Annotated in this window: 53 protein-coding genes and 1 tRNA gene (2 of these 54 only partly in view); 22 read left to right on the top strand and 32 right to left on the bottom strand. The window is 68.6% G+C overall.

All coding sequences use genetic code 11. From position 1 onward, the window contains the following. Positions 1-281: the 3' portion of a TetR/AcrR family transcriptional regulator gene (locus OG205_RS42700; protein WP_330273451.1), read on the top strand. Its footprint begins 262 nt before the window's first position; 281 of the gene's 543 nt are visible here — the last part of the coding sequence; its start codon lies beyond the left edge, outside the window; the stop codon is at positions 279-281. On the opposite strand, the gene OG205_RS42695 is transcribed toward OG205_RS42700, so the two are convergent. Then, positions 278-973 carry a peptidylprolyl isomerase gene (locus OG205_RS42695; protein WP_330273450.1) on the bottom strand — a complete coding sequence of 232 codons (696 nt, stop codon included), beginning with the start codon at positions 971-973 and terminating at the stop codon, positions 278-280. The two genes, OG205_RS42700 and OG205_RS42695, sit on opposite strands and share 4 nt — an antisense overlap. A 249-nt stretch (positions 974-1222) precedes the next feature. Between OG205_RS42695 and OG205_RS42690 the strand changes: the two genes are divergently transcribed. From OG205_RS42690 to OG205_RS42680, 3 genes are all read left to right on the top strand, one after another. Then, entirely contained in the window at positions 1223-1423 is a 201-nt protein-coding gene (locus OG205_RS42690) for an antitoxin (protein WP_319977120.1), read from the top strand. Between the two features lie 103 nt (positions 1424-1526). Further along, positions 1527-3557: an NACHT domain-containing protein gene (locus OG205_RS42685; protein ID WP_330273449.1), complete on the top strand. Its 2031-nt coding sequence runs from the start codon at positions 1527-1529 to the stop codon at positions 3555-3557. Between the two features lie 52 nt (positions 3558-3609). After that, positions 3610-4308 carry a hypothetical protein gene (locus tag OG205_RS42680; protein ID WP_330273448.1) on the top strand — a complete coding sequence of 233 codons (699 nt, stop codon included), beginning with the start codon at positions 3610-3612 and terminating at the stop codon, positions 4306-4308. A gap of 5 nt (positions 4309-4313) precedes the next feature. Here the strand turns inward: OG205_RS42680 and recQ are convergent, their stop codons facing one another. Both recQ and OG205_RS42670 read right to left on the bottom strand, forming a co-directional pair. Then, entirely contained in the window at positions 4314-6296 is a 1983-nt protein-coding gene (recQ, locus tag OG205_RS42675) for a DNA helicase RecQ (protein WP_330273447.1), read from the bottom strand. Between the two features lie 39 nt (positions 6297-6335). Further along, positions 6336-8186 (bottom strand): Xaa-Pro dipeptidyl-peptidase, encoded by a 1851-nt coding sequence (locus OG205_RS42670; protein WP_330273446.1) that lies wholly within the window; start codon positions 8184-8186, stop codon positions 6336-6338. 101 nt (positions 8187-8287) lie between these two features. Here OG205_RS42670 and OG205_RS42665 point away from each other — a divergent pair, with 101 nt between their 5' ends. The 4 genes from OG205_RS42665 to OG205_RS42650 all read left to right on the top strand — a co-directional run bounded on the left by OG205_RS42665 (position 8288) and on the right by OG205_RS42650 (position 15284). After that, positions 8288-9226 carry a maleylacetate reductase gene (locus OG205_RS42665; RefSeq protein ID WP_330273445.1) on the top strand — a complete coding sequence of 313 codons (939 nt, stop codon included), beginning with the start codon at positions 8288-8290 and terminating at the stop codon, positions 9224-9226. Between the two features lie 91 nt (positions 9227-9317). After that, entirely contained in the window at positions 9318-10610 is a 1293-nt protein-coding gene (locus OG205_RS42660) for an alpha/beta hydrolase (RefSeq protein ID WP_330273444.1), read from the top strand. Next, entirely contained in the window at positions 10607-13057 is a 2451-nt protein-coding gene (locus OG205_RS42655) for a DUF2156 domain-containing protein (RefSeq protein WP_330273443.1), read from the top strand. Before OG205_RS42660 ends, OG205_RS42655 begins: the two co-directional genes overlap by 4 nt. 64 nt (positions 13058-13121) lie before the next feature. Next, positions 13122-15284, top strand: coding sequence for an ATP-binding protein (locus OG205_RS42650; protein ID WP_330273442.1), 2163 nt, complete (start codon positions 13122-13124; stop codon positions 15282-15284). Here the strand turns inward: OG205_RS42650 and OG205_RS42645 are convergent. Genes OG205_RS42645 through OG205_RS42630 form a run of 4 tightly spaced genes read right to left on the bottom strand, consistent with a single transcriptional unit; the run spans position 15281 to position 17576 of the window. Beyond that, positions 15281-15889, bottom strand: coding sequence for a LysE family translocator (locus OG205_RS42645; RefSeq protein ID WP_330273441.1), 609 nt, complete (start codon positions 15887-15889; stop codon positions 15281-15283). The genes OG205_RS42650 and OG205_RS42645 overlap by 4 nt on opposite strands. Before the next feature lie 19 nt (positions 15890-15908). Next, the gene (locus OG205_RS42640) at positions 15909-16517 is read right to left on the bottom strand and encodes a LysE family translocator (RefSeq protein ID WP_330273440.1); all 609 of its coding nucleotides are present in this window, start codon (positions 16515-16517) and stop codon (positions 15909-15911) included. A 58-nt stretch (positions 16518-16575) separates the two neighbouring features. After that, entirely contained in the window at positions 16576-17046 is a 471-nt protein-coding gene (locus tag OG205_RS42635) for a GNAT family N-acetyltransferase (protein WP_330278359.1), read from the bottom strand. After that, positions 17046-17576: a DUF4232 domain-containing protein gene (locus tag OG205_RS42630; protein WP_330273439.1), complete on the bottom strand. Its 531-nt coding sequence runs from the start codon at positions 17574-17576 to the stop codon at positions 17046-17048. The genes OG205_RS42635 and OG205_RS42630 overlap by 1 nt, the downstream gene beginning before the upstream one ends. Before the next feature lie 128 nt (positions 17577-17704). On the opposite strand from OG205_RS42630, the gene OG205_RS42625 reads away from it, so the two are divergent. Then, positions 17705-18292, top strand: coding sequence for a PadR family transcriptional regulator (locus tag OG205_RS42625; protein ID WP_330273438.1), 588 nt, complete (start codon positions 17705-17707; stop codon positions 18290-18292). Continuing rightward, a complete protein-coding gene (locus OG205_RS42620; protein WP_330273437.1) occupies positions 18292-19434 on the top strand; it encodes an FAD-dependent oxidoreductase in 1143 nt (380 codons plus the stop codon). The genes OG205_RS42625 and OG205_RS42620 overlap by 1 nt, the downstream gene beginning before the upstream one ends. Here the strand turns inward: OG205_RS42620 and OG205_RS42615 are convergent. Both OG205_RS42615 and OG205_RS42610 read right to left on the bottom strand, forming a co-directional pair. Next, the gene (locus OG205_RS42615; RefSeq protein ID WP_330273436.1) at positions 19419-20090 is read right to left on the bottom strand and encodes a response regulator; all 672 of its coding nucleotides are present in this window, start codon (positions 20088-20090) and stop codon (positions 19419-19421) included. The two genes, OG205_RS42620 and OG205_RS42615, sit on opposite strands and share 16 nt — an antisense overlap. Next, positions 20087-21643 carry a sensor histidine kinase gene (locus OG205_RS42610; RefSeq protein WP_330273435.1) on the bottom strand — a complete coding sequence of 519 codons (1557 nt, stop codon included), beginning with the start codon at positions 21641-21643 and terminating at the stop codon, positions 20087-20089. Before OG205_RS42610 ends, OG205_RS42615 begins: the two co-directional genes overlap by 4 nt. 156 nt (positions 21644-21799) lie before the next feature. On the opposite strand from OG205_RS42610, the gene OG205_RS42605 reads away from it, so the two are divergent. The 3 genes from OG205_RS42605 to OG205_RS42595 are packed head-to-tail and all read left to right on the top strand — an operon-like array spanning position 21800 to position 24751. Continuing rightward, on the top strand, positions 21800-22774 hold the full coding sequence (locus OG205_RS42605; RefSeq protein WP_330273434.1) for a Bug family tripartite tricarboxylate transporter substrate binding protein: 975 nt from the start codon (positions 21800-21802) through the stop codon (positions 22772-22774). Then, positions 22771-23262, top strand: coding sequence for a tripartite tricarboxylate transporter TctB family protein (locus OG205_RS42600; RefSeq protein ID WP_319977138.1), 492 nt, complete (start codon positions 22771-22773; stop codon positions 23260-23262). The genes OG205_RS42605 and OG205_RS42600 overlap by 4 nt, the downstream gene beginning before the upstream one ends. Next, positions 23255-24751, top strand: coding sequence for a tripartite tricarboxylate transporter permease (locus OG205_RS42595; protein WP_330273433.1), 1497 nt, complete (start codon positions 23255-23257; stop codon positions 24749-24751). The genes OG205_RS42600 and OG205_RS42595 overlap by 8 nt, the downstream gene beginning before the upstream one ends. Here the strand turns inward: OG205_RS42595 and OG205_RS42590 are convergent. Together OG205_RS42590 and OG205_RS42585 are read right to left on the bottom strand one after the other, a co-directional pair. Next, positions 24748-25338: a TetR/AcrR family transcriptional regulator gene (locus tag OG205_RS42590; protein WP_319977140.1), complete on the bottom strand. Its 591-nt coding sequence runs from the start codon at positions 25336-25338 to the stop codon at positions 24748-24750. The genes OG205_RS42595 and OG205_RS42590 overlap by 4 nt on opposite strands. Before the next feature lie 10 nt (positions 25339-25348). Further along, a complete protein-coding gene (locus OG205_RS42585) occupies positions 25349-26140 on the bottom strand; it encodes an SDR family NAD(P)-dependent oxidoreductase (RefSeq protein WP_330273432.1) in 792 nt (263 codons plus the stop codon). A 110-nt stretch (positions 26141-26250) separates the two neighbouring features. Here OG205_RS42585 and OG205_RS42580 point away from each other — a divergent pair, with 110 nt between their 5' ends. After that, positions 26251-29235, top strand: coding sequence for a BTAD domain-containing putative transcriptional regulator (locus OG205_RS42580; protein ID WP_330273431.1), 2985 nt, complete (start codon positions 26251-26253; stop codon positions 29233-29235). On the opposite strand, the gene OG205_RS42575 is transcribed toward OG205_RS42580, so the two are convergent. Next, on the bottom strand, positions 29207-29938 hold the full coding sequence (locus OG205_RS42575) for a hypothetical protein (RefSeq protein ID WP_330273430.1): 732 nt from the start codon (positions 29936-29938) through the stop codon (positions 29207-29209). The genes OG205_RS42580 and OG205_RS42575 overlap by 29 nt on opposite strands. Before the next feature lie 99 nt (positions 29939-30037). Further along, the gene (locus OG205_RS42570) at positions 30038-30841 is read right to left on the bottom strand and encodes a calcium-binding protein (protein ID WP_330273429.1); all 804 of its coding nucleotides are present in this window, start codon (positions 30839-30841) and stop codon (positions 30038-30040) included. A 147-nt stretch (positions 30842-30988) separates the two neighbouring features. On the opposite strand from OG205_RS42570, the gene OG205_RS42565 reads away from it, so the two are divergent. After that, a complete protein-coding gene (locus tag OG205_RS42565) occupies positions 30989-31345 on the top strand; it encodes a helix-turn-helix domain-containing protein (protein ID WP_330273428.1) in 357 nt (118 codons plus the stop codon). Here the strand turns inward: OG205_RS42565 and OG205_RS42560 are convergent. The 6 genes from OG205_RS42560 to OG205_RS42535 form a co-directional block, all read right to left on the bottom strand. Further along, positions 31342-31932, bottom strand: a complete 591-nt coding sequence (locus OG205_RS42560) for a ClpP family protease (protein ID WP_330273427.1) — start codon at positions 31930-31932, stop codon at positions 31342-31344. The two genes, OG205_RS42565 and OG205_RS42560, sit on opposite strands and share 4 nt — an antisense overlap. Then, the gene (locus tag OG205_RS42555; RefSeq protein WP_330273426.1) at positions 31929-32543 is read right to left on the bottom strand and encodes a ClpP family protease; all 615 of its coding nucleotides are present in this window, start codon (positions 32541-32543) and stop codon (positions 31929-31931) included. The genes OG205_RS42560 and OG205_RS42555 overlap by 4 nt, the downstream gene beginning before the upstream one ends. Before the next feature lie 74 nt (positions 32544-32617). Beyond that, the gene (locus OG205_RS42550) at positions 32618-33442 is read right to left on the bottom strand and encodes an SMP-30/gluconolactonase/LRE family protein (protein ID WP_330273425.1); all 825 of its coding nucleotides are present in this window, start codon (positions 33440-33442) and stop codon (positions 32618-32620) included. Next, the gene (locus OG205_RS42545) at positions 33439-33672 is read right to left on the bottom strand and encodes a PfkB family carbohydrate kinase (protein ID WP_330273424.1); all 234 of its coding nucleotides are present in this window, start codon (positions 33670-33672) and stop codon (positions 33439-33441) included. The genes OG205_RS42550 and OG205_RS42545 overlap by 4 nt, the downstream gene beginning before the upstream one ends. After that, entirely contained in the window at positions 33669-34436 is a 768-nt protein-coding gene (locus OG205_RS42540) for a hypothetical protein (RefSeq protein ID WP_330273423.1), read from the bottom strand. Before OG205_RS42540 ends, OG205_RS42545 begins: the two co-directional genes overlap by 4 nt. A 75-nt stretch (positions 34437-34511) precedes the next feature. Then, positions 34512-35414 carry a cellulose-binding domain-containing protein gene (locus OG205_RS42535; protein ID WP_330273422.1) on the bottom strand — a complete coding sequence of 301 codons (903 nt, stop codon included), beginning with the start codon at positions 35412-35414 and terminating at the stop codon, positions 34512-34514. Between the two features lie 165 nt (positions 35415-35579). On the opposite strand from OG205_RS42535, the gene OG205_RS42530 reads away from it, so the two are divergent. Beyond that, positions 35580-36344 (top strand): GntR family transcriptional regulator, encoded by a 765-nt coding sequence (locus OG205_RS42530; RefSeq protein ID WP_330273421.1) that lies wholly within the window; start codon positions 35580-35582, stop codon positions 36342-36344. On the opposite strand, the gene OG205_RS42525 is transcribed toward OG205_RS42530, so the two are convergent. The 6 genes from OG205_RS42525 to OG205_RS42500 all read right to left on the bottom strand — a co-directional run bounded on the left by OG205_RS42525 (position 36308) and on the right by OG205_RS42500 (position 40699). Beyond that, a complete protein-coding gene (locus tag OG205_RS42525) occupies positions 36308-37606 on the bottom strand; it encodes a hypothetical protein (RefSeq protein ID WP_330273420.1) in 1299 nt (432 codons plus the stop codon). The genes OG205_RS42530 and OG205_RS42525 overlap by 37 nt on opposite strands. Further along, on the bottom strand, positions 37603-37989 hold the full coding sequence (locus OG205_RS42520) for a PTS sugar transporter subunit IIA (protein WP_330273419.1): 387 nt from the start codon (positions 37987-37989) through the stop codon (positions 37603-37605). Before OG205_RS42520 ends, OG205_RS42525 begins: the two co-directional genes overlap by 4 nt. Positions 37990-37997: 8 nt before the next feature. Next, positions 37998-39605 carry a PTS system mannose/fructose/sorbose family transporter subunit IID gene (locus tag OG205_RS42515; protein WP_330273418.1) on the bottom strand — a complete coding sequence of 536 codons (1608 nt, stop codon included), beginning with the start codon at positions 39603-39605 and terminating at the stop codon, positions 37998-38000. Between the two features lie 6 nt (positions 39606-39611). Beyond that, the gene (locus OG205_RS42510; RefSeq protein WP_319977156.1) at positions 39612-40088 is read right to left on the bottom strand and encodes a PTS system mannose/fructose/N-acetylgalactosamine-transporter subunit IIB; all 477 of its coding nucleotides are present in this window, start codon (positions 40086-40088) and stop codon (positions 39612-39614) included. Positions 40089-40287: 199 nt separating this feature from the next. Beyond that, positions 40288-40364: transfer RNA gene (locus OG205_RS42505), tRNA-Leu, on the bottom strand. A 53-nt stretch (positions 40365-40417) separates the two neighbouring features. Next, positions 40418-40699 (bottom strand): metal-sensitive transcriptional regulator, encoded by a 282-nt coding sequence (locus tag OG205_RS42500; RefSeq protein WP_319977198.1) that lies wholly within the window; start codon positions 40697-40699, stop codon positions 40418-40420. A 324-nt stretch (positions 40700-41023) separates the two neighbouring features. On the opposite strand from OG205_RS42500, the gene OG205_RS42495 reads away from it, so the two are divergent. Then, positions 41024-41365, top strand: a complete 342-nt coding sequence (locus OG205_RS42495; protein ID WP_093597089.1) for a histone-like nucleoid-structuring protein Lsr2 — start codon at positions 41024-41026, stop codon at positions 41363-41365. Between the two features lie 110 nt (positions 41366-41475). On the opposite strand, the gene pabB is transcribed toward OG205_RS42495, so the two are convergent. The 3 genes from pabB to OG205_RS42480 form a co-directional block, all read right to left on the bottom strand. Further along, on the bottom strand, positions 41476-43461 hold the full coding sequence (pabB, locus tag OG205_RS42490) for an aminodeoxychorismate synthase component I (protein WP_330273417.1): 1986 nt from the start codon (positions 43459-43461) through the stop codon (positions 41476-41478). Between the two features lie 94 nt (positions 43462-43555). Next, positions 43556-44416: a hypothetical protein gene (locus OG205_RS42485; protein WP_330273416.1), complete on the bottom strand. Its 861-nt coding sequence runs from the start codon at positions 44414-44416 to the stop codon at positions 43556-43558. Next, positions 44413-44910, bottom strand: a complete 498-nt coding sequence (locus tag OG205_RS42480; RefSeq protein WP_330273415.1) for a SigE family RNA polymerase sigma factor — start codon at positions 44908-44910, stop codon at positions 44413-44415. Before OG205_RS42480 ends, OG205_RS42485 begins: the two co-directional genes overlap by 4 nt. 90 nt (positions 44911-45000) lie before the next feature. On the opposite strand from OG205_RS42480, the gene OG205_RS42475 reads away from it, so the two are divergent. The 4 genes from OG205_RS42475 to OG205_RS42460 all read left to right on the top strand — a co-directional run bounded on the left by OG205_RS42475 (position 45001) and on the right by OG205_RS42460 (position 48729). Then, positions 45001-46179 (top strand): metallophosphoesterase, encoded by a 1179-nt coding sequence (locus tag OG205_RS42475; RefSeq protein WP_330273414.1) that lies wholly within the window; start codon positions 45001-45003, stop codon positions 46177-46179. A 108-nt stretch (positions 46180-46287) separates the two neighbouring features. Then, positions 46288-47454: a type III PLP-dependent enzyme gene (locus OG205_RS42470; RefSeq protein WP_330273413.1), complete on the top strand. Its 1167-nt coding sequence runs from the start codon at positions 46288-46290 to the stop codon at positions 47452-47454. A 34-nt stretch (positions 47455-47488) separates the two neighbouring features. After that, positions 47489-47884, top strand: a complete 396-nt coding sequence (speD, locus tag OG205_RS42465; protein WP_319977204.1) for an adenosylmethionine decarboxylase — start codon at positions 47489-47491, stop codon at positions 47882-47884. Between the two features lie 29 nt (positions 47885-47913). Next, positions 47914-48729, top strand: a complete 816-nt coding sequence (locus OG205_RS42460) for a spermidine synthase (protein ID WP_330278358.1) — start codon at positions 47914-47916, stop codon at positions 48727-48729. Between the two features lie 60 nt (positions 48730-48789). On the opposite strand, the gene OG205_RS42455 is transcribed toward OG205_RS42460, so the two are convergent. The 3 genes from OG205_RS42455 to OG205_RS42445 form a co-directional block, all read right to left on the bottom strand. Further along, the gene (locus OG205_RS42455; protein WP_330273412.1) at positions 48790-50838 is read right to left on the bottom strand and encodes a S9 family peptidase; all 2049 of its coding nucleotides are present in this window, start codon (positions 50836-50838) and stop codon (positions 48790-48792) included. Positions 50839-51244: 406 nt separating this feature from the next. After that, positions 51245-52015, bottom strand: a complete 771-nt coding sequence (locus OG205_RS42450) for a DUF1295 domain-containing protein (protein ID WP_330273411.1) — start codon at positions 52013-52015, stop codon at positions 51245-51247. Continuing rightward, positions 52012-53238: a cyclopropane-fatty-acyl-phospholipid synthase family protein gene (locus tag OG205_RS42445; protein ID WP_330278357.1), complete on the bottom strand. Its 1227-nt coding sequence runs from the start codon at positions 53236-53238 to the stop codon at positions 52012-52014. Before OG205_RS42445 ends, OG205_RS42450 begins: the two co-directional genes overlap by 4 nt. A 160-nt stretch (positions 53239-53398) precedes the next feature. Here OG205_RS42445 and OG205_RS42440 point away from each other — a divergent pair, with 160 nt between their 5' ends. Then, positions 53399-54070 carry a COG4315 family predicted lipoprotein gene (locus tag OG205_RS42440; RefSeq protein WP_330273410.1) on the top strand — a complete coding sequence of 224 codons (672 nt, stop codon included), beginning with the start codon at positions 53399-53401 and terminating at the stop codon, positions 54068-54070. Between the two features lie 166 nt (positions 54071-54236). On the opposite strand, the gene glyA is transcribed toward OG205_RS42440, so the two are convergent. Further along, a protein-coding gene (gene glyA / locus OG205_RS42435) for a serine hydroxymethyltransferase (RefSeq protein WP_319977207.1) crosses the window boundary here: on the bottom strand, positions 54237-55464 show its 3' portion. It continues 38 nt past the right edge of the window; 1228 of the gene's 1266 nt are visible here — the last part of the coding sequence; its start codon lies beyond the right edge, outside the window — the gene reads right to left on this strand; the stop codon is at positions 54237-54239.

Genomic DNA, 55464 nt, shown 5'->3' with positions numbered 1-55464 from the left:
CGCGGTTCTCGTCGCAGCGAGGTTTTCTGGAACGGATGCAGTGCGGCGAGGCCACGGCGGCGTTGTCGTGCAGCGCGTGGGACCAGGCGTTGCGCGGTGTGCTGATCGACCTGGCGCTGCCGGACGCTTTGTTGAACGTGGCACGGTTTCTGCACAACGCGTTGTTCGCCCCGCGAGAGATCCTCGACCTGACGAAAACCGCCGGACTACCTGACGAGCAGGTGGTCCGGCGGCTCTCCGACGCGTTCTACGGCGCGCTCACGGGCTGGGCCTCGCACTAGATCCCGAGCGGGAGCACCCACTTCAGTTCGGACTTGACGTTCGGACGGCCGTCGAGCGGGTCCTCACCGGCGATGCCACCGGCCGCGATCTTGTCCAGGGTCTTCAGACCCTCGGGCAGGATCTGGCCGAACACCGTGTAGTTCGGACGCAGGATCGAGTCCGACTGCACCAGGAAGAACTGCGAGCCGTTCGTGTCGGGGCCGGCGTTCGCCATCGCGAGCGTGCCGCGCGGGTAGATGCGACGCTGGCCGGTCGGGTCGTTCGGCGCGGGCTGCAGGTCGGTCGGCAGTTCGTCCTTGTACTTGTAACCGGGGCCGCCCTCACCCGTGCTGGACGGGTCGCCGCACTGCAGCACCTTGAGCGTCGGGTAGGCGGTGAGCCGGTGACACTCGGTCTGGTTGTAGAAACCGCGGTGTGCCAGGTGGATGAAGCTGTGCGCGGTGCACGCCGCCTTGGCGCGGTCGAGCACCAGCGGGATGTCGCCCTGATTCGTCTTCACCTTCACCAGGACCTTGCCCTTGGTGAACCACGGGTCGTGCGGGATCGACACCGGGCGAGCCGCGGGCTCCTCCGGTGTCGCGGTGTAGCCGCAGTCGGGCCGGGCCGTCTGAACCTCGGCGGACGCGGTGCCCGTCGTGATGAAACCAACGGCCAGCGCCGCCACTGCCAGTCCAGCTGCGATTCGCCTCATGCGCGTTTCCTAGTGCAGCGTTGGTGGCCGGGCAAGTTTTAACGGATCACACGTGCTGCTCAGTTGTCGCGCGACTCTTCTGGCCGCACGTCGCGAGCGCCAGCACGGCAGCGCGTTGCCGCACTCGTCCGATGTGGAGGATGAGCCGGTCGGCGCGCGGTGCTCGTCCTGGCCGCACTTCACTCGATCCAGCGACGTGTATCGGATCCGAGACCGGGTACCCGAACTGCATAGGGAGGTAATGCAGTCATGGGATTCGACGAGTTGAAGAACAAGGCCAAGGACCTCATCGGCCAGCACGGTGACAAGGTCGATCAGGGTGTCGAACGTGCGGGCCAGTTCGCCGACGACAAGACCGGCGGCAAGCACAGCGAGCACATCGACAAGGGCGAGGACAAGCTCAAGGAAGGCCTCCGGAACTTCGGAGGCGAGCAGCAGCAACAGCAGTAGTCACGCGAGCAGCGTGGTTCGCGTGTGAGTTACGCGGATTGGAATCACTTCCGCGATCCCGGCGACCCGGTTACCGTCGTTCGCCGGGATCGCGGAGGTGACGGTGGATCCGAGCGGAGTGACGAGGGCGGCACGGCTGACAGCGTTGGCCGCGTTGTGCCTGGTCACCGTCGTTTTGCTGCTCCCGGCGGCCATCAGCGTGAGCACCGGCGGGCCCGTTCCAGGTTTCTTCGGCGAGTTCGGCCGGTGGTTGTGGCCCGCGGTGGGCGCGATGGTGCTCGTCGCGATCGGTCTCGCGCTCTGGGAACGTGTCCGCGGTCACGAGACCAGCAACCGCGCCGCCGCGCTCGACCGGGTCGAGTCACGGGTGAAGACGCTGCTGGCCGCCTCACTGGCTGCTCAGACGCAGATCAAGCTCGGTGTTCTGCAGCAGCCCAAGCTCTCCGTGCGCGTCGAGGGCGAGGAAGTCTCGTCGCCGGACCTGGAAGCCGTCTACGACCGTCTCGGCCACAGCATGGTTCTGATCGGACCGGTCGGCAGCGGGCGGTCGACGTTGTTGCGCGAACTGTGCCTGGCGTTGGTCGAGCGGGCGCGTGACGATCCCGAGGCACCGATTCCCGTGGTCGTGGACCTGGCGACGTGGCGTGCGTACGGCACTCGCAAGCCCACGGAGTTCACCGCGTGGTTGCTGCGGGAGTTGAACCGCCGTTACGGCATCAGTCGCTCGGCGGGCACGATCTGGCTGCGCCGCGAGCGGGTGGCCGTGCTCATCGACGGCCTGGACGAGGTGCCGCAAGTCGACCGCGCACTCTGTGAGTCCGAACTCGCGCCGTTCGCCTCGGTCGTGACCTCGACGGAGCCGATCGAGAACCTGCCCTCGGTGTTCGTCGAGCCGCTGTCGCGCGGTCAGGTTCTCGAGTACATCGCTTCGGTCAGTCCCCGGCTCGACAGCCTGGAGGCAGCGCTCACCCCGGCGATCTGGGAGCGGCTGGACTCGCCGCTGGCGCTGAACCTGCTGGCGCTGACGCACCTGGACAAGCAGGTCGACGCGATCGGCATCGACTTCGTGGGTTCGTTCGTCGCGGAAAGGCTTTCCAGCCAACGCGGCGCAGGTCCCACCATTCGCGCGTTGAAGCTCCTCGCACGGTTGGGGCGGCCGGACCTCGGTGCGCCCGTGCACATGCCTCACCGCCGTGCGTGGCTTCCGCTGCTGCCGACTCGTCCGTTGTGGTTGCTGTTCGTGCGCGCGGTGCCTGCCGCATATGCCGGTGGCGTGTGCGCCGTTGCGTTCATGACGGGACTGCGCCTCGGGTTGTGGCCCGCATTGGTGTTCGTGGTCGCCGCGTCTTCGTTGCTCGTATTGGTCAACAGACTGCCGCACGTCTTTCACCCGCCGGGACGCGCGCACGGCATTCTGACTGCCGCGCTGGGATTCCTGGCCGGGGTGTTCGCGGGATTGCTGGTCGGGCTCGCCGGTTTGTGGCTGGGTGGAATCGGCACGCCGTGGCCGTACCTCGTGGCGTATGTGTTCGTGGTGGTGGCGTCATTCTTCTTGGCGTTGGGTTTTTTACCAGGTTCCGCTCCTGTGCCGTGGGCGGTGCTGATCGCCGCCGCTCCTGGTGTCTCGATGATCTGGATCGGCCCCTACGTGGTGCTGGCGGGCATGGGCGTCGGCTTCTCCGCAGGCGTCGCAGGCGGAGTTTTCGCCGCCGCCGTCGGACGTGTGTGGAGCACGGTGCGCCCGGCGCAACAGCAACGCATGCGTCTGGGGCGCCCGTGGTGGGTGCAGCCGACTGTCCCGGTTCTCGGCACGGTCGGTCTACTGGGTGGGATCGGTGCGATGGGGTCCTGGGGAACCGCACTGGGAGTAGCACTGGGATTGCTGGTGACCCCGACCGCCGCCCGCGACTACGTCTGGCCGTTCGACGCGCTCGCCGAGGTCGCCGCGGAGGGCGTCACGCGTCCCCTCTCATTGGGCGAGTTGTCCTTCCGCCGCAAGGCTTTGCTCCACCTCGCACAGGACCGGTTGCTGCTCACCCGCGTCGACGGCGAGTACCGCTTCGCACACGTCGCCCTGCGCGACCACTTGGCGTCGTGCGACCCGACGGCGCTGCTTCGTGCCACGCGTCGTTGAACCTTCACCATCTGCGGGCCGTACGGCCTGACAGAGAGGTCGGGTGTTGTGCATGCGCTGGTCGAAGGGCTGGATCGCGGGGGCCGGGGTTTTTTCGGTCGTCGCGGCGATCGGAGGTACGGCCTTCGCCCTTGCCGGGTCCGGCGGCTCCACGTCGCAGTCGGGGGTGGCGGGCAAAGAGGTGTGTTCCGGGCAGCAGGTGAGGACGGCGAGCTCGAAGGGGCCGGCCGGTGTGCTGTCGGACCAGTTCCCGGTCGGGACGTTGTTGCGGCTCTCCAATCCCGCCAACGGGCGGGCGATCACCGTGTCGGTCACCGGGGCGTCGACCGGTTGCGCGGTGCTGAACACCGCTGCGTTCGATTCACTCTCGTCCGCCGAAACAGGTCAGAACGGAGTGGACGGCCTTCTCCGCCGCATTCGGGTGGAGATCGTCGGAAACGCGCCGGCTCCGACACCCACCACCCGGACTCCCACTTCCCGCGTGCGGGCTTCCGGAACTGTGGGCCCGGTCGTCTGCGACGGCGCGACCGTCGGGTTGTCGGCCGTCGGCGGGGCTCCCGGGGCGTTCTCGTCACAGCTTCCGGTGGGGACTTCGGTGCGGGTGAGCAATCTGGACAACGGAAAGCAGACGACCGTGCCGATCGTCGGTGTCGGAACGGGCTGCGTCGTGCTGAACAGCGCGGCTTTCGACCTGGTCGGGGAATCGGGGAAGAACGTGATCAAGCGCGCCCAGATCGAAAGGGTGACCTGACCCGATCACCAGTCCATCGGCTCGCCGGGCTCCTCCGGTTCCGGCCACTCGTCCACGGCGTCGCCAGAGCCCCACGCCGCACCGCCGGTGGTCGTGGTCTTCGGCTTCGGCTTGGGGGGCTGGGCGGCGACAGGCGCGGCCGCGGCGGGTGCGGGCCCGCCGGCCGCCACGACCTCCAGGATCTGCTCGCCGTACTTCGTGAGCTTGGCCTGGCCGACGCCGCTCACCGCGCCCAGCGAGGCGAGCGAGCCGGGACGTGACGCCGCGATGGACTTCAGCGTAGCGTCGTGGAAGATCACGTAGGCCGGGACGCTCTGCTCGCGGGCCTGCTGGGCCCGCCACTCGCGCAGTGCCTCGAAGAGCGGGCCCGCGTCGGCCGGCAGGTCCACCTTCACCTTGGCCGCGCCGGAAGAGGACGCCGTGCGCGTCGTCGAGCGGGCAGGCGTCGGGTCCTTGCGCATCTTGACTTCGCGCTTGCGACCGAGGACCTCGGTGCTCGCCTCGGTGAGCACCAGCGTCGAGTACTCGCCCTCGACGGCCAGCAGGCCCTGGGCGAGGAGCTGGCGGACCACGCCGCGCCACTCGCTCTCGTTCAGGTCCTCGCCGATGCCGAACGTGCTGAGCTGGTCGTGGTCGAACTGGATGACCTTGGCGGTCTTGCGGCCCAGCAGGATGTCGATGGCCTGACCGGCGCCGAACTTCTGGTTGCGCTCCTTGCGCAGCCGGTAGACCGTGGAGAGGACCTTCTGCGCGGCCACCGTGCCGTCCCACGACTCGGGCGGTGTGAGGCAGGTGTCGCAGTTGCCGCACGGCACGCCGGACTCGTTGAAGTACTCGAGGATCCTGGTGCGGCGGCACGTGATGGTCTCGCAGAGGGCGAGCATCGCGTCGAGGTGCGCCTGTGACCGGCGGCGGAACGCGAGATCGCCCTCCGAGGACTCGATCATCTTGCGCTGCTGCACCACGTCCTGCAGGCCGTAGGCGAGCCAGGCCGTGGACGGGAGACCGTCACGGCCCGCGCGGCCCGTCTCCTGGTAGTAGCCCTCGACCGACTTCGGGAGGTCGAGGTGGGCCACGAAGCGGACGTCCGGCTTGTCGATGCCCATGCCGAAGGCGATCGTCGCGACCATGACCAGACCGTCCTCGCGCAGGAAGCGGGCCTGGTTGCGCTGACGGACCGACGAGTCGAGGCCCGCGTGGTACGGCAGCGCGGGAATGCCGTTGGCCACCAGGAACTCGGCCGTCTTCTCCACCGACGCGCGGGACAGGCAGTAGACGATGCCGGCGTCGCCCTGGTGCTCACGGCGCAACAGGTCCAGCAACTGCTTCTTCGGCTCCTTCTTGCCGACGATGCGGTACTGGATGTTCGGCCGGTCGAAGCTGGAGACGAACTGACGCCCCTCGTTCAGCTCCAGGCGCGTGAGGATCTCCTTGCGCGTCGCCTCCGTCGCGGTGGCGGTGAGCGCGATCCGCGGCACCTTGGGCCAGCGCTCGTGCAGGTGCGTGAGCGAGAGGTAGTCGGGCCGGAAGTCGTGGCCCCACTGGGAGACGCAGTGCGCCTCGTCGATCGCGAACAGCGCGATCTCGCCCTGGTCGAGCAGGCGCAGGGTCGCCTCGGACGTCAGCCGTTCTGGCGCGAGGTAGAGCAGGTCGAGCTCGCCGTTGACGAACTCGGCCTCGACCATCCGGCGTTCGTCCCAGGACAGCGAGGAGTTCAGGAAGCCCGCGCGCACGCCCAGGGCGCGCAACGCCTCCACCTGGTCCTGCATCAGCGCGATGAGCGGGGAGATCACCACGCCCGTGCCGGGCCGCACCAGGGCGGGCACCTGATAGCACAGGGACTTGCCGCCGCCGGTCGGCATGAGCACGAGCGCGTCGCCACCCGCGACCACGTGCTCGACGATGGCGGCCTGATCGCCGCGGAACTCGGGGTACCCGAAGACGCGCTGCAGAACCTGCAGCGCGTCCCCGTGGTCGGTTGAACCCATGCCGCCGATGCTAGCGAGCAGCACCGACAGTCCGGTGCGCTAGCCCAACCGGCTCGTCGTACCAGCGGAAACGCTGGCGGCGGTCAGCGGAGCGGCCGAGGCGGCCGGCACCGCGCCCTTCAGCGGGATCCGCACCGACGTGTCCGCCAGGTCGACGGTCAGCCGGGGCAGCTGGCTCGGCCGCACGATCGCGCTCGAGTCGGTGCCGCCGATGAGCAGGCCCAGCCGGTGCCCCGCCGGGATCACGTGGTCCGTTGTGGACAGTCGGAACGTCATGCGGTACTTGGTTCCTGGCGTGATCGTGCGCGGGGTCGAGAGCGACTGGTAGTTGGCGAGGTCCGCCCAGCCGCGCGCGATGATCTGCGCGTCGACGTTGCCCGTCGTGGCCTCCGTGTTGCGGTAACAGGCGTCATCGCCCGTACGGCTCTCGCCCCAGCACGACTCCGTGCTCAGGGTCCGGATGCCCTCGCCCGTACGCACCGTCGCCGGTCCGTAGTCGACGAGGTACGCCGTGAGGTGCGCGGTCGGCGTCGACGACGACACCCCCACCGTGATCGACGACGTACCCGCAACGCGCAGGTCAGAGGTCAGCGCGGCCGTCGAGTAGAGCACCCTGCCGGTGTTCGAGCCGGAGAGCCAGGTCGACGGCGTCGCGTTGCCGTTGTCGGTGAACGCGGCCGTGCCGGTGCCGGGCGCCGTGCCGAGTCCCGAAGAAGAAGGACGCAACACGGTGCTGACGGTGCCCGAAGGTGGCCACGTCTGGTCGTCCACCCACTGGTTGGGCGCACGTTCCGAGGAGATCTGCGGTTCGTTCTCGATCCCGTTCTGCACGTTCAGCAGCCAGCGGTCGAACCACCGGTGCAGCGTCGGGACCCACTCGCCGCGCCGGAAGTCGAACGGGTCGACGTGCGCGGTCTGCGAGAACCAGAGCTTCTTCGGCACCGAGGCGGGCACCGCGTCCCAGAACTGGCCGTACTGCAGTGTCTTCACGTTGAGGTCGTTCAGGCCGTGGATAGCGAAGATGGACGCCTTCACGTTCGACGCGTTGCGCACGAAGTCCCGTGTCTGCCACATCGCCGTGTAGTCGCCGTTGGCGGGCGAACCGTTCGTCATCTGCGTGCGCACCGCACCACATCGTGAGCGCGCGTTGGAGTTCTCGAACTGCGAACCCAGTCCGGTCGGCGAGCTGTAACCGGGGTACGCGACGCCGTCCGAACGGAACCAGTCGTACCAGGAACTGATGGCCGCGATCGGCACGATGGTCTTGAGCCCGTCGATCCCGGTCGACGCGACGCCGTTCGCGATCGAGCCGTCCCACGACTTGCCGATCATGCCGACGGCACCGGTCGACCAGGAGGCGGTCTTCGTGGTGGCGCCGGTCAGGGTCGAGTAGCCGGTGCGGCGGCCGTTGAGCCAGTCGATCAGGGCCGTGCCGGACGCGATCTCCGACTGACCGCCGACGTCGACGCAGCCGCGCGACCGGTTCGTGCCGAGGAAGTCGACCAGCACGACGGCGTAGCCGCGCGGGACGAAGTAGTTGTCGTAGAAGAGCGGGAACTTCACCGGCAGCCCGGCGGAGTCGTAGGTCTTGACCTCGCTCTCGTTGCCGCGCCCGGCGCTCTGGTAGTAGGGACTGGCGTCCATGATCACGGGCACGCGCCCGGTCGTGGACGGCCTGATGATGTCGGCGGTCACCCGGTCACGGGTGCCGTCGCCGTCCAGATCGAGCCCGGAGTCGACGTAGACCGTCTCCCGGACCGCGTCGGCCATCGAGTGGATCGGCGCGGACACGCCGCCGGACAGGCTGAACGCTGGTGTCGCCGCTGTGGCAGGGATTGGCGTCAGGATCAGGGCCCCTGCTAACGCCACTACAACACGAACACGCTTCATGAAGATTCACGCTAAGGAGTGAAGAAGTCGCCCCGTCAGAGCCGAAAGGCTTGACCCTCTGCTGTTGCGCCCGGCACTCCCCTCACGAATATTCGTTCCTCGTGAGCTTCAGCTTCGAACCCGGCCGCACCCGCGTCGTCTTCGGCCGCGGCACCGTCACCTCCGTGCGCGCCGAGGTCGAACGGCTCGGCGCGACGCGGGTGCTGCTGATCGCCCGGCACGGCGGCGACAAGGTGGCGGCCGAGCTCGGCCCGTTGCTCGTCACCCGGTTCACGGGCGCGGCCATGCACACGCCGGTCGAGGTCACGGAGCGCGCGCTCGTGTCGTTGCGCGAGCACGGCGCGGACTGCATCGTGTCGGTCGGCGGCGGATCGAGCACGGGGCTGTCGAAGGCTCTCTCGGTACGCGCGGGCGTGCCGCAGATCATCATCCCGACGACCTACGCGGGCTCCGAGGTCACGCAGGTGCTCGGCGAGACGGCGGAGGGGCTGAAGAAGACGCGGCGGGACGCGGCGATCCAGCCCGGCACCGTCATCTACGACGTCGATCTCACGCTGGACCTGCCACTCGACGTCACGGTGACGAGCGCGCTCAACTCTCTCGCGCACGCCGTCGCCGCCCGAGGCAACGAGAACCCGTTGATCGACGCCATCGCGACCAGGGCGGTCGAGGGTGTTTTGCACGCTTTGAGCGGAAATCCGTCCACTGTGGAGGCGCGGACCGAGCTGCTGTCCTCTGCGTGGCTCGCGGGCACGTGCCTCGCGTCCGTCCCCATGGGACTGCACCACAAGCTGGCGCACGTATTGGGTGGTTCGTTCGGATTGCCGCATGCCGCTACGCACACGGCGTTGCTGCCCCACACGGCGCCGTCCGATCTGGCCGGTCGCATCCACGACACGGCCACGCGGTTCGGTGCGGCGACCTCGTTGCGCGAACTGGGGATGGCGGAGTCCGATTTGTCCCGCGCCGCGGAGATCGCCGAGCATCCGGACGCCCTGCGAGTCCTGACGAACGCCTGGCGCGACGCATCATCCGACTGACGGGTTGTCATTCTTAAGGCTGATGTTCACAGCTCTGAACTCAGACGAACCTCCGATGTGCTTCCTGAAGACTTCCTGAAGTATCTGGAGCATGCTCAGCCCGTTGGATCTGTCCCTGATAAACGGACCGATCCCCAAGGCCGCCACGGTCGCGGCCGCGCTCGCTCTCACGTACCTGGCAATTCGGAAGAACCGGACCTGGTGGGTCCGCGTGCTGCCGATCGTCGTGCTGGCGTGCGCGCTCGTGGTGACCGGGCTGACGCTTGTGATCAACGACGTGTGGAAACCGTGGCCGGAGCCGATGCCGATCATCCTGATGGTGTGGCTGGGCGCGGCGCTCGTGGCCGTCAGTCTCGCCGTGGCGAGGCTACGGCCTTCACGGTGGTACGGACGTGTGTTCACCGTCGTCGCCGCCGTGGTCGTCATCTCAAGCGCACTCACGGCCACGAACGCGCACTACGGGCTGTACCCGACGTCACGGGCCGCACTGGAGGTGTTCCACAACCCGAGCGTCGACCTGCCGGACAGCGTTCCGGTCGCGGACGTGCTCGACCTGCCCGCCGGCAAGAAGCTGGCCGACGTCTGGACCGGCGCCGGCGTGCCGGACAAGGGCACGCTGTCCGAGATCGAGATCCCGGGCGCGATGAAGACGCGTCCGGCGTGGATCTACCTGCCGCCCGCGTACGCGGCGAAACCCCGTCCGCGACTGCCGGTGCTGGTCCTGCTGGCAGGCCAGCCGGGTTCCCCTCGCGACTGGTACGACGCCGGCCGGATCTCCGACAACATGGACGAGTTCGCGCGCGCCCACCAGGGTCTCGCGCCGATCGTCGTCATGCCGGACTCCATCGGCTCTCTCACGGCGAACCCGTTGTGCCTCGACTCGAAGCTGGGCCAGGCGGAGACGTACCTGACCCGCGACGTGCCCAAGTGGATCAAAGAACGCCTCACAGTCGACGAACGCCGTGAAGCGTGGACGGTCGCGGGCCTCTCACACGGCGGCACGTGCTCTCTGCAGCTCGCAGTGCGCGCGCCTGACGTGTACGGCAACTTCATCGACCTGTCCGGCCAGCGCGAGCCCACGCTCGGCACGCGCGCCGAGACGGTCAAAGCCGCGTTCGGCGGTGACGAGGCGGCGTTCGTCCGCGTCAACCCGCTGGACATCCTCGCCAAGCACCAGTTCCCGCAGCTCTCGGGCGTGATCGTCGCCGGCAAGGACGACGGTCAGTACCGCCCGGCGGGAATCGAGGTGTACGAGGCCTGTCGCAGGGCCGGAATGGACGTGCAGTGGAAGGAACTACCGGGAGGACACGACTGGAACGTGTGGCGGCCGGGCCTCTACGGCACTCTGCCGTGGCTCGCGCAGCGGACAGGGCTGGTCAGATGATCGCCAGACTGTTCCGCACGGCACCGTTGACCTGCGCGTTCCTCATCGTCTTCTGGACGGTCGGCGCGCTGACCGGTGCCGTCACCGGCGCGAGCGACGACCTGCTGGCGCTCACCGGGTTCGGCACCGGGAGTCCGTTGTGGACCGTCCTGAGCTCGGCGCTGTGGTCGATGGACCTGCTGGGCTACGCCGCGACCACCGTGCTGCTGCTGGTCGCCGGACCGCTGGCCGAACGCTCGTTCGGTGCGGTGCGGACCGCGGCGATCTTCCTGGCCACGCACGTGCTCGGCTCGTTCCTGGGGCTCGGGCTGGTGCTGATCGGCCGCGACCTGCACTTCGGCTGGCTCGAGTCGCTCGTGGGCGAGGTCGCGGCGGGGCCGTCGATCGGCGGGGTCGGGCTCGTGCTCGCGCTGACGTTCCGGATGCCGCCGCTGTGGAGGCGCCGCGTCCGGCTGATGATGATCTTGTCGGTGCTGGTCCTTACGCTGTGGTCAGGTTGGCTGGAAGACCTGCTCCGACTGTCCGGTGGCGTGGCCGGGTTGCTGATCGGGGCCTTGTTCCTGAAGAGCGGGCCGGCGCAGAAGGCGCGTTCGCTGCAGGAGACGCGGGTGCTGGTGGCGTTGCTGCTCGCGGCGTCGGCGCTCGGGCCGGTGGTGTCGATGATGTCGCCGTACCCGAACGGACCGCTGTGGTGGTTCGCGGACGTCGTGGCGGTCGCTCAGCCGTCGCAGGAGGACGTCGACGCGGTGTGCTCCTCGGATGCGGTCGAGCTGTGCCGGACGATGGTGGTTCAGCTGTCGTACGGCCGGTTCCCCGCGCTCGTGATGTCGCTGCTGCCGGCGTTGCTGCTGCTCGTGCTGGCGGAAGGACTGCGGCGCGGACGGCGGTTCGCGTGGCGGTCGGCGCTCGTGTTCAACGTGGCGTTCGCGGCGTTCATCGGTTCGTACGTCGTGTACGTCGCACAGTTCCCGGACGCCAGTCTGCTGGAGCTGTCGGTCTCGTTCGGTGTGCCGATGCTGGCGCCGCTCGCGATCATCGTGGTGTTGTTGTTGACGCGCAAGCACTTCGACGTGCGTCTACCTCGGCATGCCGTCGTGAAGTTCTGGCGGTTCACGGCGATCAGCGTCGCGTTGCTGTCGGCGCTGTACGTCTTCGGCGGGTACCTGGTCCGCGACCAGTTCACGCCGGAGCCGGGGTTCGGCGCGCTGCTCGCGGACCTGCCGACGCGGTTCCTGCCGCCCGGCTACCTCGACCTGGTGCCGCTGCAGTTCTCCGCCGAGGGGTTCGTCGGCGCGCTGCTGTTCGAGTACACGGGCGTGGTGTTCTGGCTGATCGTGCTGGCCGGTCTGCTGATGGCGTCGTGGCGGACGTGGCCATCGTCGTGCGAGGAAGCGGCGACGCACGCCCGTGAACTGATGCAGCGCCACGGCGGTTCGTCGTTGTCGTACATGACGACGTGGCGCGGCAACCAGTACTGGTTCACGCCCGACGGTGAGACGGCCATCGCGTACCGCGTGGTGGCGACCATCGCGCTGACGGTCGGCGATCCGATCGGTCCGGCGCGGGTGGACGCCGTGCGCGGGTTCGCGGAGTTCTGCGCGCAGAACGGCTGGACACCGTGTCTCTACAGCGTGAGCGCCGAGACGCGGGTCGCCGTGGAGAGCCTCGGGTGGTCCGCGGTGCAGGTCGCCGAGGACACCATGATCGAGCTGGACCAGCTGAGCTTCACCGGCAAGAAGTGGCAGGACGTGCGCACGGCGTTGAACAAGGCCGCCAAGGCCGGCATCACCGCCGAGTGGTGCACGTACGCCGACGCGCCGTACGCGATCACGGACCAGATCCGCTCGATCTCGGCGGAGTGGGTGGCGGACAAGGGCCTGCCGGAGATGGGTTTCACGCTGGGCGGCCTGGAAGAGCTGGCCGGTGACGGCGTGCGCTGCCTGCTGGCGGTGGACGGCGACCGCACGGTGCACGGCATCACGAGCTGGCTGCCGGTGTACGCGGACGGCGAGGTCGTCGGGTGGACGCTCGACTTCATGCGCCGCCGCACGCACGGCTTCCGCGGCTCGATGGAGTTCCTGATCGCCTCGGCGGCACAACAACTCCAGGCCGAGGGAGCGCGGTTCCTGAGCCTGTCCGGGGCACCGCTCGCCCGGCTGGACCGGGGTGAACGGCCGCGGGCGTTGCAACGCGTCCTGGACTTCACCGGACAGGTGCTGGAGCCGGTGTACGGATTCCGCTCGCTGTTCGCGTTCAAGGCGAAGTTCCAGCCGACCTATCAGCCGATGTTCATGGCGTATCCGGACTCGGCGGCACTGCCACGCATCGCGAACGCGGTGAGCCGCGCGTACCTCCCGCATCTCAACGCACGGCAGGGACTTCGGCTCGCGAGCAAGATGATCATCCGGACCCGCGAGCGCGTGACCACGCATGGTCGAACTCGCTAGTCCGAAAGGGTGGTGAGGAGATCCTCTTCATCACACTTCCGCGCAGCTAGGCGAAGATGCGCCGATGACCGTGCGGGGCAATCTGCCTGCCCAGACCACGACGTTCATCGGCCGCCGGGCCGTGCTCGCCGACACCGAGGAGCTCCTCGGCCGGGCACGGCTGGTCACGCTGGCGGGGCCGGGCGGGGTCGGCAAGACCCGGATCGCGGTGGAGACCGGGCGTGCACTGGCTCAGGCGTTCCAGCACGGGGCGTGGCGGGTGCGGCTCGGGGACCTCAAGGACCCTGCTGCACTGGCCCGCACGGTCGCGACCGAGCTGCGGATCGTCGACAACGCACCGGAGGCCGGACTCGGCCGGCTCGTGGAATCGTTGTACGACAAGCACTTGCTGCTCGTCCTGGACAACTGCGAGCACCTGCTGGAGGCGGTCCGGCATCTCGTGCACCACCTGTTGCGCGACTGCGAGGGGCTGACGATCCTCGCGACCTCGCGGGAGCCGCTCGGCGTCTACGGCGAACATCTGCTGCGGGTTCCGCCGCTGGGCCTGGACGACGCGGTGCTGCTGTTCGGGGAACGGGCGGAGGTGGCGCCGAACCTGGCCGAGGTCACCGCGGTGTGCGAGGCGGTGGACGGGCTGCCGCTCGCGATCGAACTCCTGGCCGCGCAGCCGGGCGACGTGCTGTCCGAGGTGCTCCAGCACCCCGAACCCGCCTCCCTGGAGCAGGTGCTCGAATGGTCGGCGCGGCGGTGCACGGACGAAGAACGCCGTTTGTGGGCGCGGTTGTCGGTGTTCCCCGCGGACTTCGACCTCGCCGCGGCCGAGACGGTGGCGGACGCGGACGTGCTGAAACCGTTGTCCGCGTTGGTGCTCAGATCGATCGTGGCGACGGCGACGAGCCCGGTCACCGGGGAGACCCGCTATCGTTTGCTGGACACCGTGTCGCAGTTCGGTGCCCGTCTGCTGACGAACGCGGACGAGCCGTTACGTCGCCACGCGGCGCACTACAGCGAGTTCGTGGAAGAGGCTGCACGCTCGTGGTTCTCGCCCGGCGAAGCGCGGTGGATGGGCAGGCTGTGGGAGGAGTGGCCGAACGTCCGCGCGGCGGTCGGGCACGCGCTGCGGACTCCTGACCTGGCCGCGGCCGGCGCGGCCGTGGCGATGAACGTGCAGCGAGTGCGTTTCACGTCGTTCGCGGGCATGCTCGGCCAGGCGTGGGACCTGCTCACGGCCGCCCGCGAGGTGATCACCGAGGCCCCGCTGCGGACATCGTTGCTGGCGCACTGTGCGTACATGGCTCAGGTGCGGGGCGACTCGGCGCTGGCGTTCCCGTTGATGAACGAGGCACGCGCGTTGCCGCGACTGCCGCTCACCGACGTGCACCTGGTTCTCGCCGAGGCCACGCATCTCTTCTTCGTGGAGGGCTCACCGGACTGCGTGCCGTTGTACGCGCACGTCGTGGAGCTGTGCCGGGAGCACTCGTCGCCGGGCGACACCTACATCACCGAACTGATGCACGCGATGGCCTCGTGCTTCCTGCTGGACGCCGAGTCCGCGGACAAGGCCACGACGGCGCTGGCGAGGCAGGCGGAGAGCAACGGCGTGAGCTGGGCGCACGCCTGGGGTCTGTGGCATCGCGGCCTCTACGAACTGCTGCACGGCGACCCGGCGCAGGTGCATCCGCTGGCGATCCAGGCGTTGCGCACCCAGCTGACGCTCGGCGACACCTGGAGCGCCCCGTTCAGCCTGTGGCTGCTCGCCTGCACGTGCGCCGAACTCGGAGCGAACGACCGCGCGGCGCGGCTGCTCGGCGCGCTGCGGTCGCAGGAACGGATCTCGCGGATCTCGTTCAGCGGCATGAATCCGTTCCACCGGCTGCTGGACCGCGCCGACCGGACCGTCCGCCGCTCGCTCGGCGACGACTACCAGGTGATCACGACGCTCGGCGCCGACCTGCGCCCCGAGCAGGTGATGGCGTTCGCGCTCGAACCGGTGCCGGACTCCGAACGCCGGCCGGTGAAGCCACTGCTGCCCGGCGGCCTGAGCAGGCAGGAGTTCACCATCGCCGGGCTGGTCGCGGACGGGTTCACGTCGAAGCAGATCGCCGCACGGCTGTACATCTCGCCGCGGACGGCGGACCGGCACGTGGTCAACATCCGCGTGAAGCTGGGGCTGCCGAACAGGATGGCGCTCGCGGCCTGGCACCGTTCGGCCTCCGGCGAGCGTTAACGCGCCTCGAACGCCAGCTTCAGTCCCAGCGCGACGAACACCGACGCCGTCAGTCGATCCAGCAGAACCTGCTGGCGCAGCAGGAAAGCACGGGCACGACCGGCCACCGCGATCAGGATCGGCAGCCACACCAGACCGAGTCCGAGGTGGATCGCGACGAGCGCCGCTCCCCACGCCGGCTGACCGGCGGGCATGAACTGCGGCAGCAGCGACAGGTAGAACACGCCGACCTTGGGGTTGAGCAGGTTCGTCAGCAGTCCCACCCGCAACGACGCCCCGGCGCCCGGCACCGGACGCGAGTCCTCCAGCGACGCCGCCTTGCGCGAGTTCCACAACGCCTTGGCGCCCAAGTAGATCAGGTATCCCGCACCGAGCCAGCGCACGATGTCGTAGGCCAGTTCGGACGCCCGCAGCAACGCCGTCAGACCTGCCAAGCTCGCCACGCCCCAGACCAGGCATCCGAGCGTGATGCCGAGAACCACGCCCATCGCCGCGCGTTTACCGCTCAGCAACGCCGTGCGCAACACCATCACCGTGTCCAGGCCGGGCGTGAGGACGGTGAGCAGCGCGACGAGCGAGAAGCTCAGGAGTGCGGCGGTCGACATGCCGCCATGAGATCACACGTCAGCGCGCGTCGACAGCGGTCTTCAAGCCGAACGCGATCAGCGCTGAAGCGGACAGGCGGTCCAGCAGAAGCCGTTGCCGCAGCAGGAAAGCACGGGCGCGGCCGGCCGCCGTGATCAGGATCGGGAACCACAGCAGCCCGAGACCGAGGTGGATGGCCACGAGCACGCCACCCCACGCGGGCTGGCCGACGGGCAGGAACTGGGGCAGCAACGAGATGTAGAAGACGCCCGGCTTCGGGTTGAGCAGGTTCGTCAGCAGCCCGACCCGGATCGCCGCGCGCACCGACGGCACCGGTGCGGGTTCGTCGAGCTCGACCGGACGCCTCGAGTTCCACAACGCCTTGAAGCCCAAGTAGATCAGGTATCCCGCACCGAGCCAGCGCACGATGTCGTAGGCCAGTTCGGACGCCTGCAGCAACGCCGTCAGGCCCACCAGCCCCGCGGTCGCCCACACCAGGCAGCCCAGCGTGCTGCCCACCACGACAGCCATGGCGGCACGGCGGCCGACCAGCAACGCCGTCCGCAGCACCAGCAGGGTCTCCAGGCCCGGGGTGATGACGGTCAGCAGCGCGACGAAGGTGAAGCTCAGGAGCGCGGTGGTCGACATGCCGCCATGAGAACACGGAAGTCCAGCGCCACCAGAAGATTTAACACACGTGACACGATCACACGGGCTTGGTGTAGCGGTGCGCCGGAACCGGGATCGGCCCGTCCGGATGCGGTGCCTGGTGGTCGAACAGGCCTTCGTCGGTCCAGCCCTGACGTTCGTAGAACCGGCGTGCCCGTGCGTTCCCGGCGACGACGGCCAGCCACACTCGGGCATGCCCGTTCGCCGCCACCTCGCTCTCCGCGGCGGCCAGAAGTGCCTGCGCGACACCGGATCCACGATGGCCGGCCGAGACGTAGACCTGTTCGACCTCGTCCCCGATCACCATCACGAACCCGGCGACCTCACCGTTCACCGTCGCGACCGTGGTGTGCCCGACGTGCTCCGACGCGCGTGACTCGAAGGTCTCCTCCGGCCGTGCGTCGACGAGCCGTTGCGGCACGTTGCCGAGGTGCGCATCGCACCAGCCCGGATACCAGATCCGGGCCACCGCGGCGGCGTCGTCCGAGGTCGCGCGCCTGATCTCCATCACTGGCGGTACCAGGCGCGAACGCCCAGGCGCCCGGTGCTGCCGAGGTCGACGAGGATGCGTCCCTCGGGCGTCGTCGCGACCAACGGCTGCCACGTGCCACCCGGCGCGGCCGCCATGTCGACGTACTTGCCGACCTGCGGCGGGTCGACCGACGCGTGCGTGTTCCGCCACACGAACGCGCTCTTCGCCCTCTCACCAGGCTGCACGGTGATCGGCTGCGGCGCGTCGTCGAAGCCTTCGAGCGACGCGATGCCGCCTGAACCGTCGAGGATCTCGACGTCCAACGGCTCTCGCTCCTCGCCGAACAGCTTGACCTGTGGATATCCGTTGAGCTGCAACGGTTCCACACCGCAGTTGACCGCTTCGACGGACATCACGCGCAGGCCCATGGCCGCGTCCGTGACGTTCGTGACGAACCGCAAACCGGTGTCGCACGACGGAGTTTCCGTCGCCTGCGCACCCGTTCCGCACGCGACCAGGCCGACGAGCGCGGCGAAGACGACCAGAATTCTGCCCCCAGATCTCATGTGGCCGATGCTGCCACAGACCTGAGATGGTCCGCCGAAACCTTCACAAGCGGAGGGTGGGCCCTCCACGTAAATAGTTGACATCGACTAGTTAGAGTCGGATAGTCGACATCAACCAAGGAGGACGCATGCGGCGCAAGGTGTCGAACCCGCTGGCGCTGGCAGTGCTGGCACATCTCGTGATGGGCCCCATGCACCCCTACGAGCTGGGCAAACAGCTCAAAGACACCGGCAAGGACCGCAACATCAAGTTCAACCGCGGCTCGCTCTACATGGTCGTCGAGCAGCTGCGGAAGGCCGGTTTCGTCGCTGAGCAGGAGACCGTCAAGGACACCCAGCGGCCCGAACGCACGATCTACGCGCTGACCGACACCGGACGCGACGAGCTGCACGACTGGATGCGCGAGCTCGTCCGCGACCCGGCGCACGAGTACCCGCAGTTCGGCGTGGCGTTGTCGCTCATCTCGGTGCTGGACCCGGTGGAGTCCGTCGAGTTGCTGAAAGCCCGTGCGGACGCGCTGACGAAGGACCTCGACGAGACGCGCGCGATGGTCGGCAAGGCGACCGCCGACGGCGTCCAGTGGATCTTCCTCGTCGAGGAGGAGTACCGGATGTCGTTGGTGGAGGCCGAACTGCGGCTGGTCGAGAAGCTCACGGGGGAACTGGCGAAAGCCGAGTACCAGCACTTGTGGCGGGAAATCTTCGGGAGGGAATGATGAAGGCTTTAGTCATCGGGGGCGGCATCGCGGGCCCGGTCACCGCGCTGGCGTTGCAGAAGGCCGGTATCGACGCGGTGGTCTTCGAGGCGTACGACACGACCGCGGACGGCGTGGGTGGCATGTTGACCGTGGCGCCCAACGGCCTGGCGGCGCTGAAGATCGCGGGTCTGGGTTCGGACTTCGGCGATCCCTTGCGCCACATGGTGATGGCCGACGCCCAGGGCAGGACGCTCGGGCGCATCACCGGGGGCACCAGCCGGGTCGTGACGCGGGCCGAGCTGTACCAAAGGCTGCGCGAGCTGACGGTCGCTCAGCGAGTCAAAGTGGAGTACGGCAAGCGTCTGGTGGACGTGGAAAACCACGAAGACGGTGTCACGGCGACGTTTTCGGACGGCACCAGCGAGTCGGGTGACCTGCTGGTCGGCGCCGACGGCATCCGTTCGGTGGTCCGCGGGATCATCGATCCGGGCGCTCCGGAACCCGAGTACGTCGGCCTGCTGGGTTTCGGCTCGTACGCGGAGAACAGTGGCGTGCACGGCGATCCGGAGACGATGTACTTCGTGTTCGGCAGCTCGTTCCTCGGCTACTGGGAACAACCGGACGGCACCGTCGCGTGGTTCAACAACCTCGCGGTCCCCGAGCCGCTGACGGCGGCCGAGATGGCCGCGATCCCCGCCGCCACCTGGCTGGACCGGCTGCGTGACGCCTACGGGGACGACATGCCGGCGAAGCAGCTCCTGGCGTACAGCAGCACCGTCATCGGCGGTGGCCCGCTGGAGATCATGCCGAGCGTGCCGTGCTGGCACCGCGGCCGCGTGGTGCTGGTCGGCGACTCCGCCCACGCCCCGAGCGCCAGTTCCGGTCAGGGCGCGTCACTGGCGGCCGAGTCGGCGGTGCAACTGGCCCGCTGCCTGCGTGACATCCCTGATCTGACCGAGGCTTTCGCGACCTACGAACGACTCAGGCGTCCCAGAGTCGAACGGATCGCGGCACGGGCGGCCCGCACCAACAGCAACAAGCGCGGCATCGGCCCGATCACCCGGCTGCTCATGCCGCTGGTGATGAAGGCCTTCGGCGCCAAGGCGTTCACGAAGGACCAGAACTACCGCATCGACTGGGGCGCTCAGGTCAGCCGATAGCCGTGCGCCGGGCGGTTCGCCATGCCGTACCGCGGCTGCACCTCCGCCTTGCCCATGGTCACCAGGTGCTCCAGATAACGGCGCGCGCTCACGCGGGACAGTCCCGCCCGATCCCCGACCTCCTGGGCCGAGAGATCGTTCTGGCTGTCCCGCAACGCTTCCGTCACCAGCCGCAACGTCACCGCGGACAACCCCTTGGGCATGGCCAGGGCGCGCGGCCGGTGGTGCATCAACGAGTCGACCTCGTCCTGGTCCAGCACCTGCCCCAGCCGCTGCACCTCGATGCGCTGGGCGAGGTACTCCCGCATCCGATCGAGGAACGCCGTGCGCGTGAACGGCTTCACCAGGTAGTTGTCCACGCCGCGGGACATGGCCTGCCGCACGGTCTCCCGTTCGCGGGCCGCCGTCACCGCGATGACGTCGACCGGCGGTCCACCGCGAGCGCGGAGCCGTGACAACACCTCCAGCCCGGACATGTCGGGCAGGTGGATGTCGAGCAGCACCAGGTCGGGCCGCAACGACTCCACAGCTCGCAGCGCTTCTCCGCCGCGGTGCGCCTCGCCGACGACCTCGAACTCGGGCATCGCCTCCAGGAACCCGCGGTGGATCGCGGCCACGGCGAAATCATCATCGACAACGAGCGTTCGCACGCTCATCGGTTCCCCGTTTCCGGCAGCCACACGTCGAACGACGCGCCGCCGAGTTCCGAGTCGTTGATCGCCACCCGGCCGCTGCGCCGGGTCACCACCCTCGACACCAATGCAAGACCTATTCCTCTGCCGTGCGCGCCCTGGACGTCCTTCGAGCTGACACCCAGGTCGAAGATGCGGCCGCGTTGCGACTCCGCCACTCCCGGCCCGTCGTCGTCCACGACCACCCGCACTCCGCTGACCGACGAGCGCACCAGCACCCGCACGGTTCCACCGGTCTCCACGGCGTCGACCGCGTTGTCGACCAGGTTTCCCAGCACGGTCAACGCGTCGTCGCCCGCACGAATGTCGACGGAGCTGCCGGGATCGAGCCGGAGCTCCACACCTCGTTCGTGCGCAGTGGAGGATTTTGCCAGCAACAGCGCCGCGAGCGCAGGGTCCGCGTTCGCTCCGTCGATGATGTCGGCCGTGACCGAGCCGGCTCCACCGACCCGTTCGATGTAGGCGACGGCGTCGGGGCCGCGATCGAGATCCAGCAGACCGCCGATGACGTGCAGGTGGTTCGAGAACTCGTGGGCCTGGGCCCGCAGCACCTCGGTGACGGTGCGCTGGCCGTCGAGCTCGCGCAACGCGTCGTGCAGTTCGGTCCGATCGCGCAACGTCAGCACGACGCCGACCGCGCGGTCGTCCGTCTTGGCCGTCATCCGGTTCGCGACCAGAACCCGTTCGCCCGCCAGCACCAGCCGGTCCGCGACGTCGTCGTCGCCTCGCGCCAGGTCGAGCAGGCCGTCGTCGAGCACCTCCGCCGCTGGTCGCCCGCTCGGGTTCTCCGCGAGGCCCAGCAGCCGCATGGCCTCGTCGTTGACCAGCACCAGCTTCTCCTGGTCGTCAACGGCGACAACGCCTTCACGGATGCCGTGCAGCATCGCGTCCCTGGTCTTCAGCAGCTGCGCGATCTCGGCGGGTTCGAGCCGGAACGTCCGCCGGCGCACGTGCTGCGTGATCAACGCGGCGCCGAGCACGCCGACCAGCGCGGCGGCGGCGAGCCAGCCGATCAGCTCCGGCAGGTCCTCGGCGAGGTCGGCGGACAGCTGGCTCTCCAGGATGCCGACCGACGCGATGCCGATGATCCGGCCGTCCGCCGCGCGCACCGGCACCTTGGCGCGCAACGACGTGCCGAGCGTGCCCGTCTCCGTGCCGACGAAGACCTCACCGGACAGCGGCGTGCTCGGGTCGGTCGAGACGCGCTCGCCGATGCGCTTCGGGTCCGGGTGGGCGTAGCGGACTCCGTTGTGGTCGGTGACCACCACGTACGTCACGTTGGACGCCTTGCGGATCAGTTCGGCCAACGGCTGGATCGTCGCGGACGGGTCAACGGAATCGAACGCCTCGATGACCGTGGGTAGCCGCGCCACGCTCTCCGCCACGGACAACATCCGGTCCTTGTAGGAGTCGCGGATCCGGTCGCTCTGCAGCTTGGCAGCGAGCAGGCCGGCGGCACAGGTCGTCATCAGCACGATGACCACCTGCAATGCCAGCAGCAAGGCTCCAAACGACACAGACCGACGGAACATGGATGGAATTCTGACGCATCAGCTGTGAAACAGGTCACGAACTAAACGACCAATACGGAACTTACGACCTAACCCTTACGAGGCGCCCACCAGTTACCTAGCGTCCCCGCCCAACGTTCGCAACGAAGCGAGGAGTACTCGATGGGTACGGCATGGAGACGAGCGGTGGCGGTCGCCGCCGCCGGACTGGTGCTCGCGGGGTGCGGTCAGGGGGCGAAGAGCGCGAGCGGCGGTGACTCCATCGCGAAGCTGGAGATCATGGCACCCGCCGACCCCGGTGGTGGCTGGGACCAGACGGCACGGGCGATGCAGTCGGCGGTGAGCGGCGCCAAGCTCGCGAACTCCGTGCAGGTCACGAACGTCGGCGGCGCGGGCGGCACGGTCGGCCTGCAGAAGCTCCTCAACGAGCGTTCCGAGTCGTTCCTGATGATCACCGGCCTGGTCATGGTCGGCGCGGTGGAGACCAACGCGTCGCAGGCCCGGCTGGAGGAGACCACGCCGATCGCGCGGCTGACTGCCGAGGACGAGGTCGTCGTGGTGCCCGCAGACTCGCCGCACAAGACGATCGACGACCTGCTGGCCGCGGTCAACGAGAAGGGCAAGGGCGTCTCGATCACCGGCGGTTCGGCCGGCGGCACCGACCACATCCTCGCCGGGATGCTGCTCAAGGCGAAGAACATCGACCCGTCCAAGCTGAACTACGTGCCGTACTCCGGCGGTGGCGAGTCGCTGGCGGCGTTGCTGGGCAAGAAGGTCGACGCGGGCATCTCCGGCATCGGCGAGTACAAGGAGCAGATCAAGGCGGGCAAGCTGCGCGCGCTGGGCACGTCCGGCCCGAACCCTGCCCCCGACCTGAACGTGCCGACGTTCAAGGACCTGGGCGTCGAGCTGATCAACTGGCGCGGCGTCGTGGCGCCCGCGTCGATCACGGCCGAGGCCAAGACCCGCCTCACCAAGCTCGTCACCGACATGCACGCGAGCCAGCAGTGGAAGGACGAGCTGTCCAAGAAGGGCTGGACGGACACGTTCCTGACCGGCTCCGAGTTCTCCACGTTCATGGCCAAGGAGATCGGCCGCGTCAAGCCCGCACTGCAGGACATCGGGCTCGTCAAGTGATTGCCGCAAAAATCGAGGAGTACGCGTTCGGCGGTCTGGTCGCGTCGATCGGGGTCTTCACCCTGATCGACGCGGGCACGATCGCCGCGCGCGACGACAACGCCGTAGGACCACGCGCGTTCCCTTACGCCGTGGGGATTCTGCTCGTCGCGACGGGTATCGCGGCGATCATCGCGACCGCCCGCGGAAAGCTCGGCCAGGCCGAGGAGGGTGAGGACGTCGACGAGAACGTCCGCACCGACTGGGTCACCGTGGGCAAGCTGGTGGCCGTGCTGATCGCGCACCTGGTGCTGATCGACCTGATCGGCTGGCCGGTCGCGGCGGCACTGCTGTTCTTCGGCGCGGCCTGGTCTCTGGGCGCGATCTGGTGGAAGGCACTGCCGATCGCGATCGTGCTGGCTCTCGTCGTGCAGGTGGTGTTCGCGTACGGCCTGGGCCTCTCGCTGCCGGCCGGGATCTTCGAAGGGGTGCCGTTCCTCGATGGATAGCATCACCATGCTGCTGGAGGGTTTCGCGACCGCCGCGCAGCCCGAGTACCTGCTGTACGCACTGCTGGGCGTCACGCTCGGCACGGCCGTCGGCGTGCTGCCCGGCATCGGGCCGGCGATGACGGTGGCGTTGCTGCTGCCGCTGACGTACACGCTGGAACCGACCGCCGCGCTGATCATCTTCGCGGGCATCTACTACGGCGGCATGTACGGCGGCTCGACGACGTCGATCCTGCTCAACACCCCTGGCGAATCCGCGTCCATCGTCACTGCCCTAGAGGGCAACAAGATGGCGAAAGCCGGCCGGGGCGCGGCGGCTCTGGCGACGGCGGCGATCGGCTCGTTCGTGGCGGGCACGATCGCCACGGTGCTGCTCACGCTGCTGGCGCCGACCATCGCGGACGTCGCGGTGCAGCTCGGCCCCGCCGACTACGTGGCGTTGATGGTGGTCGCTTTCACGACCGTGGCGGCACTGCTCGGGTCCTCCCCCGTGCGCGGCCTCGCTTCGTTGGGGCTCGGCCTGTTCATCGGTCTCGTAGGCACCGACACGTTGTCCGGTCAGCAGCGCTTCACCCTCGGGGTGGCGACGATGGCCGACGGGATCGACGTGGTCGTGGTGGCGGTCGGTGTGTTCGCGGTCGGCGAGGCGCTGTACGTGGCGTCGAGGCTGCGGCACGGGCCGATCGAGGTCATCCCGATCGGCGGCAAGTGGATGACGCGCGAGTTCTGGTCGCGCTCGTGGAAACCGTGGCTGCGCGGCACGTTCATCGGCTTCCCGATCGGCACGGTGCCGGCCGGTGGCGCGGACGTGTCGACGTTCCTGTCGTACGCGGCGGAGAAGAAGCTCGCGAAACGGCCGGAGGAGTTCGGCAAGGGCGCGATCGAGGGCGTGGCGGGTCCGGAGGCGGCCAACAACGCCGCCGCGGCAGGCGTTCTGGTGCCGTTGCTGACTCTCGGGCTTCCCACGACCGCGACGGCCGCTGTGATCGTGGCGGCGTTCCAGAGCTACGGCATCCAGCCAGGGCCATTGCTGTTCACCAACAACGGCCCGATGGTCTGGGCGCTGATCGCGTCGCTCTACATCGGCAACGTGATGCTGCTCGTGCTGAACCTGCCGCTGGTGAAGATCTGGGTGAAGGTGCTGCAGATCCCGCGGCCGTACCTCTACGCGGGCATCCTGCTGTTCGCGGCGCTGGGCACCTACGCGGTGAACTTCGTCGTGGACGACCTGATCGTGCTGCTGGTGATCGGCGTGATCGGCTTCTTCATGCGGCGCCACGGTTATCCGGTCGCGCCGCTGGTCGTCGGCCTGATCCTCGGGCCGATGGCGGAGGAACAGGTCCGGCGCACGCTGCAGATCAGCGAGGGCAAGCTCAGCGCGTTGGTGACCAGCCCGTTCGCGGCGGTGGCCTACAGCATCCTGGTGTTGCTGCTCGTGGTCGCGGTGGTGCTTCGGTTGCGCCGCAAGAAGTCCGACGTGACGGTCTAGTCGCGCACGGCGGCAAGCGCTTGTTCGTACAGCTCGAACGCATCAGCCTTGCCGCCGTGACGGACCCACAGCTCCGACGCGGTGTCGACGCACGCGAACACCGTCGCGATGACGCCCATCGCGCGGGCGTCCGGGATCTCGCCGGACTCGATGCCCATCCGCTTCTCGATCACGGGCACGAGCGAACGCTGCCACCTCAGCCGCTTCTCCAGGTACCTGGAGTGCAGCGACGGGTTGGTGAAGATCAGCCCGGAGATCTCCAGCACCCGCTGCGGGGTGTGGTTCCCCGCGGTGAGCAGCGTGGTGAACCCGGCCCGCAGAGCGTCCCAGGTGGACATCCCGGGATCCTGCGCCTCGACCGTGGCGACCAGCAACTCGCCCAGCGCGTCCTGCTCACCGCAGACGAGGTCTTCCTTGGTGCCGAAGTACCGGAACAGCGAGCGCTGCGACACGCCCGCCCTCGTGGCGACCTGGGCCATGGTGGTCGCCTCGTACCCCTGCTCCGCGAACAGGGTCAGCGCCGTGTCGACGATCTCGGCGACCACGGCCTGACGCGACCGGTCCCACAGCGTCGACGACTTCTCCATGAACCCCACTCTATCCGCGTCGCACCATCCGCCCGATCATCCGCGCGCCCATCGCCCGGGAGGCCAGGTGGCGTCCGGCGAAAGCCAGCACCCGGTTCATCCGGCCCGAGATGACACCGACCGGCGTGACCCGGCGGTCCAGCGCGCGCAACGCGGTCTCGACGACCTCGCCGGAGGTCTGCATCCGCAGGCCTCCCGTCATGTCCTCGCTGCCGGAGACCTCGAAGAACTCGGTGCGCGTCGCACCGGGTGACAGGACCATGACGCGCAGGCCCGTGCCGCGCGACTCGACCCACAGGCCTTCGGTGAAGCTCACCACGAACGCCTTCGTCGCGCCGTAGACCGACGACCAGGGCGTCGCCTGGTAGGCCGCCATGCTCGCCACGTTCACGAGGAAGCCGTGACCGTTGGAGCGCAACGACTCGATGAACGCCCTGCTGATCTCGACGACGGCGTTGACGTCGACCGCGACCTCCTGCCGCAACCGTTCGGGCTCCTCCTCGTGGAACGCCCTGAAGTTCCCGAACCCGGCGTTGTTGATGACGCTGGTGACGCCGAACTCAGCGACCTCCGCCGCCAGCCGTTCGCCGATGCCCGGCTGGGCGAGGTCCGCGGCCACGACGTGCACGGTCACGCCATGCGCAGCCCGTAGCTGTTCGGCCAGCTCCTCCAGCCTGTCCTTGCGGCGCGCGACGAGCACGAGGCTCGATCCCCGTGCCGCCAGCCGCCGCGCGAACTCCGCGCCGATGCCCGAACTCGCCCCGGTGACCAGCACCGTCTGCTTCCTGAAGTCGACTCCCATGCCGACACCGTACGCCTACCTGGCAGTCACTGCCAACCTGTCCTTTTCTGCCTGAATACGTCCGTAACGTTGCCGGAGAAGCGACGATCTTGGGGCGTGGGAGGACAACGGTGATCCGGCGGCCCCGGCTCGAAGGGCTGCTCTGCGCGACGAGGCTCACGACGCTCGTCGCCCCCGCCGGATACGGCAAAACGACACTTCTGACGCAAGCGCACACCGACCGTCCGGTCGTGTGGCACACCTGCCAGGAAGGCCATCGGCTGGTGCAGCCGATGGCGTCCGCCCTGGCAGCCGGGTGGACCAGCGTGCCGTCGGTGTCCGGGGAGGACGAGTCCGGACGCGCGCACGCCCTCGCGGGGCTGCTGGCCGACGCCTGGCCGGAGGACGTGCTGGTCGTCCTGGACGACATTCATGTGCTGAGACAGGAAGATTCGGCCGTTCAACTGCTGGAGGCGCTCTGCCTGCAGCTTCCGTCGAGTGCCCGGCTGGTGCTGTCCGGACGGACGCCCGCGCCGTTCTCGTTGCGGCGCCTGAAGGTCGACGGCGAACTGACCGAGATCACCGCGGCACAGCTCGCGTTCACGACGGAAGAAACCGCTGTGGTCGCCGGGAACGACGTGCATGACGTCACCGGCGGATGGCCGATCGCGGTGCGGCTGGTGGCGGAGACGGGAACGGTCGAGGAGCTCGGCGACCTGGTGGACGAAGTTGTGGGCAGAGAACCGCAGCAGACCCGCGAACTGCTCAGGACCGCGGCCGCGTTCGATCGGTTCACCATCGATCTGCTGACGTCGCTGGGACACACGAAGGCCGCGGTGATCCTGCCCGATCTGGCCCGGCGCGGGCTGTTCGTCGAACACGTCCGGGCCGAACCTGGGTGGTTCGCGCTCGTGCCGCTGGCGCGGGAGTTCCTGGAACCGGCGGCAGGCGTGCATGCGGCGGCGGCGCGCTGGTTCACCTCACGGGGTGAGTACGTCCGCGCGGTGGATTCCCTTGCGGCGCTGGAAGACTGGCGCGGTGTCACGGCGTTGCTCGGTGACGTGCTGCGAACGCGTGGCGCGGACGCCGTGCTGACCGCGACAAGCCTTGTGCCAGAGGAAGAACGCACGGCCGAGGTCTGGCAGCTCGAAGGCGTCGCGCACCAGCTGCGCGGCGAGTGGCTGCCGGCGGCGGACCGGTTCACCCAGGCCACCGCGGACGGCCTCACCGCCGAACTGGCCTGGCGCATGGCGTGGATCCAGCACCTGCGCGGCGGACCGCAGGACGCGCTGAAGATCTGCGACGAGTACGTGCCGGACGGCGCCGATCCCGAGGCGGAGTCGATGCTGCTGAGCACCGCCGCGAGTGCGCACTGGGCGTTGGGAGATCTGGATTCGGCGGCGGGGAAGGCTGTCGCCGCGTTGGAGATCGCCACGAGCGACGGTGGCATGGGCACCGCGCACACCGTCCTCGCGATGGTTGCTGCGGCGCAAGGAAAACGTGACGAACTGACCGAGCACTACGACATCGCGCTCGACCACGCGCAGAAGGCCGGCGACGTGCTCGGTGTCATCCGCATCCGCTCGAACCGCGCGTCGCACCACGTGGAGGCGGGTGAGCACGGGGCGGCGTTGCGGGAGATCGAGGAGATGCTGCCGCTCGCGGACGTCACCGGGTTCGCCACCTACCGGGCGATCGGGCTGCACAACCGCGGCGAGGCGTTGCTCGGCCTCGGCAGGCTGGACGAGGCGGCTGCCGATTTCCATGCGGCACAAAAGGTCTTCGACCAGGCCGGGAGCTGGCTCGCGGCGGCACCGCTGGTCTACCTGGGCGAGGTGCACCGGTTGCGCGGCGATCGTGCGCTGGCGGCGTTCGCGTTGCACGAGGCACTCAGGCTCGCGGCGGCCAAGAACACCGTGCCGCACCTGGTTCTCGCTCATGTCGGACTGGCCGAGCTGTTCTCCGGCGACGACCCCGACCTGGCTCGTGAGCACGCCCGCAAGGCGTTGGAGCTGGGGGAAAGCGTGGCGGCGCTGCTCGTGCTGGGGTGGCTCGACCACGACAAGGGCCTGTGCCAGGAGGCGGCGGAGATCGCGACCCGGCGGGGTGACCGGGCAGGGTTCGCGCGGTCGTTGCGACTGCGGGGAGTGCTGGAACGCGACCCGGTGCTGCTCGACCAGGCGCTGACGTTGTGGCGCGAGATCGGCAACCCGCTCGGCGAGGTCCGGGTGCGCACGGCCCAAGCCGCACTGATCGGTGGTGCGGCGGGAGAACAGCTGGCACTGGAGGCACGGCAGCAGGCCGCGGATCTCGGTGCGCGGGTGCTCGCCGAAGCCGCCGCCGGCGTCGCCGAGACGTGCCGGAAAGCGGCCAGACCGGCGTTGTTCATCCAAACGCTGGGCGGGTTCCGGGTGCTGCGCGACGGCGAACCACTGCCGCCCGCCGCGTGGCAGTCGCGCAAGGCCAGGGACCTGGTGAAGATCCTCATCGCGCGGCGCGGGCGGCCGATCACCCGTGAGGCGCTGGGAAACCTGCTGTGGCCCGACGAGGAACCGGAGAAGGTCGCGAACCGGCTCGCGGTGGCGTTGTCCACGGCCCGCAGCGTGTTGCGGGCCGGCACGGGCATTGTGGCCGAGGGTGACGCGATCCGGCTCGACCCGGACGTGCTGCCCGTCGACGTGGCCTCGTTCCTGGCCGACGCGCGGGCCGGACTCGCTGCCGCGCAACGGAACTCGTCGGAGGCGCAGTCACTGCTCGCGGCCGCCGAGTCCGCGTACCACGGGGACTTCCTGGAGGAGGACCCGTACGAGGACTGGGCGGCCCGGCTGCGCGAGGAGGCACGGCTGATCTACCTGCAGGTGGTGGCGGTGCTCGCCGCACGGGCCGAGTCGGGTGGGGAGCACGCACTGGCAAGCAGGTACTGCCTTCGCGTGCTCGAACGCGACCCGTACGACGAGCCGGCGCACCTGATGCTGGTGCGCGTTCTCGCCGCGGCAGGGAGTCATGGCGAGGCTCGGAGGAGCTACCAGACCTACGTCACGCGGATGCGGGAGATCGAGGTCGACCCGCATCCGTACCCCGGGGTCTTCAGTGGGAGCACACGACGTAGGGCGTGATCGACCAGCGGATGGCCTGGCCCTGCGCGTCCGTTCCCTCACCGGTGACGGTCGCGCCGGCGCCGGCCGGGGTGACGTCCTCGATGATCCCGCCGCCGACCGCACCGCCGGCGCTCACGACCTGCTCGTCGCCTTGGCAGGCAACGGACTTCGAGGCGGTCTTGGTGACCACGACCGTCGGGGTGCCGCCGCGCAGCACCAGTCCCGGCCGCGTGCCGCAGATCGCGTGCGCCGTGACGTCGCCCGCGGACGTCTCGACCAGTCCGCTCTTGAGGTTGCTCTTGGGCGCCATCTTCGTGAAGTGCCCGCCGGCGGTCTCTCCCCCGACGCCGAGCGCCTTCTGGGTGCCGGGGCAGGCCGCCTCGGCGTTCTTCGTGCCGCTCTTGGACACCAGCGTGAACTCACCGGGCGCACAGGTCGCCCGCACCGTCACCGTCCACGGCAGCACGGTCCCCGCGCCGTGCTCGACCGCCGTGACCTCGGCGCTCGTGAGGTCGTCGCTCGGCCGCACGCGCGTGATCGTGGTCCGCTCGCCGGTGATCGCGCCGCCCGTGCCGACGACCTTCGTGCCGTTGGGGCAGTTGACCGAGACCGTCTTGCCCGCCGACGTGGGCGCGCTGGTGGCCTGCACCGTCACGACCTCCGTGCTCGCGTTCGCCACGCCCGGACTCGCCAGAGCCAGCACGAGCAGGGCCGTGCTCATCACCTTCACGTTCATCCCCCTTCGGGTCCGCGGGCCTGGTCAGCCCGCGGACCCGAAGGATGCCGCGCTCGCTTAAAGCCGTCTTAAGGCCGTCGACTTTCAGGGGCAGCTGACCAGGACGTCGCCGTCGGTGGCGTCGAGGCAGGTGTCCACGCCGAGGCCGCCGTTGAGCGTGTCGTTGCCGGCCGCGCCCCAGATGAGGTCGTTGCCGTTCAACGCCGTGATGCTGTTCGCCAGCGCGTTGCCGACGAGGTGGTCGACGAAGTTGGTGCCGGTCAGGTTCTCCACGTCGCCCGCGACGTAGTCCTTGAGCGCCAGCGTGTCGTAGCCGTCGTCGGTGCCGGAGCCGATGGTCACCGAGACGCCGGAGTTCGGGTGCAGCGAGCTGCCGATGCTGTAGTCGACGCGGTCGATGCCGGTGCCGCCGTAGACGTTCACGCCACCGCGCTTGGGCCGCAGCTGGTCGACGCCGTCGCCGCCGCTGATCGTGCCCCTGGCGCGGGTCTCGATGACGTCGTTGCCCGCCTCGCCGTACACGTGGGCCGGCATCGCGTCGGCGTTGGTGTTGTCGTAGGCGACGTTGACCCGGTCGTTGAGGTCGTTCGCCCGGATCTGGATCGACGTGATCAGCTTCGTGGCGCCGGACTCGTAGACGCAGTTCACGTTGGCACCGCTGAGCGTGCAGCCGGCGCCGACGGCCAGCAGGTCACCGGAGTCGGTGATGGTGAGGCGGTGCAGCGCGGTGTCCAGGCCGACCGTGATGTTGTTCGTCTTGCCGGGCTCCGCCTCGACGATCAGCACGTTGTTCTGCACGTAGACAGTGGTGTGCGGTGCGGCGTGCGCGACGGCGGGCATCGCGATCGCGGCGAGAGCGGCGGCGCCCAGACCGATGAGCATTCTCATGCTGTGTTCTCCCCTTGGTGGTCGTTGCCTTGCGGGGAACAGCCTGCTCAGCGCTCTTTCGGTCACCTTCGGGTCGATTTAGGGCCGTCTTTCTGCTGGTAGCAGAACGGCCCTTTGCGCCCGTCCCGATGCTGTCACCATGACGACATGGCGGAGATCCTGGACTTCAAGCGCACCCCGGAGCCCCTGTGGCGGGAAGCCCTGGGCCGGAAGCTTCGCGAGACCAGAGAGGAACGCGGCGACCGGCTGGTCGACGTGGCCGACCGGGCGGGCATCTCGGTGCAGTACCTGTCCGAGATCGAACGCGGCCGCAAGGAGCCGTCGAGCGAGATGATCGCGGCGGTCGCCGGAGCACTCGGCATCGACCTGGCCGATCTGCTGATCGGCATCGCCGGCCAGGTCCGCAACCTGCGAGCCCCCGGTTTCCGTCCCGGGAGCCACTTCCACACCTCACGCCCGACGGGCCGCCCCTCCGGTCCCGTGGCGATGGCCTTCGCCGCCTAGCCGCGCTGGTCCAGCACCCGGTCGACCAGTCCGTACTCGACCGCGCCCGCCGCGTCGAACACGCGGTCCCGGTCGGTGTCGTGGCGCAGTTCGGCCACGGTCCGGCCGGTGTGCCGGGCCAGGATCGCCTCCAGCTGCGTGCGCACCCGCACCACCTCGTCCGCCGCGAGGATGAGGTCCGGGATCGTGCCCCGCCCCTGCGCCGCCGGCTGGTGCAGCACGACCCTGGAGTGCGGCAGGACCGACCGGCGCCCTTCCGCGCCCGCGGCCAGCAACACCGCGCCCGCGGCGACCGCCTGCCCCACGCAGGTCGTGGCGACCGGCGCCTTGATGTAGCGCATGGTGTCGTAGAGCGCGAGCATCGCCGACGGGTCGCCGCCCTCGCAGTTGATGTAGAGGTTGATCTCCATGTCGGGGTTGTCGGCTTCGAGGTGGAACAGCTGCGCGATCAACGCGTTGGCGACCCCGGAGTCGATCCCGGTGCCCAGGTACACGATCCGCTCGGACAGCAGGTGCGAGTAGACGTCCATGACCCGCTCGCCGCGAGCGTCCCGCGTGATGACGTTGGGGATGGTGTAGGTGCTCATGCGACGGCTCCCGAGTGCAGTCCCAGCTTGTGCGTGCGGACGGGGACGACCTGACCCAGGTCGCTGACGATGTGATCGATGAACCCGTACTCCAGCGCCTGCGCCGTGGTGAACCACCGGTCGTGCAGCGAGTCGGTGAAGATCCGGTCGAACGGCTGCCCGGTGTCCTCCGCGATCAGCCCGAGCACCGTGTCCCTGGTGTGCCGCAAGTCATCCGCCTGCACCTCCACCTCGACCGCCGACCCACCGATGCCCGCACTCCCCTGGTGCATGAGGATCCGCGCGTGCGGCAACGCGAACCGCTTGCCCGGCGTCCCGGCAGACAACAGGAACTGCCCGGCGCTACAAGCCAATCCCAGCGCCAACGTCGCCACATCACACGGCACAAGCCGCATCACGTCGCGAATGGCCAGCATCGACGGCACCGAGCCACCCGGCGAGTTGATCCACAACGCGATGTCCTGCCGCGGATCATCACTCGCCAGCGACAACATCTGCGTGGCCAGCACCGTGCCGTTGTCGTCGTCGAGCGCGCCGTCGAGAATCAGCACCCGCTGACCGAAGAACCGTTCCCGCAGCCCTGGGCTGAAGAGCTTCTCGTTGTTCGTCATGGCACCGACGATGCCGGGCGGCGCGTCCGGTCCGCTTCTTTCTCTGCTGTGGGCAGATCAGCTCACAGCAGCCCTCACGCGGGGACGAACTCGTCCGCGGCCCGGCCCGGCACGTCGACGTCGATCGCGAACACCGCGCCGTCGTGCAGTGAAGAGCGGCGCAGGCCGTACTTCGCGGTGGTGATGAACAGGCGGGCCAGGTCCGGGCCGCCGAGGCAGACGCTCGTGGGCTGGCGGGCGGGGAGGATGATCTCCCGGTCCAGGCGGCCGTCGGGGCGGTAGCGGCGCACGACGGACGCTCCCCAGAAGGCGATCCACAGATTGCCCGCCACGTCGGTGGTCATGCCGTCCGGGGTCTGGTGCGGGGTGTGCAGGAAGACTCGGCGTGTGCCCAGTTCGCCGCCGTGGCCCACGTCGAAGCGGTGGACCACTCCCCGCGCGCTGTCGGCCAGGTACAGGTGCCTGCCGTCGTGGGAGAACGCCGGGCCGTTCGGGATCGTCAGTCCTTTGAGGACTGGTGAGGGCGATCCCAGGCGGTGCAGGGCGCCGGTGCCGGGTTCGGTGTCGTAGGACATGGTCGTGATCCAGAACCGGCCGGCGGGATCGGCGACGGCGTCGTTGACGCGCATGCCCTCGTCCGCGAAGGTTTCCTGCTGCTGGCCGTTCAGCAGGCCCGCGCCGGTGCCGGACGCGGCCATCAGTTCGTCGCTGTCCCGCACGGGTGCCACGGCGCCGACGGGGACCGGGAGGGCGGCGATCTCCTTGAACGGCGCGGGAACATCGCCGCGGGTCTCCAGGACGCGGCCTGCCAGCAGGTCCACGACGACCAGCCTGCCGTTGATCCAGCGGGCGCCTTCGCCGAGTTCGAGCTGCTCGAAGTTCCACTGCGTCAGCGTCATCGGACGGTGCTCCCTGCTTGCAGGTCCAGCAGTTCCAGGTCGGCCCGGGTGGGCAGGCCATGCCAGTCGCCTGGGGTGGCGACGGCGAACGCGTCGCCCGCGCCGGTGGTGTCGGCGACGGTGACGCGTTGGGCGGCGGTGGACCAGGTCCCGTCCGGAGTTCGCACGGTGGCGCCGCCTGCGCCGTGCTTCAGCACGATCTCGGGTACCTGGTGGTCGCAGGCGGTCATGCCGTTCCTCCTGCATGAGCGGTGATCGTCAGGCGCCACCGCACCGAACCCGAGGCGGGCACGACCGCCACCGGACGGGTGGTGTCGTGGCGGTCGAAGGTGCGGCCGAGCATGGGTTCCACGCCGACGCTGCGGTACGGATCGCGTTGCGGCCAGCCCTTCAGGTTGCGCCACAACGCGATGGAGACGGGCTGGCCGGCGCATTCGACGCGCAGGTCGAGCCGCTGGTCTCCGTCGATCACGCGGATCTGGCCGCGGTCGAGCACCGCGCCGGTCGCCGTGCCGTCGTCGGGCCCCAGCGAGTCCAGGCCGGCGGGCCACTCGTGCAGTTCCGGAACCGGATCGGTGATCAGCACGGAGGTGCCGGCCGGAGCGTCCAAACGGGCATCCGTGCTGACGTCGAGCAGGGCGTGTGCTGCCCACACGAACCGGTAGCCGGGCTCGGCGATCAGTTCGTAGTCGGCGACGACCGCGCCACCGGCGGACGACATCGAGCGGCTGAACGTGAAATCAGGACAGTCCACACCGGTCCGATGCCACGGCCTGCTCCACGCGTCGCCGTGATCGGGCAGGCCGCGCACCGTCGGAACGCACTCCTCCAGGCCGCCCGCGTCGACGAACGCGGAGCCCGGCGTCACCTCGGCACGCGCGGGATCGGCCCGGTGCCACAGCCACTCGCGGTCGGCTGTGCGCAGCGAGGTCCAGCGTCCGCCGAGGCCGTGATCGACCTCGACGGAGAGCGGCACAACCCTGGTGACCTGCACGGTTCGTCCCTGACATGATCAATCAGCAGTTAATTACTAATTTATCTTGCCACGGGTCGCCGTCAGGACCAACAGTCAGCTCGTCGTGCAGGCCGTTCCGTTGAGCGTGAACGACGCGGGCGCGGTGTTCCGGCCGCGGACCGAGCCCAGGAACCCGATCTCCACCTCACCGCGGGGCGAGATCGACCTCGAGTGCTCGACGCCGGTCGCGGTGACGGCCGAACCCCGCTGGGACACCGACGCGTTCCACATCTGCCGCACGGTCTGCCCGTCGGCGAACGACCACTTCAGCGTCCAGCCGTTGATCGCGGCGCCGCCGGTGTTCCTGATCGTGATCTTCCCCTGGAACCCGTCCTGCCACTGGCCGTCGAGCCGATAGGTGACCGCGCAGGGTGGCGGCGGCGGAGTGGTCGTCACCACGGGAGGCGGAGGAGTGGTCGTGGGCAAGGACTTCGGCGACTCGACGCGCTGCGCGGGAGGCGGAGCAGTAGTAGTCGTTGGTGTGGCGTCCATGCCGTTGCAGGGCGCTCCCCACAGGCCGCGGTCCTCGCGCGCGGCACCGAGTTCGGCGTCGGCGAGCGCACCGGCGGCGGCCTGAGCCCTCAGCACACCCTCCCGCACGGCGAGCAGCGCGTAGTCGGTGCCGTCCTCCAGCCGGAGGTTCACCTCGCCGGGCGTGAGCGAGCTGACGCGAACAAGCTTGGCCAGCAACGACTTCTCGGCGAACGTGCGCGCGGCCGCGGCCCAGCAGTCCGCGGGCGGCGCCAGCAACGAGACCTCGACGCGCTGGCCGGTGTCGAGCTCGACCGTGCGGCCGTCGATCACCGTGCGCACGACAGCGGACACGTCACCGGTCGCCTCGTTGACCAACGTCGGCTGACGCACCTGCACCGGGGCGGCGACGGGACGCGACTGGCCCTCGACCGTGCACGCGCACGTCAAAAGAACCAGGAGAAAAGACAAGGACTTCCGCAACACCTAAGGACTCCCGCGCGCGTTCATGCAAACCTGCACGACCGTAGCGGTCTCCCGGCCCCGCTCACATCCACCGTTCGGCCTTGATCAACCGCGCAACGGCCGTCACCGCGTCGGCGTCCAGGCACTTCCCGGCGTTTCACCGTCCCACTGGGGCATAATGGCAATGTGCCCCGCCCCAAGCATGTTCCCGCGGACGATCTGGAATTCCCCGCAGAGCTGGATCCGGACCGCCCGAAAGGCGACCAGCTCAGGGAGATTCTGGAGGCCGTCGCGACCGATGCGGGACCGGGCAGGCTGATTCCGTCGGAACGATTCATGGCAGAGCATTATCAGATCTCCAGAAGCACCGTCCGACTGGTGATCAACCGGCTGGTGGCGGACGGGCTGCTGTACCGCCAGCACGGCAACGCCACCTTCACCGCGGAGCGTCCTCCCACGCAGATCGACATGCTGACGTCGTTCACCCAGGACGTCCAGGCGCGTGGTTCGGTACCGGGAGCGAAGGTGCTGCTGGCCCTCGTGGAATCCGCGGGTGCCGAGATCGCCGGACGCCTGAACATTCCTCCGGGCGCACAGATCTTCCGGCTGGAAAGGCTCCGCTCGGTCGACGGCGAACCGTTCGCACTGGAGCGCACAAACCTCTCGCTAGACCATTTCCCCGGTATCGACCAATTCGACTGGTCGACGCATTCGCTGCACAAGACGCTCACCGAACGGTTCGGCGTGGTTCCGGACTGGAATGACACTGCCATCAGCGCCGTGTTGCCGCCGGCCCAGGACGCCGCGTTGCTGGCGATCGAGCCGAGCCAGCCCTGTCTCGTGCTCAAGGGCACGCTGCACGCGGCGGACGGCCGGGTGATCGAGGCGGGGCGTTCGCTCTACCGGGCCGACCGCTACACCGTGTTCACGACCGCGCGCCGATCGCGATGAGCGCGCAGCAGTTCGGCGCAGCGGTCCACCAGCACGTCCGACGCACCCTGTTCCACCAGCGCGATGTAGGACTCGTAGAGCCCCTCGCGGTAGGCGTCGTGGTCAGGCAGGTAGCCGGCGTACCCGTCGGTGTAGCCGATCACCCTCGTGTGCGCGAACGGGCTGGCGGCCCTGATGCGCAACGCGATCGAGGAGAACAACTCGAAGGGCGTGTGCAGCCAGGCGATCTCGCCCAGCGACACGACGGTGACCGGCACCTCCGCCTCACCGGGTAATCCCGCGGCGGCCAGGGTGCTGAGCATCAGCGTTCCCTCGTACCTGGTCTGCGCGATGCGGACGGCGGGGTCGTTCTCCTTGCCTGGCAACATCTTCCGCCACCCGCGTTCGGCGCCGTCGCGCAGTTGCCGGCACTCGGCGGGCGACGGCAGCGCGCGGTGGGGCAGTCGCAGCACGGTCCGCGTCAACCGGATCGGTTCCTCGACGGGCCGACCGGACGACAGCAGTCCCGTGATCGACTCGGCGAGCCTGCCGCCGAGTGCGGACACCTCGGCGTGACCACGTCCCTGGCGGACGAACCGCGAACTGGCGTCGCCCGCCGCGCCCTGCAGGAACGCGACCACCGGGGCGAGCCCGGCCAGTTCCCTGCGGGTGGCGCCCGGCCAGTCCGCCGACCAGTCGAGGTTGTCGGCGCCCAGAACGGTCGGGTGGCTGGCGTAGTCGAAGAGCAACGCCGCCACCGTGCCGTCCGGGTGGTGCAACGTCAGCACGCCCACCGATCCGTCGTGCGGCCCGTCCTGCCGGTTGCGGTTGGCGCCGACCCGCGCCGCCGCACCCTCGTGCCAGCGAGCGCTCACCGGTGTCCGATGTGGACGGATCCCGCCGGCCACCGCCCCGACCTGCTCGATCAGCCGCTCGACGAGTTCGGGTTCCCGCTGTGCCGGCATCCCCGGATGGATCGCCCCGGTCCACCCGTCCGGCCCGGAATGGGTGTGCGACGCGCAGACGAGCACGCGGTTCGCGGGAACTCCGGTCTCCTGCGCGACCACGGTGGCCAACGCGCGGGTGAGCGTGACGTCCGTGGCCAGCGCGTCGAGCGTCACCCACACCACGCCCGGATCGTCCTGCGACGACAACCAGACCAGAGTGGCCTCCAGGTCGTCGTGCACGCCGGTCGCGACGCCCTCCCTGGACAGGTAGCCGCCCATCGGGTGGCCGGAACCCGGCGTGATCACCGTGCGACCGGCCGCGAGCAGGAGCGTCATCGAGTCAGCACCGGTTCGGTCAGGACCCCGCCCCGTCCGGCCGTCTGTGCGAGCGCGGCCAGTTCGTCCACGTCACCGTCGCGCACGAGCACCTCCAGCAACATCGGCAGGTTGAGACCGGTCACGATCCGCACGCCACCCCGGCGTGCGGCCAGCAGCTTCGCGGCGTTGGCGGGCGTGCCACCGGGAAGATCTGCCAGCACGAGCACCTCCGGCGCGTCACCGACGAGGTCCGCGAGCCGTTCCCCGTACGAGTCCGGGCTTTCCTCCGGGCCGAGCTCACAAACCAGGAGCCGGGACTGCGGGCCGACCACGAGCTGGGCCGCGTGGGCGGCGCCGGACGGCAGTGCGCCGTGCCCGGCCAGCAGGACGGGTGTGGTCATCGGTCTTCCTAACTCTTGGGTGCGGCGGGTGCGAACCAGCCGAGCCAGCCCAACGTCACGCCCACCACGACGAAGATTCCGATGACCAGCACGGGCTTCAGCCTGGCCTTGGTCAGCAGCAGGTACGCGGCGGCGGTGACGAGCACGGGAAGCAGGTGGGGCAGCAGGTCGTCGAGCCGGTCCTGGATAGGCACGGTCTGGGTGACCTGCTCGCCGTCGACCGTCGTGGTCTGCCGGTAGGTCAGAGTCGTGACGACCTTGACGATCAACGGGATGAACCCGCCGAGCACGACGAACCCGAGCACGGTCGCGCCCTGGGAGAGACGGTCCAGCGTACCGACGGCGAAGCGGGCGACCAGCCTCTTGCCCTCGCGGTAGGCGAGGCGGAACTGCCAGCGGCGCACCAGCGCGTACGGAACCAGCACCATGACCATCGCGAACGCGGGCCCGAGCCAGTTGCCCTGCAAGGCGAGCGAGGCGCCGATGGTGAAGACGATGCTGTTGTACAGCGCGAAGACGAGCGTGTCGCCGATGCCGGCCAGCGGCCCCATCAACGCGACCTTCGTGCTCTCCGCGGACTCCGGCGAGCGCGCCTCCTCCATCGCGATCGCCGAACCGAGGATCAACGGCCCGCCGACCAGCACCGAGGTGTTGAAGAACTGCATGTGCCGCTGCAGCCCCAGCGCGTAGTCGTGCGCGTCCGGGTAAAGCCTGCGCAGCACGGGTTCCATGGCGTAGGCGAAACCGAGCCCCTGCATCCGCTCGTAGTTCCACGACACCTGACTGGACCAGAAGTACCGCCGGTAGGCCCTCCTGAGGTCCTGGTCCGTGAGCCGGCGGTCCACATCGGACTCCTCGGCCGGTTCGTCTGCCACCGGCGCCTGCTCGCTGCGGCCGACGACCAGGAACGCGATCGCGACGCCCAGCAACGCGATGCCCAGCAACGGCACCTTCATGTACGCGAACGCCACGAACCCGATGAGCAACAGGTACCAGTACTTCGACAGCTGCATCATCGACAACAGCAACGCGAACCCCACCGCGGGCAGCAAGGACCCGGCGAGCGTCATGCCGTTCACGAAGCCCGCGGGAATCCCTTTGGTGAGGTTCTCGACCACGCCACTGGACGCCGTCAGCGCCGCGAGGAACGTCGGCACCGCCCGGACTCCGCACCACGGCACGAGACCGAGCCAGTGAATCCTGGCCAGCCCGCGCGCGTCCCCCGCGGCCGCGTAGCGATCGGCCCGATGCACCATGCCGGTCGTGATCATCTTGCCGACCGGGTCCAAAGTGGACAGGAGCACGGCGGCGGGCAGCGCCACCGCGATGCCGACGGCCACCTGTGCGCTCAGCGGTCCCGCCGCGCTCCCCGCGAGCGCGGTGCCGACGATGGCTCCGGTCTGGTAGTCCGGGATCGTCGCGCCGCCGTACTGGTAGACCCCCAGAGCCACCAGTTCGAGCGTCGCGCCGATCGCCATGCCGAGCAGCGGGTCACCGGTGATGAGACCGGCGACCGACCCCGCCACCAGGGGCCGGCCCGCGAAGATGAGGAAGGGCCCGAGCACGTCGTAGGTGCAGATGACGGCCCACAGCGTCAAAGCCAGTGCCACGAGCATCGGCTTCTACAGCCCCTTCTTGTCGAGCAACGCGGTGAAGTCGGCGGCCTTGTCCCGGGGCATCATCTGCGCGACAACGGGAATCCCCTCGGCGGCGAGCCGGCGGTAGCCCTCCGCGTCCTGCGCGGTCACCGCGATCGACCTGGTCACCATCGTGTACTGCTCGCCGGGGCGGGGTGCGACGTTCCCGACGTTCACCACCCCTGGCCGCACCCCGCCCTCGACGAGCCGGAACGCGTCGGCCGGATGCTTCGCTATCAGCATCACGTCCTCTCCCCAGACGCGTTCCACCACCTCGGCGACCGTGAGCACCTCGGTCGGCAGCCCCCTCGCTGCCTGCGGGAGCAACATCCGCTGCAGTTCGTCACCGGCGACCTCGTCGTTGCACACGACCAGCTTCCGTACGCGTAACCCCCCGGTCCACGCGACGGTCACCTGGCCGTGGATCAACCGGTTGTCGACCCGCAGATGCACTCCCGCCATGCCCACTCCCCCTGGTCAGCCGACGTGACCCCGATACTGGTGCAAACCAGTATCGGCTGTCAACGGGCAGCACCGAACCGGCCCAACAGGACGTTGATTCCACAGCCGATGAACAAGAAAGGGCGCGACGAACCGCGCAACAAAACAGGCCGCAACCTGCGAAACTCTCGCAGATCACGGCCTGTGCGTGCTTCTAAGTTGGTGCCCCCGGTGCGACTCGAACGCACACTGGACGGATTTTGAGTCCGCTGCCTCTGCCGATTGGGCTACGGGGGCGTAGCTGGGTGAACTGTAGCGGATCACCCAACCGAGTTTCTTGCTGGGGACCCCTACGACTTAACGAGTCTGCCGATCGCCGCCGACGCCTCCGCCAGCTTCTGCTCGGCCACCGGACCACCTTCCGCGGCGGCCTGAGCCACACAATGCTTCAGGTGCTCGTCGAGCAACCCCAGCGACACCGCCTGCAGGGCCTTCGTGGCCGCGGAGATCTGAGTGAGGACGTCGATGCAGTATTCGTCGTTCTCGACCATGCGCTGGAGACCACGGATCTGTCCCTCGATGCGGCGCAGTCGCTTGAGGTATGCGTCCTTGTCCGCGGTGTACCCGTGCATCGGCCCCTGACCTTCCCTACCCCTGGCGGGTATGTCGAGGATACCTGCACCGGATGGGGGTGCGTTATGTGCGACGCTGCTCCGTCGGCTGGAATGGGGAAGCGTCCGGCAAGCCCAGCAACGGGCCGAAGTGAGACGAGTAGCACCACATTTTGGACCCATAACACCCGTGTGGTTTACCGGGTAAATGCCCCGACCGGGCGGTTGCGGTCACATTTTAGCGGCGAAAGGTTCGCCGTTTTTCCTCGTGTGGACTATGGTGTTGTCGAAGCACGTGGTTACGTCGAGGATCCGCGTGCTATGTGAGTACCCAACGGAGGAACAGTGGCACAGCAGACCGTCGTCCAACTCATCGACGACCTCGACGGCGGAGAAGCCGACGAGACCGTGACCTTCGCACTTGACGGTGTCGAGTACGCCATCGACCTGTCGAAGGGAAATGCGGAGCGGCTTCGCGAGTCGCTGTCGGACTTCGTCGGCAAGGCCCGTCGTGCGGGTGGCCGCAAGCAGCGCAAGGGCACCGGCAAGTCCACGGTCAAGGCCACCGACAAGGCTGAGGCGCAGCGCATTCGTGACTGGGCCCGCGCACAGGGGCACCAGATCTCGGACCGCGGTCGCATTCCGCAGAACCTGGTCGTGCAGTTCCAGGAAGCGCACGCCTCCTGACCTGCGTGAACAAGCGAGGTTTCCACACGTCGGCCGGGTCGCCGGCCGACGTGTTAACCCCAAAGATCTAACACATCCCGGTTCGTTCACACTATCCCCGGAACGCGGGATCAACGACCTGGAAAGTGTGCTCCGAACAGGCGTGACACCGCGGCTGCCTTGACCGCTGTCTCCTCGAATTCCTCGTCAGGGTCGGACAGTGAGATGACCGCTCCGCCGACTCCGAAACTCACCTGGTCCCCGTTCGCGACCAGCGTTCGGATGACGATGCTGAAGTCCGCGGCTCCGTTGAGCGAGAAGTAACCGAGCGCTCCCGAGTACACCCCGCGTGGACCGGCTTCCAAGCCATCAAGGATCTGCATGGTCCGGATCTTCGGTGCGCCGGTCATCGAACCGCCCGGAAACGCTGCTCGAACACATCGGACGGCAGAACTGTCCGGCCGAAGCCTGGCCCTCACGGTGCTCACCAATTGGTGTACGGTCGCATAGGTCTCGACGTCGAACAACCGCGTCACCTCGACCGAACCCACTTCCGCGCACGTGCCGAGATCGTTGCGGACGAGGTCCACGATCATCAGGTTCTCCGCGCGGTCCTTGACCGATCGCGCCAACGTTGTGCGCAACATCTCGTCGTCCGCCGCATCAACACCTCGCGGCCGCGTCCCCTTGATCGGCGATGACTCCACGACGCGATCTCGGCCCACCCGGATAAATCGTTCGGGTGACGTGCTGAGCACGGAGAGGTCACCGAAACGCATCAACGCCCCGAACGGAACGGGATTAGCGGCGCGAAGCAGCCGATATGTGTCCCACGGGTCGAGCGTCGCACGCCACGACATCATGTTCGTCAGGCACGCCTCGTAGGTCTCCCCCGCCGTGATCGCTTCCTGGCACGCGCTGATCAGCTTCAGGTAGTGCGCGCGCGGATGGCGCAACGTCACCTCCGACACGACCGGCCGGGAAGGCTCCGGCAATGGCCTGAGCTGTCGCAGAACAGCCGAAACCTCGCCGAACCAGGTGTCATCGGTCAGCGAGAGCAAATAGACGCAATCATCAACGTGATCGATGACCACGGCACGGTCCGCGAAGACGAACGACGCGTCGGGCTGCTCCGCGCGGTGCGTGAAGTCGCCGCCGCACTCCGCTTTCAGCTCGTAGCCGAGATACCCGACCCATCCGAGGGCGAAGTCGAACGGCACGTCCGGCTGCTCGACGCCCCACGCCGCCAGGTCGTCGTCCAGCCAGGAGAAGAAAGAAGGACAGGGCCGCGGCGCTCCGTCGAGGGTGAGCACCTGGTCCTGCACGGAGTACTGCGCGACGCGGGCAAGGGGTCCGGAGGCATCACCCATGAACGAGAACCGCCCGCCGGGCCCGCTGTCCAGCCAGAACGCGGCCTCAGAGGCCCCGTGGAGCGCCGCGAACACCTGTTCCGCGTCCACGGCCACACCCAGCCGGCGGACGTGCACAGGGCGCTTCTGAGGCGTTGAGCGAACCAGCACCGGTTCCGGCACCGCGGCCGTCCTGGTCGGGGTCAGCGCGGCGAAGTTCGCGAGCATCTCGCGACCGAATTCGGTGCAGATCGATTCGGGATGGAATTGCACACCCCACGCGGGTCTGTCGAGAGCGCGCACACCCATCAGCACGGAGTCCTCACTCCACGCGATGGCCTCCAAAGAAGAAGGCAGATCCGTGACAGCCAGCGAGTGATACCGCACGACGTCGAACGGCGAGGGCAGCCCGGCGAACACGTCGACGCCCGTGTGCGTGACAGCGGAAACGATCCCGTGGCGCGGCACGGGCGCAGGCCCCACGACAGCGCCGTACGACTGACACAGGCCTTGGTGGCCGAGACACACGCCCAGCAACGGGATCGTGGCGTGGTCGATCACCGCGCGGCAGATGCCGAAGTCGGCGGGATTGCCGGGCCGGCCGGGTCCGGGAGAGATCACCACGTTGTCGAACGACCGCAGTGAGGCAAGCCGGAAGCGCGGGTCGTCGTTGTGGACGACCACGGGCTCGGCGCCGTTCACCTCGGCGAGGTGCTGAAAGAGGTTGAACGTGAACGAGTCGTAGTTGTCGATGAGCAGGGTTCGCATTCCAGGACGGCACTCTACCTGCCAAAACACCCGAAAGGACCAACGAGAGAGGGCGGCCACAAATCGTGACCGCCCTCCGAACTCGGACGCGAACTCAGCTACCGAGCAGGAACTTCGGATCCGCCGTGAGCGCCGCCAGTTCCGGCGCGAAGAACGGCTGCCTGTCCAGCTTCGGATACCCGCTGTACGAGTACTCCTCCTCCTGCGTGATCGTCACCGTCCAGCCGTTGGCCGCCCGGTAGGCCGCCGTCGTCGCATTGCCCTGGGCGGGGTTCGCGAGAGAGGCGACCCCGACCAGATTCCCTGCGACTTCGTAGGTCTTGCAACCAGAGTCCGCATTGCCGTGAACGCGGTTGGCCAGCACACACGGATCCGTCGGGTTGTTCGGATTCGGCGTGGTCACGGTGACGGTCAGCTGACCGACCTTGTCGTCCTTGCGCACCGGCACGTACGCCGTGTACTGCCAGATCTCCGGCGTCTCGCCCTTGTTGCTCGAGATCTGCGCCTGGGCGCGGAGCATGCCGCCGAACATGCTGGGATCCTTGTACTTCAGATCGGGAGCGTCGTACCCGGCCGGCACGGACGCCTTGGCCAGGTTCAGCAGCTGCGTGCCGCGGTCGGCCTGCGGTCCGTTGGTGGCGGTCCGGTCGGACTGCCCCACCGGCCACTCCTCGCCCCACTGCGTGTCCGGCAAAGCGGGCTTGCCGGGGTTCGAGCTGCTGCTCTGCCCCGCGCCGATCAGGTAGTCCTTCGTGCTCTGCGGGTTCAGCGCGAACGCCGACCCGAGCCCGACACCGACCACGAGCACGGCGACCGCGGCCCCCGTGACGGACGCCCGCCGCTTGGACCGGGCCTTGTGCGCCCTGTCGAGCGCGACGCCCGGATCCATCGACGGCGGCGGGCTGCTCGCCACCACCACATCCTGGAAAGCTCGCTTGAGGTCCTGTTCGTTCATCGAACCCTCTCCTGCTGTGAGAGCAGACCGCGCAGCGTCTGCAGCCCCCGCGCGGCCTGACTCTTTACGGTTCCTTCCGAACACTTGAGAACGGAGGCCGTCTGTTCGACGGACATGTCCTCCCAGTACCGCAGGACGAGGCACGCACGCTGCTTCGGAGGCACCTTCGCCAGCGCCTCCAGCAGCACCATCCGTTCCTCGGGGTAGACGCCCGGCGGAGCCGCCGAGTCGGTCAGGTCGTCACTTGCCGACTCGAACCGGAACCACCCGCGCCGTCGCTCGGACAGGAACGTCCGCACCAGGATCTGCCTGGTGTAGGCGTCCAGCGCCTCGTGCCGCTCGATCCGCCGCCAAGCCAGGTACAGCTTGGTGAAGGCCTGCTGCACGAGGTCTTCCGCGCGATGCCAATCGCCGCACAGCAGGTACGCCGTGCCGCGCATGACGTCGGAACGGGCCGCGAAGTACTCCTGGAACGCGGCGTCCCGATCACTCATCAGGTTTCCCCCTAATCTGCGGTGCCGGGTTAGTCACGCCACCTGGGGCCTGGCGGGTTGCATGAACTTCTCGAAACGCATACTGATGTCGTGATTTTCCTTTTGCTCCTCGGCGTCCCGGTCGCGCTGGGCCATTTGTACCTGTGGCGGCGGCTGGTCGTGAACACGACGCTGCCCCGCACGCTCGGGCGCCGCATCGGCACCGTGGCGATCGTCGGTGCGTTCGTGATGCTGATGAGCGCCCTGGTCGTGACGCGCAGGGTGCCGCCGGAGTACGGGAAGTTCTTCGCCTGGCCCGGGTTCGTGTGGCTGGCCGTGCTGTTCTACCTGGCGATCGCGCTCGGCGTCGCGGAGATTCCGCGCCGGATCCTGCTCAAGCGGGCCGTGCTCACGCCGGTGGCCGCCGGCGCCGGTCCCGTCGAGCCCGTGGAGGTCGTGCCGGACCCGTCGCGGCGGCTGTTCATCGCGCGCTCGGTGGCGATCGGTTCCGGCGTCGCGGCGGGCGGCGTCGTCGGGTACGGCATGACGCAGGCGCTGGGCGACCCGCAGCTGTTGAACGTGCCGGTGACGCTGAACAAGCTGCAGTCGTCGTTGTCCGGCTTCCGGATCGCGGTCGTGAGCGACATCCACCTCGGGCCGCTGCTCGGGCGTTCGCACACCGAACGGATCGTGCGGATGATCAACGAGCAGCAGGCCGACATGGTCGCGATCGTCGGCGACCTGGTGGACGGCACCGTCGCCGAGCTGGGCGAGGCCGCGGCACCGTTGCGGGACCTGGTGTCGAAGCAGGGCAGCTTCTTCGTGACCGGTAACCACGAGTACTTCTCCGGGCACGAGCAGTGGATCGCGGAGCTGGACAGGCTCGGCGTGAACCCGTTGCGCAACGAGGGTTTGACCATCGCGGGCGGCATCGAGGTCGTGGGCGTGAACGACGTGACCGGGAAGTCCTACGACGACGGCCCGGACTTCGGCCGCGCGCTCGCGGGACGAAACCGAAACAACCCCGTAGTCCTGTTGTCACACCAGCCCGTCCAGGTCGCCGACGCGTCTTCACACGGCGTCGACCTCCAGTTGTCCGGTCATACACACGGTGGACAGATGGCGCCGTTCAACTTCCTTGTGCCGCTGCAGCAACCCAGCACCGCCGGGCTGTCGAAGGTGGACGGCACCTGGCTCTACACCAGTCGTGGCGCGGGTTTCTGGGGTCCGCCGGTGCGCGTGGGCGCGCCCCCGGACATCACGATGATCGAGCTGCGTTCTGCTGGCTAAATCACACTCGGCTGTACTGGATTGCGCGATTGCGGTGTCAAGGCCGTAGAGTGGACGGCCGTGCCCGCGTACGGACCGCGAGGCGGATGAAGGGGGAACCCTGGGGAAATGACCGAGAGCTTCGCCGTCGACCGGCGTTACGAGGCAGAGGCTCGTATTCGGCGTTTCCTGGACCAGGAGAACCCGTCGACACCGTGTCTGGTGATCGACCTCGAGACGATTCGCGCGCGCTACCAGGCGATTCGCGCGGCACTGCCGTCCATCGACATCTTCTACGCGGTCAAGTCGAACCCGGAGTCCGACGTGGTCGCCACGCTGGTCGCGGAGGGTTCGCACTTCGACGTGGCGTCACCCGCGGAGATCGACCTGTGCCTGGCGCGCGGCGCCGCGCCGTCGTCGATCTCCTACAGCAACCCCATCAAGAAGGCCGCTGACATCGCGTACGCCCACTCACGTGGTGTGCGGATGTTCGTGTCGGACAGCGAGCAGGACGTGCGGTTCGTCGCCGAGCACGCGCCCGGTTCGTCCGTACTGGTGCGGATTCTTGTCCACAGCAAGGGTTCCACCTACCCGTTCGGCAACAAGTTCGGTTGCGATCCGGAGATGGCGACGGATCTCTTGCGGCTCGCGCACCAGCTGGGACTCGTTCCTCTCGGCATCGCGTTCCACGCGGGCTCGCAGCAACTCTCCGTCGAGGGCTGGGACTCCGGCATCGCCGACGCCGCGCTGATCGCCGCGAAGCTGCGTGCGGAAGGCATCGAGACGTCGACGGTGAACCTGGGCGGCGGGCTTCCCGCCGTGTACCAGGCTTCCACGCCTTCCCTCGACGATTTCGCCGTCGCCATCGAGGCCTCGATCGCCCGCCACTTCGGCGCCGCGCGTCCCAGGGTGATGATCGAGCCCGGCCGCGCGATCTCCGCCGAGGCCGGGATGATCCGTTCCTCGGTCGTGCTGGTGTCGCGGAAGTCCTATTCGGACGAACGGCGCTGGGTGTACATCGACATCGGCCGCTACCAGGGCCTGGCCGAGACCGAGGGCGAGGCGATCGCCTACGCGTTGCGGACCTCGCGCGACGGCGGCCCGGTCGGCCCGATCGTCCTCGCAGGTCCGACGTGCGACGCGGACGACGTCATCTACCAGCACACCCGCTACGACCTGCCGCTCGACCTGAAGGCGGGTGACCACGTGGACATCCTCCACGCGGGCGCCTACACCTCCTCCTATTCGTCCGTGTGCTTCAACGGCTTCCCGCCGCTGGCCACGTACTGCGTCTAAGCCTGTTCGCAATTCACATAGTTTGGAGTGATTGATGTCCGAAGCGCCCTGTCAGACCGAGGAGACCGTCGGTTTGTTCGCGGGACAGCACGTACTTGCAGAGCTCTCGGGTGTGAGCGCGGATCTGCTCGACGACGAGCAGTTCCTGCGGCACGCCCTTGGTGAGGTTCTCACGCAGGCCGACGCAACCGTGCTGGAGGTGATCTCCAAGAAGTTCGATCCCCAAGGAGTCACCGTGCTGGCCCTGCTGTCGGAATCCCATGCGTCGATCCACACTTATCCCGAAGTGGGTTCGGTGTTCGTCGACGTGTTCACCTGCGGTACCCGTGCGAAACCAGCGCTGGCCGTCCAACTACTCGCTGACGCTCTGGGCGCTGCTCACGTGAGCACGGACCTCGTCACTCGTGGCGTCAAGGAGCATGTCGCGTGAACACGATCAACGAGCCGCTCGCCGATGGCATGACCCGCCACTGGCAGGTGGACGAGGTGCTGGTCGACACCAAGACCGACTTCCAGCACCTGGTGATCGCCCGTACGGCCCAGGGTCTGTCGCTGTTCTGCGACGACGACCGCCAGTCGACGGAGTTCAGCCAGCTGACCTACCACGAGGCCCTGATGGTGCCGGCGCTGCTGCTGGCCGACACCGTCGAGCGCGTGCTGGTCATCGGCTCCTCCGAGGGCGTCGTGTGCCAGATGGCCGTGCAGCACGGCGCTACGGTCGTCGACCACATCGACATCGACGAGCAGGCCGTCAAGCTGTGCGCGGAGCACCTGCCGTACGGCTACACGTCTTCGGAGCTGGCTGCCGCGGAGAAGGGTGACGGCCCGATCCGCGTGCAGTACATCGACGGGTTCGAGTACATCCGCACGACGTCGGAGAAGTACGACATCGTGCTGGTGGACCTGCCCGACGAGCGCGAGGAAGAGGCGCAGCACAACCGCCTGTACGGCGCGGACTTCCTGCGCATGTGCAAGGCGCTGCTGCGTCCCGGCGGCGTCGTCGTCAACCAGTCCGGCTGCCAGACGATGTGGCGCAACACCACCCTGATCCGCTCCTGGCAGCGGTTCAACGAGGTGTTCGACACCGTCGCCTACTACGGCTCCGACGAGCACGAGTGGGCGTACCTGTTCGGCCGCGCGGACGTCGTCGAGGACCCGACCGCGCTGATGGTCGAGCGTCTGAAGACGGCCGGGTACGAGCCGGAGTCGATCGACGACCTGGCACTGGTGGGCAACAGCATTCCGCCCTACCGGGTGCGGCAGTCGCTGGCCTGATCGCAGGCTTTTCGAGAGGGGCGCTTCCCGTTCGCGGGAGGCGCCCCTTTCGCTTGTCCCCTAGGCGAGTGACCGCTTGAGGAAGTCGACCTGCAGGAGGAGCAGGTTCTCCGCCACCTGTTCCTGCGGGGTCATGTGGGTGACGCCGGACAGCGGCAGCACGGTGTGCGGGCGGCCGGCGGCCAGCAGGGCGTTGGACAGGCGCAGGGTGTGGGCCGCCACCACGTTGTCGTCCGCCAGGCCGTGGATGATCATCAACGGGCGGGAGAGCTTGTCCGCGTCGGCGATGAGCGAGTTCGACTCGTAGACCTCGGGCTTGTCGTCCGGGTGGCCGAGGTAGCGCTCGGTGTAGTGGGTGTCGTAGAGGCGCCAGTCGGTCACCGGGGCGCCCGCGATGCCCGCGTGGAAGACGTCCGGGCGGCGCAGGACCGCGAGGGCGCTCAGGTAGCCGCCGTAGGACCAGCCTCGGATCGCCACTCGCGTGAGGTCCAGGTCCGGCTCGATCGCGGCGGCCGCGTGGAGGGCGTCGACCTGGTCCTCGAGGGTGGCGCCGGCGAAGTCGAACGCGATCGCGCGTTCCCAGGCGAGGCCTCGGCCCGGGGTGCCGCGGCCGTCGGCGACGATGACCGCGAACCCCTGGTCCGCCAGCCACTGCGAGGCCAGGAAGGCGTTCTGGGCCGAGACGACGCGCTGGGCGTGCGGGCCGCCGTACGGGTCCATCAGCACCGGGAGCTTGGTGCCGGCGACGTGGCCGGTGGGCAGCAGCAGGGCGGCGCGGAGGGAACGTTCACCGAGGGTCAGCATGCGCGGGGACGCCTTGAGGACGGGGGTGTCCGCCCACGACTCGATGACGCGGTCGCCGACGCGGGCCCGCGCACCGAAAGTGTCCAAAGTGGCCGATACGAGGACAACCGTGTCACCGCCCCGAACCGCGGAGTGCACACCGTCCTCAGAGGACAGTTGCTCGACGGTCCCGCCGACGGAGTAGACGTGCACCTGCGTCGGGTCGTCGGCGGAGGCGGTGATGAGGATCGAGTCGTCGGCGATGTCGAGCACCCGGCGCACCTGGAGGCCGGAGGTCAGGACGTCGTCGCCCACACGGAGCGCGTACTCGTCGCCCTCTTCCACGATCCGCACGAGGCGGCCGTCCGGCGTCCAGGCAGGAGCGCCGTCGGTGACCTCGAGCCACGTCGGGTCGGTCTCGGCCGCGAGCTCGGTGACGGCGCCGGTCTCGGGGGCCAGCGTGTAGATCTTGCGGGTGCGCTGGTCGCGGGTCTGCGTGGTGATCAGCGGGGCGCCGCCGGACGACCAGTGCACGTCGTTGAGGTAGTCGAAGTCGAGCAGGACCGGCACGAAGGTGCTGTCCAGCGACACGACGTGCAGCGACACCGCCGCGTTGGTCGTGCCCGCCGCCGGGTAGGCGATCTCGGTGGCCGCGGTGGCGGGGTTCGCCGGGTCGGCGATGTACCAGCGCTGCACCTCGGCGTTGTTCACGCGCGCGACGATGAGGCGGTCACCGTTCGGCTCCCACCAGTAACCGCGGTAGCGCGACATCTCCTCGGCCGCGATGAACTCGGCCAGGCCGAACGTCACGTCCTCGCCGTCCGGCTCGGCGACGGCGTAGTCCTCGCCAGAGGACAGCTCGACCACCCGCAGAGTGCCGTGCGTGACGTACGCCACGCGCCGGCCCGTCGGGTCAACACGCGGGTCGATGACGCCACCGCGCGTCGGCAGCTCACGGACGGCGCCGTCCGTCAGGTCGGCCACGAACAGACGCCCGGACAGCGCGAACGAGGCCACCGAGGCGTCCCGGGAGAGGGCGTAGCCGACGATGCCCGCGCCGGACTCACGCGTGCGCTCGCGGCGTGCCTTCTCCTCCGCGGGCAGGTCCTCCGGATCGGACAGCAGCGTCGCCGGGTCGGCGAGCAGCCGTTCGACGCCGGTGGTCGTGTTCAGCTCCCAGAGCCCGTTCGCACGGCTTGTGGCCGTGGCCGGGCGCAGGAAGAAGACACGTCCGCCGTCCGCCGACACCGCGAAGGTCCTCGGTGCGCCGACGGTGAACCGCTGGGTGCGCGCCTGTTGGCGCGGGAAGGAGATGTCATTGCCCACCCACCAACACTAACCCGCGCACGCGTGCCGCACGGGGGCTGTGACGTGCACTGCCTGGCGCGATACAGACCGGGAGGGGGTTGTGAGCGCCGCGGCTGGGCGTGCGCTGCGGCCTCCTGTCCGCGCCGCAGTGGTGCGGGTTACGGGCGGACGGTGCGAGGCACGGACGGGTGACGGCTGCGGATCAACGGCGCGGGGCGTGGGCAGTGGGTGGCGGGTGCGGTCAGCGGCGCGGGTCGCGGGTCGACGAAGCAAGCCAACGGCACGCCACACACGAGTCGCGTGCGCCGCGAGCCAACGGCGGGCGGCAGGCGCCGTTGCGGAACGCAGCGGCGAGCCTGACGCCGACCGCGCCGAGCGAAATGTCTCGCCCCAGCACGGACGGACGCCGCGCCCGGTCTGCCGCCTAACCCACCTTGCTCTTGGGAGGCAACGGAAAGAAGCCGCTGGTGCGTCGCACGTACTCGGCGTAGCCGGGGCGGCGCGACACGATGTCCTTCTCCAGCAACGGTTTGCCGCTGCCCTTCGCGAGCAGCCACGTCATGATCACCGGGCCGATGATCGTGAGCGCGGCGAGCCACGAGTGCAGTGCGAAGAGGTACAGGCCCCACCACACGACCGAGTCGCCGAAGTAGTTCGGATGCCTTGTGTAGCGCCACAATCCGCGGTCCATCACAGCGCCCTTGTTCGCCGGGTCCGCACGGAACCGGGAGAGCTGCCAGTCACCTACGGCCTCGAAGACGAAGCCGACCGTCCACACGCCAGTGCCCACCCAATCTAGCACTCCGAAAGGGGCCGAAAGGTGCTGTGCGGCCTGGACAGGCAGCGACACGATCCACATGAGCACGGCCTGGAGCAGGTAGACGCGGTACATCCGCAGGCGCGGGTTTCCCTTGGCACGCCTCAAGATGTCCTGGTAGCGCGGGTCTTCGTCCTTGCCGCGGTTGCGGGAGTGGATGTGCACGCCCAGGCGTACGCCCCACACCACGGTGAGCGCGGTGACCACCCACTGCCGAGTTGGTTCGCCCTCCGCGAACAGGAGCGTGATCACCGCGATCACGGCGAATCCCGGGCCCCACACGGAGTCGATCAGGTCGTAGCGTTTGCGGGAGTCCGCGTACAGGAACAGGCCGCTGAGCAACAGCAAGACCACGACGAAGCTGATCAGGAAGCTCATCGGGCCACCAGCTCACGACGTACGCGCGGCATGCCGCTGCGGCCGTTCTCGCTCCTGTGCACCGCGAGGATCTGATCCACGCCCATCCTGCCCTCCTCGAACGTCAGCGCGGCGCCCGCGAGGTACAGCCGCCAGACCCGCGCCTGTCCTTCGCCGACCAGGGCGACGACCTCGTCCCACCGCTCTTCGAGCGTTTGCGCCCATGCCCGCACGGTCCAAACGTAGTGCTCGCGCAACGCGTGCACGTCACGGATCTCCAGGCCGGCGCCTTCGAGGAAGCCGGTGGTGGCACTGACCGGGCGCATGTGCATGTCCGGCGCGACGTACGACTCGATGAACGCTCCGCCGCCGGGCGCGTTGTGGCCGCGCGACATCTGCTGCAGCAGCAGGCGTCCCTCTGGCTTGAGCAACCGGTGCAGCGTCGAGGCGTACTCGGGGTAGTTGCTCTCGCCGACGTGCTCGCCCATCTCGATCGTGGAGATCGCGTCGAACGGTTCGCCGCTCACCTCGCGGTAGTCCTGCAACCGCACCTCGACGCGACCGGCCAGCCCCTCGGCCTCGATGCGTCCGAGGATGTGCGCGCGTTGCTGGGCGGAGATCGTCACGCCGGTCGCGTGCACGCCGTAGTGCTTCGCGGCGTGGATGATCATCGAACCCCATCCGCAGCCGACGTCGAGCAGGCGCATGCCCGGCCTCAGGTCGAGCTTGCGGCACACGAGGTCCAGCTTGTTGTGCTGCGCCTGCGCGACCGACTCGTCCTCGGACGTGAAGTACGCACACGAGTAGGCCATGCTCGGATCGAGCACGAGCCGGTAGAAGTCGTTGCTCAGATCGTAGTGATGCGAAATGGCGTCACGGTCGCGGCTCTTCGTGTGCAGCGCGCCCCGCAGCCGCGCCTCCTCCTTCGGCGCGTCCGGGTTCGGCCCCAGCACTTTCAGTCGCAATGCGAGTTTCGCGACCTCCGAGAGCCGGGGCCGCCGGGTCACTCCCCGCCGCACGAGCCCCCAGATCTGCGAGAGACCGGTCGCGAGATCGCCCTCGACGTCGAGCTCACCGCTCACGTACGCGCGGGCGAGTCCCAGCTCGTTCGGACTCCAGACGAGCCTGCGCAACGCGTCGCGGGAGCGGATCACGAGCACCGTGCCGTCCTGCGGCCCGGCCGCACTTCCGTCCCAGGCTCGAAATCCGATTGGCAACGGCGCGCCCAGCACCCTTTCGGCCATTCCCGCCAGCTGACCAGCGACGACCACCCTGCACCTCCTGCGTGACCTGGCTCCGCCAGACGTTCGAGACAGGACGAGGTTCGGTTCGTTTCTGAACCGAGACGCAACCCCGGCCGTATGGCCTGGATAGAGCGAACGGATGGACGAGGAGGACATGAGTGTGATCCGACGTAACCGCATTGCCATCGGGCTCGCCGCGGGACTGGCAGTTGTGCTGGGTCTGGGTGTCTGGAGCGCCACTGGCAGTGGCACGAACTCCAAGCCGGTGGCACAAACCGAAACCGATCTGGGCGTCCTCGGTGACTACGGCGACGTGGGTCAGCCCCCGGTACTCCAGGAGCCCGCACAGGCCCCCGAAGCCCCAGTTCAGCAGCAGGCCCCGGAAGTTCCGGCAGCGCAGCCCCCTGCGGCGCAGCCCCCCGCAGCAGCACCGGTCAGCACGTTGAGGCTGGTCGGCAAGAGCGTGGACAAGATGGGCCAGGTCGTCCAGGACGGCGATGGCCGCACCCTTTACCGCTTCGACAAGGACGTCCCGAAGCCTGAAGGCAAGTCCAACTGCAACGACCAGTGCGCCGTGACGTGGCCGCCGCTCTTCGCGGACACGATCCCGCAGCTGGAAGGCGTCGACTCGAAGCTGGTCTCGCTGATCACCCGCGCTGACGGCAAGAAGCAGGTCGCCATCGACGGCTGGGCCCTCTACACGTATTCGAAGGACCCGGCGCCGGGCAAGTGGGCCGGCCAGGGCATCGGCGGCACGTGGTACGTGATCCAGCCCAACGGAAAGCGCAACGTCGAGTGCCTCCCGCCTGGTGTGACGGCTCCGGCTGCGTAACCCCACCGCATCCCGTTAGGACGGTCCATCTGAGACACACAACACCCTGACACGGTGAAACCCCGGCCCTGGGGAAGGGGCCGGGGTTCCCGTCGTTTCGCTCCAGGGTCACCAAAGCCGAAGGGGCGCCACCGAATCTCCGGTGGCGCCCCTTCGGCTTTGGTGATCAGAGCGTGGAGTACAGCGGGTGCTTCGCCGCCAGAACCTCAACGCGCGCACGCAGTTCGTCGATCGCCGCGCCCGGCTTGAGGGCCTCCGCGATCACGTCGGCGACCTCGATGAAGTCCACCTCGCCGAACCCGCGGGTGGCCAGTGCCGGCGTACCGATCCGCAGACCGGACGTCACCATCGGCGGACGCGGGTCGTTCGGAACGGCGTTGCGGTTGACCGTGATGCCGATCTGGTGCAGCACGTCCTCGGCCTGCTTGCCGTCCAGCTCGGAGTCGACCAGGTCGACGAGGACCAGGTGCACGTCGGTGCCCCCGGTCAGCACCTTCACTCCGGCCGCGGCGACGTCCGCCTGCGACAGCCGCTCGGCCAGGATCCGCGAACCCTCGAGCGTGCGACGCTGACGGTCGGCGAACTCCGGCGAGGCGGCGTGCTTGAACGCCACGGCCTTCGCCGCGATGACGTGCTCCAGCGGACCGCCCTGCTGGCCGGGGAACACCGCCGAGTTGATCTTCTTCGCGATGTCGGCGTCGTTCGACAGGATCACGCCGCCACGGGGACCGCCGAGGGTCTTGTGGGTCGTGGTCGTCGTGACGTGCGCGTGCGGCACGGGCGACGGGTGCAGGTCGGCGGCGACGAGGCCGGCGAAGTGCGCCATGTCGACCATCAGGTAGGCGTCGACCGAGTCCGCGATGCGGCGGAACTCGGCGAAGTCCAGCTGGCGCGGGTACGCGGACCAGCCGGCGACGATCAGCTTCGGGCGGTGCTCGGTCGCCAGGCGCTCGACCTCGGCCATGTCGACGCGGCCGTCGGAGTCCGCGACGTGGTACGGCACGACGTTGTAGAGCTTGCCGGAGAAGTTGATGCGCATGCCGTGCGTCAGGTGACCGCCGTGCGCGAGGTCCAGGCCCAGGATCGTGTCGCCGGGCTGGAGCAACGCGAACATCGCGGCCGCGTTGGCCTGCGCGCCCGAGTGCGGCTGGACGTTCGCGAAGCCCGCGCCGAAGAGCGACTTGATGCGCTCGATGGCGAGACGCTCGACGACGTCCACGTGCTCGCAGCCGCCGTAGTAGCGACGACCGGGGTAGCCCTCGGCGTACTTGTTGGTCAGCACCGAACCCTGCGCCTGCAACACCGACACGGGCGTGAAGTTCTCCGAGGCGATCATCTCGAGAGTGCCCTGCTGGCGCGCCAACTCGGCCGCAACGGCTTCGGCGACCTCGGGG

It is taken from the genome of Lentzea sp. NBC_00516 (assembly GCF_036346835.1).
GTDB lineage: Bacteria > Actinomycetota > Actinomycetes > Mycobacteriales > Pseudonocardiaceae > Lentzea > Lentzea sokolovensis.
The sequence above is the reverse complement of the archived record's forward strand: the minus strand, read 5'-3'. Positions and strand labels throughout refer to the sequence as shown.

Excerpts from the sequence above, each read along its gene's own strand:
- OG205_RS42695 (WP_330273450.1), bottom strand. The coding sequence starts at position 973 with ATGAGGCGAATCGCAGCTGGACTGGCAGTGGCGGCGCTGGCCGTTGGT.
- OG205_RS42690 (WP_319977120.1), top strand. The coding sequence starts at position 1,223 with ATGGGATTCGACGAGTTGAAGAACAAGGCCAAGGACCTCATCGGCCAG.
- OG205_RS42680 (WP_330273448.1), top strand. The coding sequence starts at position 3,610 with ATGCGCTGGTCGAAGGGCTGGATCGCGGGGGCCGGGGTTTTTTCGGTC.
- recQ (WP_330273447.1), bottom strand. The coding sequence starts at position 6,296 with ATGGGTTCAACCGACCACGGGGACGCGCTGCAGGTTCTGCAGCGCGTC.
- OG205_RS42670 (WP_330273446.1), bottom strand. The coding sequence starts at position 8,186 with ATGAAGCGTGTTCGTGTTGTAGTGGCGTTAGCAGGGGCCCTGATCCTG.
- OG205_RS42660 (WP_330273444.1), top strand. The coding sequence starts at position 9,318 with ATGCTCAGCCCGTTGGATCTGTCCCTGATAAACGGACCGATCCCCAAG.
- OG205_RS42655 (WP_330273443.1), top strand. The coding sequence starts at position 10,607 with ATGATCGCCAGACTGTTCCGCACGGCACCGTTGACCTGCGCGTTCCTC.
- OG205_RS42650 (WP_330273442.1), top strand. The coding sequence starts at position 13,122 with ATGACCGTGCGGGGCAATCTGCCTGCCCAGACCACGACGTTCATCGGC.
- OG205_RS42645 (WP_330273441.1), bottom strand. The coding sequence starts at position 15,889 with ATGTCGACCGCCGCACTCCTGAGCTTCTCGCTCGTCGCGCTGCTCACC.
- OG205_RS42640 (WP_330273440.1), bottom strand. The coding sequence starts at position 16,517 with ATGTCGACCACCGCGCTCCTGAGCTTCACCTTCGTCGCGCTGCTGACC.
- OG205_RS42635 (WP_330278359.1), bottom strand. The coding sequence starts at position 17,046 with ATGGAGATCAGGCGCGCGACCTCGGACGACGCCGCCGCGGTGGCCCGG.
- OG205_RS42630 (WP_330273439.1), bottom strand. The coding sequence starts at position 17,576 with ATGAGATCTGGGGGCAGAATTCTGGTCGTCTTCGCCGCGCTCGTCGGC.
- OG205_RS42625 (WP_330273438.1), top strand. The coding sequence starts at position 17,705 with ATGCGGCGCAAGGTGTCGAACCCGCTGGCGCTGGCAGTGCTGGCACAT.
- OG205_RS42620 (WP_330273437.1), top strand. The coding sequence starts at position 18,292 with ATGAAGGCTTTAGTCATCGGGGGCGGCATCGCGGGCCCGGTCACCGCG.
- OG205_RS42615 (WP_330273436.1), bottom strand. The coding sequence starts at position 20,090 with ATGAGCGTGCGAACGCTCGTTGTCGATGATGATTTCGCCGTGGCCGCG.
- OG205_RS42605 (WP_330273434.1), top strand. The coding sequence starts at position 21,800 with ATGGGTACGGCATGGAGACGAGCGGTGGCGGTCGCCGCCGCCGGACTG.
- OG205_RS42595 (WP_330273433.1), top strand. The coding sequence starts at position 23,255 with ATGGATAGCATCACCATGCTGCTGGAGGGTTTCGCGACCGCCGCGCAG.
- OG205_RS42590 (WP_319977140.1), bottom strand. The coding sequence starts at position 25,338 with ATGGAGAAGTCGTCGACGCTGTGGGACCGGTCGCGTCAGGCCGTGGTC.
- OG205_RS42585 (WP_330273432.1), bottom strand. The coding sequence starts at position 26,140 with ATGGGAGTCGACTTCAGGAAGCAGACGGTGCTGGTCACCGGGGCGAGT.
- OG205_RS42575 (WP_330273430.1), bottom strand. The coding sequence starts at position 29,938 with ATGAGCACGGCCCTGCTCGTGCTGGCTCTGGCGAGTCCGGGCGTGGCG.
- OG205_RS42570 (WP_330273429.1), bottom strand. The coding sequence starts at position 30,841 with ATGAGAATGCTCATCGGTCTGGGCGCCGCCGCTCTCGCCGCGATCGCG.
- OG205_RS42565 (WP_330273428.1), top strand. The coding sequence starts at position 30,989 with ATGGCGGAGATCCTGGACTTCAAGCGCACCCCGGAGCCCCTGTGGCGG.
- OG205_RS42560 (WP_330273427.1), bottom strand. The coding sequence starts at position 31,932 with ATGAGCACCTACACCATCCCCAACGTCATCACGCGGGACGCTCGCGGC.
- OG205_RS42555 (WP_330273426.1), bottom strand. The coding sequence starts at position 32,543 with ATGACGAACAACGAGAAGCTCTTCAGCCCAGGGCTGCGGGAACGGTTC.
- OG205_RS42550 (WP_330273425.1), bottom strand. The coding sequence starts at position 33,442 with ATGACGCTGACGCAGTGGAACTTCGAGCAGCTCGAACTCGGCGAAGGC.
- OG205_RS42545 (WP_330273424.1), bottom strand. The coding sequence starts at position 33,672 with ATGACCGCCTGCGACCACCAGGTACCCGAGATCGTGCTGAAGCACGGC.
- OG205_RS42525 (WP_330273420.1), bottom strand. The coding sequence starts at position 37,606 with ATGACGCTCCTGCTCGCGGCCGGTCGCACGGTGATCACGCCGGGTTCC.
- OG205_RS42520 (WP_330273419.1), bottom strand. The coding sequence starts at position 37,989 with ATGACCACACCCGTCCTGCTGGCCGGGCACGGCGCACTGCCGTCCGGC.
- OG205_RS42515 (WP_330273418.1), bottom strand. The coding sequence starts at position 39,605 with ATGCTCGTGGCACTGGCTTTGACGCTGTGGGCCGTCATCTGCACCTAC.
- OG205_RS42510 (WP_319977156.1), bottom strand. The coding sequence starts at position 40,088 with ATGGCGGGAGTGCATCTGCGGGTCGACAACCGGTTGATCCACGGCCAG.
- OG205_RS42500 (WP_319977198.1), bottom strand. The coding sequence starts at position 40,699 with ATGCACGGGTACACCGCGGACAAGGACGCATACCTCAAGCGACTGCGC.
- pabB (WP_330273417.1), bottom strand. The coding sequence starts at position 43,461 with ATGCGAACCCTGCTCATCGACAACTACGACTCGTTCACGTTCAACCTC.
- OG205_RS42485 (WP_330273416.1), bottom strand. The coding sequence starts at position 44,416 with ATGAACGAACAGGACCTCAAGCGAGCTTTCCAGGATGTGGTGGTGGCG.
- OG205_RS42480 (WP_330273415.1), bottom strand. The coding sequence starts at position 44,910 with ATGAGTGATCGGGACGCCGCGTTCCAGGAGTACTTCGCGGCCCGTTCC.
- OG205_RS42470 (WP_330273413.1), top strand. The coding sequence starts at position 46,288 with ATGACCGAGAGCTTCGCCGTCGACCGGCGTTACGAGGCAGAGGCTCGT.
- speD (WP_319977204.1), top strand. The coding sequence starts at position 47,489 with ATGTCCGAAGCGCCCTGTCAGACCGAGGAGACCGTCGGTTTGTTCGCG.
- OG205_RS42460 (WP_330278358.1), top strand. The coding sequence starts at position 47,914 with ATGACCCGCCACTGGCAGGTGGACGAGGTGCTGGTCGACACCAAGACC.
- OG205_RS42450 (WP_330273411.1), bottom strand. The coding sequence starts at position 52,015 with ATGAGCTTCCTGATCAGCTTCGTCGTGGTCTTGCTGTTGCTCAGCGGC.
- OG205_RS42445 (WP_330278357.1), bottom strand. The coding sequence starts at position 53,238 with ATGGCCGAAAGGGTGCTGGGCGCGCCGTTGCCAATCGGATTTCGAGCC.